This is a genomic window from Terrabacter terrigena (assembly GCF_042676085.1).
In the GTDB taxonomy this organism is placed as follows: domain Bacteria; phylum Actinomycetota; class Actinomycetes; order Actinomycetales; family Dermatophilaceae; genus Terrabacter; species Terrabacter terrigena.
In genome coordinates this window covers 1-47,499 of sequence record NZ_JBHTKH010000023.1, presented here as the reverse complement: position 1 = coordinate 47,499, position 47,499 = coordinate 1, and the positions used below count along the sequence as shown (strand labels likewise).

Genomic DNA, 47,499 nt, shown 5'->3' with positions numbered 1-47,499 from the left:
CCGACCCGCACCCGCTCAAGGACCTGCTGAAGCCAGAAACCGGCATACCGGACTTCACCTAAGCAGATATGCAGAACAGGTGTTCGGAGCGAGCGCAAGAGGTGTCCACGCGCAATTCGCTTGCAGGACAGAGTGATCCGCGCAAAGGGTGACGTCGTAGGCGCTCGACGGTACGGTGCCGACATGTCGACGGAGCAGCGCAGCCATGTCGTGGCGATCGACCAGGGGACCACGAGCACGCGGGCCATGGTGTTCGACCGGAGCGGCCGCGTCGTCGCCGTCGACCAGCAGGAGCATCGGCAGATCCTGCCGCGCGCGGGCTGGGTCGAGCACGACCCCATGGAGATCTGGCAGAACACCCGTGCCGTCGTGGGGGGCGCCCTCGGCAAGGCCAACCTCAACGCCACCCACGTGGCCGCGGTCGGCATCACCAACCAGCGCGAGACGACGGTGGTCTGGGACAAGGCCACGGGCGAGCCGGTGCACAACGCGATCGTCTGGCAGGACACCCGCACCCAGTCGATCTGCGACGAGCTGGCGAGGGACGGCGGCATCGAGCGCTTCAAGGACATCACCGGCCTGCCGCTCGCGACGTACTTCGCCGGCCCCAAGGCGCGCTGGATCCTCGACCACGTCGACGGCGCCCGCGACCGCGCCGAGTCGGGTGAGCTGCTCGTCGGCACCATCGACACGTGGCTGCTCTGGAACCTCACCGGTGGGTCGACCGACGGGGGCGTGCACGTCACCGACGTCACCAACGCATCGCGAACCCTCCTGATGGACCTGCGCACCCTGGCGTGGGACGAGTCCGTCGCGGCCGAGATCGGCATCCCGCTGGCGATGCTGCCCGAGATCCGCACGTCGTCCGAGGTCTACGGCACGTGCAAGCCGGGCATCCTCATCGACGTCCCGGTCGCCGGCATCCTCGGCGACCAGCAGGCGGCAACGTTCGGGCAGGCCTGTCTCGACGTCGGCACGGCCAAGAACACCTACGGCACCGGAAACTTCATGCTGCTCAACACCGGCGAGGAGATCGTCGCCTCCAAGAACGGCCTGCTCACCACCGTCTGCTACCAGCTCGGTGACGCGAAGCCCGTCTATGCCCTCGAGGGCTCGATCGCCGTCACGGGTTCGCTGGTGCAGTGGCTGCGCGACAACCTCGGCATCATCAAGGATGCCAAGGAGGTCGAGCAGCTTGCGGCGACCGTCGACGACAACGGCGGCGCGTACTTCGTCCCTGCCTTCTCGGGCCTCTTCGCCCCGCACTGGCGCCCCGACGCGCGCGGCGCGCTGGTCGGCCTCACCCGTTTCGTCAACAGGGGTCACATCGCGCGGGCAGCCTTGGAGGCCACAGCGTTCCAGACCCGCGAAGTGCTCGAGGCGATGAACGCCGACTCGGGCGTGCCCCTCACCGAGCTCAAGGTGGACGGCGGCATGGTCGTCAACGAGACGCTGATGCAGTTCCAGGCCGACCTGCTGGGCGTCGACGTCGTGCGTCCCGTCGTCGCCGAGACGACCGCGCTCGGCGCCGCGTATGCCGCCGGGCTCGCCGTCGGCTACTGGCAGAGCACCGACGAGATCCGCGACAACTGGGGTGAGGACCGCCGCTGGTCGCCGCAGCTCGAGCAGGGCGAGCGTGAGCGCCTCTTCCGCCAGTGGAAGAAGGCGGTCGAGCGCACCCTCGACTGGGTCGACGACGACACCGCCTGAGCCCTCGGGCTCACCGGGGGCGTATGCCGTCAGCCCTCCACGAGGTGCAGCACGACCTTGCGCAGCAGTGCGTCGAGTGAGGCGAGCTCCTTCGCGGTCAGGGCTGAGAGGGCAACCTGCTCGCGGGCCATGCCTGAGGTGGCTCAGCCGAGCGCGGCGATGGCGGCGTCGTAGTCGGGCTCCTGGCCGATGGAGGGCACGAGCTCCGAGTGGAGCACGGTGCCGTCGGTGTCGATCACGACGACCGAGCGGGCCAGCAGTCCGGCGAAGCCACCGTTCTCCATGCGCACCCCGTAGTCGTAGCCGAAGCTCGACCGGAACGACGACGCGGTGACGACGTTCTCGATGCCTTCGGCGCCGCAGAACCGGTTGAGGGCGAAGGGCAGGTCGGCCGACACGCAGATCACCGTCGTGTTCTCGAGGCCCGCCGCGAGCTCGTTGAACCGGCGCACGCTCGTCGCGCAGGTACGGGTGTCGATGCTCGGGAAGATGTTGAGCACCACGCGCGCGTCGGAGGGGAGGGTCACGTCGTCGGTCAGCTTCGCGCTGGTGAGCGTGAACTTCGGGGCGGTCGTGCCCTTCTCCGGCAGGTCGCCGACGGTGTGGACGATGGTGTCTCCGAGCAAGGTGGTGGCCATGCGTCGTTTCTAACACCCTTAGGTTGGGGGCATGGAATCCGGTGCCGGCTCGCGCTTCGTCGTCAACCTGGTCGGACTGGTCGGACTGGTCTTCGGCGCCCTGCCGATCGTGCGCTACCTGCTCGACCTGTCCTACTTCGGCTTCACCACCGCGCCGTACGACTGGCTGCAGCTGGGGGGCTTCATGCGATTCGTCCCACCCCTGCTCGTGCTCGTCGTGTGCCTCGCCGCCGCCTATACCCTCGAGCGCCGGGCCCAGGACGGCTGACCAACCTTCGACGACCTGGCCGCATCGACAAGTACGCGTGATGTGATGTGGGCATGTCGCCCCGGGCACGCCTCCTCGTAGCCCTCGGCCTCGCGACCAGCCTCGCGTCGGGCCTCGCGGTGGCGCCCGCCCAGGCGGCCCCCCTCGCACCAGCCGCCCGCGCCGCCGACGCGGTGACGCCCGAGGTCTCGAGCGTGCCCGTCGGTGCCGAGCCCGACGGCACCACCGTCAGCCTCGACGTCTCGATCTGGCCGCGGGACGCCGGACGGCACCCGGTGGTGCTGCTCGCCCACGGCTTCGGCGGCACCAAGGAGTCGGTGGCGGCGCAGGCCGACGAGCTCAACGCGCGCGGCTACGTCGTCGTCACGTGGAGCGCCCGCGGGCACGGCCGCTCGGGTGGACGCATCCACCTCGACGACCCTGCCTACGAGGTGGCCGACGCGAAGACGCTGCTCGACCTCGCGGCGAAGCGCGCCGACGTCGAGCTCGACGCACCGGGCGACCCGCGCGCCGGCGTCATGGGCGCCTCCTACGGCGGGGCCCTCGGCCTCATGCTCGCCGGCACCGACCGTCGCGTCGACGGCGTCGTCTCGGCGATCACGTGGAACGACCTCGCCGACGCGTTCTTCCCCCAGTCGGCCGTCACGGCGCCCGCCACGACGGCCGCCGGCCGCCGCCCCGTCGACCTGCCCGGCCCGTTCAAGCAGGTCTGGGCCACCAACTTCTTCCTGTCGGCGCTGCGTGGCAGCGGGCCGGCAGCCACGGGGACGGGGCCTGCCGCACCAGCCACCGGCTGCGGCCGCTTCGACCCGACGATCTGCCGGCTCTTCGTCCAGACGTCCGAGACCGGCACGCCTCCGCCGCAGCTCACGGCGCTGCTGCGGGCCCACAGCCCGAAGGCGACGATGAACGCGGTCACCGCGCCCACCTTCCTCGTCCAGGGCATCGGCGACTCCCTCTTCGGCCTCGACCAGGCCGACGCAACGGCGTCGGCGCTCGCGGCCACGGGCACCCCGTATGCCGTCCGGTGGAGCGACGGGGGCCATGACGCTCCCAGCTCGCACGAGGCCGAGGAGGTCGAGGCCTCCTACGCGTGGCTCGACCACTACGTGCGCGACAAGGCGGACCGCGAGTCCGCCCTGCCCACAGCGGCATTCACGTACGGCACGCGAGGCGGGCGCGTGGGCGCACCGACCACGCTGCACACGCTGCCGGCATACCCGGGGCTGTCGGGCTCGACCGTCGAGACCCGCGAGCTGCCGCTGTCGACGACGTCCGGGGCGCTGCTGCACCCACCCGGCGGCCAGCCGGCCTCGCTCATCGCCGTGCCCGGCCTCGCCGCGCTCGGGATCACCGTCTCGACCTACCAGATCGCGGCGCTGCCAGGGCAGTCCGCAGCACTCGACTCCCGGCCGATCGCCGAGGCTGCGACGGTCGTCGGGTCGCCGACGATGCGCTTCACCGTGACGTCCGACAGCGCCGACGTGACCCTCTTCGCCTCGGTGTGGCGGGTGACCGGTGGGTCCGTCACCCTGACCAACCCGCTCGTGGCGCCGATCCGCCTTGCGGTGACGCCGGGCAGGCCCACACCCGTGACGATCTCGCTGCCGCCGGCGACCTACGTCATGCCGGCCGGCACCCGCTGGCGCGTGCTGCTCACGAGCACCGAGTCCACCTTCTCCAACTCGCGCACGCCCGGGCGCCTGCTCATCAGCGACCCATCGGCACTCACGCTGCCCGTCGCTGCGGGCGCCGAGGTCGGCGGTGCAGCGGCGGTCGGGGTCGACACCGAGACCCTCGTCGCGAGCGTCCTGCTCGCCCTCCTGCTGCTGGCGTCCCTCGTCGGCTGGCTGCTGCGCCGGCGCCGGCGCCGGCTGCTGCCCTCGCGTCCCGACCTCGCCGACGTGCCGCTCGTCGTCGAGGGTCTCGTCAAGACCTACTCCGACGGGCACCGCGCGGTCGACGACGTGTCGTGGCGCGCCGAGAAGGGCCAGGTCGTCGGCCTGCTCGGCCCCAACGGAGCCGGCAAGACGACGACGATGCGCATGGTCATGGGCCTCATCTCGTCGGACGCCGGCAGCGTGCACGTGCTCGGCGAGCCGGTCACCGCGGGCTCGACCGTTCTCGGCAGGGTGGGGGCGCTCATCGAGGGTCCCGGCTTCCTGCCACACCTGACGGGCCGCCAGAACCTCGAGGCCTACTGGTCGGCCACCGGACGCGCCCGGGCCGACGCCCACTTCGACGAGGCCCTCGAGGTCGCCGCGCTCGGTGGCGCCGTCGACCGCCCGGTGAAGTCCTACAGCCACGGCATGAAGCAGCGCCTCGGCATCGCGCAGGCGATGCTCGGCCTGCCCGAGCTGCTCATCCTCGACGAGCCGACCAACGGGCTCGACCCGCCCCAGATCGCGGCCATGCGACCCATCCTGCGCCGCTACGCCGAGACCGGCCGCACCGTCGTCGTCTCGAGCCACCTGCTCGCCGAGGTCGAGATGACCTGCACCCACGTCATCGTCATGCACGCCGGGCGCGTGGTGACCCAGGGCCCGGTCGCCGACCTCGTCGACAGCGACGACACCACGATCCTCGACCTGCCCGAGCATGCCGGGCACGACGTCGTCAGCGCCGGGGTGCACGCCCTGGAGAGGTCCGACGGCATCAGCGAGGTGCGGGTCGACACGCCCACCCGTCTCGTCGTCGTCGCCGAGCACGGGCGCGCGGAGGTGGTGGCCGCAGCGGTCGCGGCAGGCCTGCCCGTGGTCGGCGTGAGCAGCCGGCGCCACCTCGAGGAGGTCTTCCTCGGGGTCATCTCGTCGGCCTCCGGCCCGGCGGGAGCAGGCACGACGGGCGAACCCGGCGACGAGGGAGCCTCGCTCATCGAGCGGCTGAGGCAGGTGAGGGCACGATGACCGAGAGATCCGGCCACACGTCCGGCCACACTCCGGGCGAGGCGCTGCTCGACGCGATCGAGCCCGGTGCGGGGCCGAGCGCCGAGACCAGCTTCGTGCGCGACCCGCTCTCGTGGCGGTCCGAGCTGCGCCGCCAGTGGGGGCGGCGGCGTACGACCTGGGCCTTCGGGCTGCTGCTGGCGCTGCCGCTCGTGCTCGTCGCGTCGTTCGCCTTCGGCCAGCGCAGCAACAACAACCGCGGCGGCACGACGACCCGCATCTTCGACCTGGCCCAGAGCGGGGCCGCGAACTTCAGCCTCGTGCTCGTCTTCCTCGCCTCGGAACTGCTGCTCGTGCTGCTGGCCGCGCTCTTCTGCGGCGACGCCGTGCCGTCGGAGGCCTCGTGGTCGTCGCTGCGCTACCTGCTCATCGCGCCCGTCCAGCGGGCCCGGCTGCTGACGAGCAAGCTCGTGATCGGGGTCGCGTCGACGCTCGCCGCCACCATCGTGCTGCCCGCCTGGGGGCTGTTCGTCGGCGGGATCGCCTACGGCTGGGACCCGCTGACCAACCCCATCGGCGAGAACCTCGAGTGGGCCCAGTTCCTGCCGCGCCTCGCGCTGGCGATGGGCTACATCTTCGTGACCCTGCTGCCGATCGGCGCGATCGCCTTCTGGCTCGGCACCAGGTCCGACGCCCCGCTCGCCGCGGTGGGCGGCGCCGTGCTCGTCAGCATCCTGCTCAACATCCTCGACCAGCTCGACGCCCTCGACCCCTACCGCAACGCCTTCCCCGGTCACTACTCGCGCGAGTGGCAGGACGCCCTCGCGGTCTCGCCCGACTGGAACGACATGGCTCACGGCGTGCTCTGGTCGCTCGTGTGGGCCGTCGCCTTCACGATGCTCGCCTACCGCCGGTTCCGGCGGACCGACATCCTCAGCTGAGCGCCGAGGCCCGGCTCAGAGGTTCTTCGCCTCGGGGATGATCCGGTCGCCGAAGATCTCGAGCCAGTCGGTGCGGGACCCGTCGCCGCCCATCGTGTGCACGTGCGTCACGCCGAGTGCGGCGAGGTCACCCAGGTGCTCGAGCGTCGCGTCGACGTTCGAGCCGCCGGGACCGAGGTCGATGCGGCTCATGACCGTCTTCTCGATCTCGTCGTAGTCGCGGCCGAGCGCCTCGCAGTGGCCACGCAGGACGCCGAGCTTGTGGGAGAGCTCGGGGGAGTCGAAGAGGTTGCACGCCTGGGCGTACTGGGCCACCATCCGCAGCGTCTTCTTCTCGCCACCGCCGCCGATGAGGATCGGCGGGTGCGGACGCTGCACCGACTGCGGCGAGTTGAGGGTGCTGCCGAGGCGGTAGTGCCTGCCCTCGTAGGGCTCGTCGCTGTCGCTCCACATCTGGAGACAGATCTGCAGGGTCTCCTCGAGCCGCTCGAAGCGCTCGGCCGTGGGCGGGAACGGCAGGCCGAGACCGACGCACTCCTCCTCGTTCCAGGCTGCGCCGATGCCGAGCCAGGCCCTTCCCCGCGACAGCACGTCGAGCGTCGTGACCTCCTTCGCGAGAAGGCCGGGCTGGCGGTAGACGGCAGCCGTCACCCAGGCGAGCAGGTCGACCCGCTCGGTGACCGCGGCGAGGAAGCCCAGGGCCGTGTAGGCCTCGAGCATCTCCTGCTCCTTGGGCCCGACGCCCCTGATCTGCCAGACGTGGTCCATCACCGAGAGCTTGGTGAAGCCGACGTCCTCGGCGGTGCGCGCCGTGCGCACGAGGTCGTCGACGAACGTCGCGGAGCCGCCGCTCCACGTGAAGCTGGCGAGGTGCAGTCCGAGATCCATGTCTCGCACACTACGTGCGGAAGGCGGCCTGCGCTCCCAGCGAGCTCACAGCCTCGGTCGGGCGGGGGTCACTGTGCGGCGGTCACTGTGCGGCGGTCCCGACCTGGGATCCCGACACCGGCGGCTCGGCCGACCACGGGAAGACGATCCACTTGTCGGTCTGGCGCCACACGTAGTCGGGCGTCACGACCGAGCGCGACTTGCCGTAGATGACGGCGCTGCGTGCCTCAGCGCCGTGCTCCTGGATGAGCTCGAGCACGAGCGCGAGGGTGCGGCCCGAGTCGGCGACGTCGTCGACCACGAGGATCCGCCGTCCCTTGAGGCTGTCGGTGTCGAGGTGCGGCGCGAGCAGCACGGGGTCGGGCAGCGTCTCCTCGACGTCGGTGTAGAACTCGACGTTGATCGCATCGGTGAGCTTGATGCCGAGGGCGTACGAGAGGCCCCCACCGGGGATGAGCCCGCCGCGGGCCACGGCCACGAGGACCTCGGGACGGAAGCTCGAGTCGGCGACGAGCGTCGCGAGCTCGCGGATCGCGACACCGAACCCTTCCCACGTCAGCACCTCCTTGTCGACGAGGGCGGAGGAGTCGGCGTGGTACGCGGTCGTCATGCACCGAGGCTAGCCACCGCAGGTGAACAGCGCGTTGCCGGTGCCGCCGCGTCTGGGGTGTCGGGCAGACTGGCCGGGTGAGCCACCCGCCTCGTCCCCTCGGTCCGTCCCGGCGCTCGCAGGTGCCGCCGTTCGAGGTGATGGACGTGCTCGACCGCGTCGCCGTGCTCCGCGCCGCCGGTCGCGACGTGGTCTCGCTGTGCGCCGGCGAGCCGTCCGGTGGCGCGCCGACGCTCGTCTCCGAGGCCGCCTCTCGCATCCACGCGTCGGGCCGCGCACTGACCTACACGTCGGCGCTGGGCATCCACGAGCTGCGCGCCGAGGTCACCGCCCACTACGGGCGGTGGTACGGCATCGACGTCGACCCGGCCCGGGTGGCGATCACGACCGGGTCGTCGGGCGGCTTCGTGCTCGCGTTCCTCGCCGCCTTCGAGGCCGGCGACCGGGTGGCGCTCGCCCGGCCCGGCTACCCCGCCTACCGCAACATCCTCACCTCGCTCGGGTGCCAGGTCGTCGACATCGACTGCGGCCCCGACACGCGCTACCAGCCGACGCCCCAGCTGCTCGACGCCGCCCAGGCGCAGGGCGCGCTCGCCGGCCTCATCGTCGCCTCACCGGCCAACCCCACCGGCACCATGGTCGACCGTGCCGAGCTCTCGGCCCTCACCGGCTGGTGCGCCGCCAACGGCGTCCGACTCGTCAGCGACGAGATCTACCACGGCGTCACCTACCCCGAGCCTGGAGCGGACGACCCACGGGGCGTCTGCGCGTGGGAGACCGACGACAGCTCGGTCGTCGTCTCCTCGTTCAGCAAGTACTGGGGCATGACGGGCTGGCGCCTCGGCTGGCTGCTGCTGCCCGAGGACCTCGCGCGCCCGGTCGACGCGCTCGCCGGCAACGTCGCCCTCTGCCCGCCGGCGCCGGCGCAGTATGCCGCCGTGTCGGCCTTCGCGGAGGAGTCCTACCGCGAGTGCGACGAAGCGGTCGAGGAGTTCGCCCGCACCCGGAAGCTGTTGCTGGACAACGCCGCCCGGCTCGGCTGGGGCGCCTCCGCACCGCCCGACGGCGCGTTCTACTACTGGGCCGACCTGGGGCCGCGCCTCGAGCGGTGGGGGAGCTCGGCGGCATACGCCCGCGCCCTCCTGGAGGAGGTCGGCGTCGCCATCACGCCCGGCGGCGACTTCGACGACCGCGCCGGCGGACGCTCGGTGCGGCTCAGCTTCGCGGCCGGAAGCACGGCCGTCGGCGAGGCCATCGAGCGGATCGAGGCCTTCAACGCGCGGTGAGTGATCACCGGCTGCGGGCCGCGGGTGCGTCGCTGCCCGACCGCGACGCCCTGTGCTGCGCCGCCTGCGCGCGCGGCGTCAGGCCGCGAGCGCGGTCGGGGCGGTGGTCAGCGGTTCGGTCACCGGTTCGGCAACTGCCCCGGCCATGGTCTCGGGCTCGGTCGTGCCGGCGCGCAGCGCCCCACGCAGCCGCCAGGCGCCGTAGACCGCGACGACGCTGATCACGAGGTGCAGCCCGAGGAACCCGTTCGCCAGGCCCAGGCCGAGCAGGGCGCCGGCCACGAGCGGGCCGAGGGCCGAGAAGGTCGTCTGGATCGCGGTGAACGTGCCGAGCGTCGTGCCGACGAGGCCCTTGGGGGCCAGGCTCGCGGTGAGCGGGTTGAGCACAGGGGCGTACATCGTCTCGCCCACGGCGAAGATGCCGAAGGTCGTGACGAAGAGTGCCGCGGCCACGTCGGGCGTCAGCTGGGCGACGGACAGGACGACCCACGACAGCACCCACACGCCGCCGACGACCATGAGCAGGCTCGCCGCGCTGCGGCGGGCCGTGAGCCGCACGACGACGACCTGGAGCGCGACGATGACGACGCAGTTGACGGCCGCCGCCAGCCCGATGGCCGACTCGTCGACGTCGAGGACGGTCAACGCGTACGCGGGCAGGCCCGACTCGAACTGTGCGTAGAAGCCGAGGGCCAGCGCGACGGCGACGACCGCGGTCCAGCGCAGGGCGGGCACGGCGAAGATGCGGCGCAGGGCCTCGACGGTGCTGAGCCGCTGCTCGGCCTCTCCCGCCGCGAGGTCGGGAGTGACCTCCGCGGGAGCGCCGATGCCGGCGAGGTGGATGATCGCGGCCGACAGGCCGAAGCCCGCGCCGGCAGCCACGAACGCCGTGGTCATGCCGTCCGGGCGGGCGAGGTCGACGAACTGGCCGGCGACGAACGCGCCGACGGCCATGCCGATCGCCTCGGCCGTGAACTTGTAGGCGAAGACCTTGCGCCGGTCCTCGCTGCCCGCCCAGCGCAGCACGAGCACCGAGGCGGCGGGCCCGGACGCCGTGAGTCCGAAGCCGAAGACGAACATGCCGAGCAGGAACGTCGCGGGAGCGTCGGCCCACACGAGGCTGCCGACGCCGGCGGCCGCGACGAGCTTGGCGACGACGGCGACGGCGACCGGGTCGAAGCGGTCGCTGAGCCGGCCCGCGAAGGGTGCGGCGACGAGGGCGCCGACGGAGAAGAGGGTGCTCGCCAGCGCGGCGGCGAGTGCGCCCCAGCCACGGGTGTTGGCCGCGTACGCGTACTGGTACGGCAGGACCGTGCCCCAGCCGAGCATGCCGATGGACGAGGCGAGGACGAGGAGCCTGGTGCGCACGGGAATTCACACCCTTCTGAAGTCTGGGGGTCGGGACGCGCTGGACAACGCGGTTTCGACCTCGAATATTTCGTATTCGAAGTTCGATGTCGAACATTAACAGTGCGGCGAGGGTGGAACAATGCGGTTCCATGGCAGCGAAGCGACGGCGGTCCGCCCAGCAGGAGCACGCGGCCGATGTCGCCACCTACGTCGCGGCCGGTGGCGAGGAGTCGGTGCAGCGCGTCATCACGGCCGTGTACGCCGTCACCAAGAAGCTCGACCAGTGGTACGTCCGCCAGTTCGCCGACCTCGACCTCACCCAGGGCGAGTGGGCGGTGCTCGCGGCGCTCGCCCGGGCCGGCGACACGTGCCTCACCCCGAGCCAGCTCGCCGACCTGTCCAACGTCGCCCCGTCGTCGATGACCCACCGGCTCGACAAGATGTCGGGCCGGGGCCTGGTCCAGCGCCGCCCCGACGAGTCCAACCGCACCCGCACCCTGGTGTCACTCACGACCGACGGCTGGGCGCTGTTCAGCGAGGCGGTGCGTGAGTCGAACGTCGTCGAGAGCGACACGCTCCGGGGCCTCTCGACGCCCGAGCGGCACGAGCTCGCCCGCCTGCTCGAGATCGTCATCGAGGGCCTCGACGACGTCGACGCCTGACCCGCCCGGGCGTAGCGTCGCGGCATGAGCGAGCAGCGGAACGCGCCGGCCGGCGTCGCCCTGGTCACCGGCACCTCCTCCGGCATGGGCCTGCACACGGCCGTCGAGCTGGCCCGGCGCGGCCTCACCGTCGTCGCGACGATGCGCGACACCTCCCGGGCCACGGCCCTGACCGACGCCTCGGCCGAGGCGGGGGTCGAGCTCGACGTGCGCGCGCTCGACGTCACGGACCACGACGCGGCGCGTTCGTGCGTCGAGGGAGTGCTCGCCGACCACGGCCGCCTCGACGTGCTCGTCAACAACGCCGGTCGCGGCGCCGTCGCGACCGCCGAGCAGCTCTCGCTCGACGAGATCCGCGACCAGCTCGAGGTCAACTACCTCGGCCCGGTCGCCCTGACGAAGCTCGTCCTGCCGCACATGCGCGATGCCGGCGCAGGTCGCGTGCTCACCGTGACGAGCGTGGGCGGGGCGGTCGGCCAGCCCTTCGCCGACGCCTACTGCGGGGCGAAGTTCGCGGTCGAGGGGTTCATGCAGTCGCTCGCCGTCGTCATGCTCGCGCACGGCGTGCACGTCTCGGTCATCGAGCCCGCCGCCGTCGCGAGCGACTTCGTCGCCAACGTCGCCCGCGCGGACGAGGTGCCCGACGACCCGTACGCCGCCCAGCTCGCCGCCTATCTCAGCCGCACGGCCGGGGCGTTCGCCAACGCGCAGAGCTCCCGAGACGCCGCGGCCGCCATCGCCGACGCCGCCCTGTCCACCGACTACCGGTTCCGCTGGCAGACCTCTGCGGGGGCGACGGCGTTCGTCGGCATGTCGCTCGCTGACACCGACGGGAGCCGGGTGCTCGGCGCGACCCGCGGGTGGATCGAGACCGCCTCGAACTAGAGTCGCCGGGTGAGCTACCGCAGGCCCGTCCCGACCATCGGCGACGCGACGACGGCGGCCGAGCGCGCCCAGGCCCCCGACGCCTGGGCGATGCCCGACGACCTCGACGCGCTCGACCGGGTGGTCGGCGCGCGCCGCGACATCAGGCGCTACCGGCCCGACCCGGTGCCCGACGACGTGCTCGACGCGGTGCTCACCGCCGGCCACCGCGGGCCGTCCGTCGGGCACAGCCAGCCGTGGCGCTTCATCGTCGTCACCGAGGCGGCGACGCGCGACACCGCGGCCCTCATGGCCGACCGGAGCCGCCTGCGCCAGGCCGCCGGCATGGCCGAGGAGTCGGCGCGCGGGCTGCTCGACCTGCGCCTCGAAGGCATCCGCGAGGCCCCCGTCGGCGTCGTCGTCGCGTGCGACCGGCGTACGCCGGCGGCAGGGGTGCTCGGCCGCGCGACCTTCCCCGACGCCGACCTCTGGTCGTGCGCCGCGGCCATCGAGAACATGTGGCTCACCGCCCGGGCCCACGGTCTGGGCCTCGGCTGGGTGACCCTCTTCGAGCCGGCCGAGCTCAAGGAGCTGCTCGGCCTGCCCGACGGTGTCGAGACGCTCGGCTGGCTGTGCCTCGGTTGGCCCGACGAGCGACCGCCCGAGCCCGGCCTCGAGCGAGCCGGCTGGAGCAGGCGGCTGCCGCTCGAGCAGGTCGTCATGCGCGAGCGCTGGACCGAGCGCGACGCCCCCACCTCGCACCTGCGTGCACCCGACCAGGCCGATGTCGTCGGCGCCCGCGACCGATCCGACGACCTCCTCACCGTCCCCGGCTCGCTCGGGGTGCTCGACGCGGTCCTCGACCGCGTCACGGCACTGCCTGCAGTCGACGGTCCGGGCACGCTCGTGGTCGCGGTCGCCGACCATGCCGTCACCGCATACGGCGTCACCGCGTTCGACCCCTCGGTCACCGCCGACGTCGCCCGGGCCACCCGCGAGGGCACGTCGATGGGTGCCGTCGCGGCGACCGCAGCCGGCCTCGACGTCGAGCTGGTCGATGCCGGGATCGGCTGCAGCAGAGGCGATCTCGTCACCACCGATGCGCTCGACGAGCCGACGTATGCCGTCCTGCTGGGTCAGGGTCGCGAGCGCGGTCGTGCGCTGGCGGGGCGCGGGCCGGTGGCGCTCGGTGAGGTCGGTGTCGGCAACACGACCGTCGCGGCAGCAGTGGCCGCCGCTCTGCTCGGACTTCCTGCCGACGACGTCGTCGGACGCGGCTCGTCGGCCGACGCCGCCATGATCGAGCGCAAGCGCGACGTCGTCGGCCGCGCCCTGGCTCGGGTCGGCGCGGGCGCCCCCGCCGACGTGCGGGTCGACCCGCACGAGGCGGTGCGCCGGCTCGGTGGCGGTGAGCTCGCCGTGCTCACGGGCGTGGTGCTCGGGGTGGCCGAGGGCGGTGGCGTCGTCGTGCTCGACGGGCTCGCCACCTCGGTGTGCGCGCTTGCCGCAGTACGGGCCGAGCCGGCTGTCGCCGCCCACCTCGTCGCGGGCCAACGGTCACGTGAGAAGGCCCACGCCGCAGTGCTCCACGAGCTCGGCCTCGAGCCGCTGCTCGACCTGCGCATCCGTGCGGGGGAGGGCGTCGGTGCGGCGCTGGCGACCGGTCTCGTCAAGGACGCGCTGGCCCTGCGCCGAGGGGTGGCACGCACCACGACGGTTTGAGTCCGACGCACGTCGACACCTAGTTTGGCCGGGTTGTCCAACCGTCGAACTGCCCTCACGAGGGGCTGGGAGCGAAGCATGTCCACACAGACCTCAGACCGTCCGCCGACCCCGGATCGGGACGCGAGTCCCGGCGACCGACCTTTCTTCGGCCACCCGCGGGGCCTGTCGACCCTCTTCTTCGTCGAGCTGTGGGAGCGCTTCTCCTACTACGGGATGCGCGCCATCCTGCTCTACTTCCTCGTCGACACCGCGGCCAACGGTGGCCTGGGCATCGACCAGACCACCGGGGCCGCGGTCGTCTCGATCTACGGCGCCTCGGTCTACCTGCTCTCCGTCATCGGCGGCTTCACCGCCGACCGCGTCTTCGGCGCCCGCCGCTCGACCCTCTACGGCGCGGTCGTCATCATGGCCGGCCACGTGTGCCTCGCACTGCCGACCGCCGCGACGGCCTGGCTCGGCATCGCGCTCGTCGCCCTCGGCACCGGCCTGCTCAAGCCCAACGTCTCGGCCATGGTCGGCACGCTCTACCGCGCCGACGACGGCCGCCGTGACGGCGGCTTCTCGATCTTCTACATGTCGATCAACATCGGCTCGTTCTTCTCGCCGATCGTCGTCGGCTGGCTGCGCGAGCACTACGGCTACCACGCCGGCTTCTCGGCGGCCGCCGTCGGCATGGCCATCGCCATCGTCTGGTTCGTCGTCGGGCGGCGTGCGCTCGGGGAGGTCGTCGACGACGTGCCCAACCCGCTCGCCCCCGAGGAGCGCAGCCGCGTCGGCGCGCTCGCCGTGGGCGTCCTCGTCGCGTTCGTCGCGATCGTGGCGCTCGCCGGCCTGTGGCGCGACACCGTGCTCGACCAGGTCATCGACGCCATCTCCATCGTCGCGGTCGCCACGCCCATCGCGTACTTCACGATGATGTTCCGCAGCCCCAAGGTCGAGCGCGTGGAGAAGTCGCACCTCGCCGCCTACCTCCCGTTGTGGGTCGGCGCGATGCTCTTCTTCATGATCTTCGAGCAGGCCGCCGGCAAGATGGCGATCTTCGCGGCCCACAACACGGTCAAGGAGACGGCCGGCGTCACGGTCGACCCCGAGTGGTTCCAGTCGATCAACCCGCTCGCCATCGTGCTGCTCGCGCCGGTCTTCGGCCTCATCTGGACCCGGCGCGCCGGGCGCTTCCCGTCGACGCCGATGAAGTTCACGCTCGGCGTGACGATCATCGGCCTGTCGGCGCTCGCCATGGCCTGGGCTTTCGCGAGCTACCAGGGCAACACCGCGCCCGTCTACGTCCTCGGTGGCGTCTTCGTCATGCAGACGGTCGCCGAGCTGTGCCTCTCGCCCGTCGGCCTCTCCGCCACGACGCGCCTCGCGCCGCGGGCCTTCGCGAGCCAGGCGATGGCGCTCTGGTTCCTCGCCAGATCGGCCGGCCAGGCGATCGCCGCCCAGCTCATCCGGGCCATGGGTGGTCTGGGCGACGCGACGTTCTACGTCGTCAACGGCGTCATCACCCTCGTCGTCGCAGGCCTCCTGCTCGCGCTCGTGCCGTGGATCCGCCGCAGGATGTCGACGGCCGAGCTGCACGTGTCCGGGCCGTCCGCGCCACCCGTCCCGGTCTCGGCGCACTGACGTGATCGTCACCCTCGACGGCGCCGCCCCGGAGGTCGACCCGACCGCCTGGGTGGCGCCGAGCGCCGACCTCGTCGGAGCCGTACGCCTGCTCGCCGGTTCGAGCGTCTGGTACACCGCCGTGCTCCGCGCCGACTTCGACCCCATCGCGCTCGGCGAGCGCAGCAACCTGCAGGACGGCGTGGTCGTGCACACCGACGCCGGCCACCCGACGACGATCGGGTCCGGCGTCTCGGTGGGCCACCGCGCCGTCCTGCACGGCTGCACGATCGAGGACGACTGCCTCATCGGCATGGGCTCGGTCGTGCTCAACGGCGCCCACGTCGGTGCCGGCAGCCTCGTCGCTGCGGGGGCCGTCGTGCCCGAGGGCGCGGTCATCCCGCCCCGGTCGCTCGTGGCGGGGGTGCCCGGCACGGTCCGCCGCGAGATCGACGACGACGGGCTCGCCCGCATTCGCGCCAACGCCGACGTCTACGTCGAGCTCACCCGACGCCACCGGGACGCCACGGGCGGCTGAGCCCGCCCGACGGCATACGCCCTCGCCCGGCAGGGCAGCGGGCCTCAGCGCAGGAGCAGGACCGCGGCCACGACGCCCGCGATGACGACGAGCACGCGGAAGAGCGTCGGTGGCAGGCGCCGGCCGACGCGCGCCCCGACGTAGCCGCCGACGAGCGAGCCCGACGCCAGCAACGCGATGGCGCGCCAGTCGAGGTCGGCGACGACGACGAAGATGAGGCCCGCGACGACGTTGCCGGCGAAGATCGCGAGGGTCTTGAGGGCGTTGACGACCCGCAGGTCGATGTCGAGGCCCAGGCCGAGCACGGCGACCATCATGACGCCCGAGCCGGCGCCGAAGTAGCCGCCGTAGACGCCGGTCAGCAGCGCGAAGAAGGTCGTCACCGGACCCATGCGGGTGCGCGGCCCGACGTCCTCGCCGCCGCGGGACCTGAGCCAGCGCGCGATCCGCGGCTGCACGCCGACGAGCAGGCAGGTGAAGAGGATCAGCCACGGCACGACGGCCTCGAAGACGCTCGGGGGGAGCGCGAGGAGCAGGCCGGCGCCTCCGATCGCGCCGAGGGCGCACGTGACGACGACGGTCACGGTGATGCGAGGGTGCTCGCGCAGCTCCTCGCGGTAGCCGAAGGTGCCGCTGACGCCGGCGGGCACGAGGCCGACCGTGTTGGAGGTGTTGGCGACGACCGGGGGCAGGCCGACGGCGAGCAGCACCGGGAAGCTGAGGAGCGAGGCCACCCCCACCGTCGAGGTGAGGATGCCGGCGCCGAGACCTGCGCCGAGGACGGCCAGCATCTCGGGGGGCGTCACGACCCGTCTCTCAGCACGGCGACGTCGCTGACCATGACGACGTGGGCGTGCATGGCGGCCGCGGCCGCATCGGGGTTGCCCGACCGGATGGCCTCGGCGATCGCGCGGTGGTGGGCGAGCGAGTCGACGGGGCGTCCGGGCTGGCTCAGCGACTCGATGCGGGTCTCGCGGACGAGGTCGCGGATCTCGTCCATCAGCCGGGCGAGCAGGAGCGAGTGGGCTGCGGCGGTGACGGCTCCGTGGAAGCGCTCGTCGCCCTCGACGCCGCGTCCGCCCGCCTCGACGTCACGCTGCATGTCGTCGAGCGCCTCGTCGATGCGGGCGAGGTCGTCGGGGGTGTGACGGGTCGCGGCGAGCGCGGCGATCTTCGTCTCCAGCGCGTCGCGGGTCTCGATGATCTCGGGCAGCCGGTGCGCGTGGGCGCGGATCGCCTCGACGATGCGGCGCTGCCCCGACGACTCGGCGAGCACGGTGCCGTCGCCGTGGCGCACGGTGACGACGCCGATCACCTCGAGCGCGACGAGGGCCTGGCTCAGGGTCGCGCGGCTGACCCCGAGGCGCTGGGCCAGCTCGCGCTCGGGCGGCAGCCGGTCGCCAGCCGTGAGACCGTTCTCGTCGATCCACGTGGTGATCTGCTCGGCCACCTGCTCGTAGAGCCGGGTGCGCGTGAGGCGGGACATGCCCGAGGTCGACATGGGAACACCGTATTGACAGTCGGCCCACTGACCTATTGGCTAGGCCACTGAGCCAGCCATGAGCCTCGTCACAAGGGCGTGGACACCAGGCGTGCTGGCCGCGACCGACGGAGGACACCATGGGACCGGAATGGGTCTCGATCATCGCGCTCGTCGCACTCTTCGTGATCGGCACGCTGCTGCCGATCAACATGGGAGCCCTGGCCTACGTGGCCGCCTGGCTCGTGGGCGTCTACTCGCTCCAGCTCAGTGAGAAGGAGATCCTCGGCGGGATCAGCGGCGACCTCGTCCTGACGCTCATCGGGGTCACCTACCTCTTCGCGATCGCCAAGAACAACGGGACCGTCGACCTCATCGTCAGATCCGCCGTCAAGGCCGTGCGCGGACGCGTCGCCCTCATCCCGTGGGTCATGTTCTTCGTGACCGCGCTGCTCACGGCGATCGGCGCCGCGAGCCCGGCAGCCTGCGCCATCATCGGGCCGATCGCCCTCGGCTTCGCAGCCCGCTACAAGATCCACCCGCTGCTCATGGGCATGTTCGTCGTGCACGGCGCGCAGGGTGGCGGCTTCTCGCCGATCAGCATCTATGGCACCATCACCAACTCGGTGATGAAGGAGAACAACCTCCCGTCGAGCGAGATGACCGTGTTCCTCGCCAGCCTCGGCGTCAACCTCGCGATGGCCGTCATCCTCTTCTTCGTCCTCGGCGGCCGTCGCCTCATGAGCCAGCGCGCCGACGAGTTCGGCGACATCGAGGGCGGCGCCGGCACCGGTGGCGCGGGCGGCACAGGTGGCACTGCTGGCGCGCCGCACCCCGGCGCCGGCGGCGTCGCGACCGCGACGCTCACCCGGACGCGCACGAGCGAGACGCTCGGCGTCAAGCGCGACCAGGTGCTCACCCTCGTGGCCTTCGCCGCCGTCGCGGTCGTGGCCCTCGCCTTCGACAAGAACATCGGCTTCGTGTCGATCACGGCCGCCGTCATCCTGGCCATGCTCGCCCCCAACCAGCACAAGGACGCCATCAAGCAGATCGCGTGGCCCACCGTCCTGCTCGTCGCCGGTGTGAGCACGTATGCCGCCGTGCTGACCGAGGCGAAGGCGCCCGAGTTCGTCGGCAACTGGGCGGCAGGCCTCGGCGCCGTCGTCATCGGCGCGCTCGTGCTCTGCTACGTCGGCGGTGTCGTGTCGGCCTTCGCGTCGTCGACGGCCCTGCTGCCGGTGATCATCCCGATCGCCGTGCCGCTCATCGCGAACGGTGGCATCGGTGCGGCGACGTTCGTCGCGGCGCTCGCGATCGCCTCGACCATCGTCGACGTGAGCCCGTTCTCGACGAACGGTGCCCTGATGCTCGCGAACCGGCCCGACACCATCAGCGAGCCGGTGTACTACAAGCAGATCCTGACCTACAGCGTCATCGTGGTCCTCGCGGGCCCGCTGCTCGTGTGGGCCGCCCTGATCCTCCCCGGATGGTGAACGCATGACTGCAGCAACCCGTGGCTCGGGCCCCCTCTCCGACGTGCTCGTCGTCGACCTCTCGCGGGCCCTCGCCGGACCGCACGCGACCATGATGCTCGCCGACCAGGGGGCCCGGGTCATCAAGGTCGAGGCCCCCGGACGCGGCGACGACACCCGCGGCTGGGGTCCGCCGTTCGTCGGCGAGGAGGGGCGGCGCGAGTCGACGTACTTCCTGTCGGCGAACCGCAACAAGGAGTCGATCACCCTCGACCTCAAGGACGACGCCGACCGCGACGTGCTCCTCGCGCTCGTCGACCGGGCCGACGTGCTCGTCGAGAACTTCCGCACCGGCGTCCTCGAGCGGCTCGGGCTCGGCATCGAGTCGCTGATGGCGCGCAACCCACGCCTCGTCGTCCTGTCGATCACGGGCTTCGGCCACGACGGCCCCGAGGGCGGGCGCGCCGGCTACGACCAGATCGCCCAGGGCGAGGCCGGGCTCATGTCGCTCACCGGCTCCGGGCCCGACGACCCGCAGCGGGTCGGCGTGCCGATCGCCGACCTGCTCTCCGGGATGTACGGCGCCTACGGTGTCGCGGCAGCCCTCAACGAACGCCACCGCACCGGGCGCGGCACCGTCGTGCGCACGTCGCTGCTGGCGTCCGTCGTCGGCGTCCACGCCTTCCAGGGCACCCGGTGGACCGTCGCAGGGGAGGTCGGCCGGTCGGCCGGCAACCACCACCCGTCGATCGTGCCGTACGGCCTCTTCCACTGCCGTGACGGCTCGGTCCAGATCGCGGTGGGCAGCGAGAGCCTGTGGCACCGGCTGTGCGCCGCCTTCGGCCTCGACCCGGCAGCCGACGGGCTCGCGACCAACCCAGAGCGCGTGGCGAACCGGGCGCGCGTCATCGAGGTGCTCGAGGGCGTCTTCGCGGACTGGGACGCCGAGCCGCTGCTCGCGCGGCTGTCCGAGGTCGGGGTGCCCGCCGGCAAGGTGCGCACGCTCGACGAGGTGTACGCGTGGGACCAGACAGCGAGCCAGGGGCTGCTCGTCGAGGTGGAGCACCCGACGCTCGGTGCCCTCACGCTGCCCGGGCCGCCGTTGCGCTTCTTCGACGGTGACGGCACCGAGGTGACGCGGCGCGACCACGCCGCACCGCCCACGCTCGACGAGGACGGTGCGGACATCCGCGCCTGGCTGAAGGAGGAGTGATGGCCCAACGCCCCTGGACCGCGCACGAGCTGCTCGACCTCGTGCTCGACGCCGGCTCGTTCGAGTCGTGGGACGAGCCGATCGACATCAGTGGCCAGCCCGAGCCGTACCGGCTCCAGCTCGAGGCCGCGGCCGCCCGGGCCGGCACCGACGAGTCGGTGCTGACGGGCCGCGGGCTCGTGCGCGGCCGGCCGGTTGCCGTGGTCGTCAACGAGTTCCGCTTCCTGGCCGGGTCGATCGGGCGTGCCGCCGCGCACCGCATCACCGCCGCCGTGCGCCGGGCGACCGCGGAGGGCCTGCCGGTGCTCGCCTCGACGGCATCGGGCGGCACCCGGATGCAGGAGGGGACGCCGGCCTTCGTCGAGATGGTCGAGATCTCCCGGGCACTCATGGCGCACCGGGCCGCGCGCCTGCCGTACCTCGTGCACCTGCGCCACCCGACCACCGGCGGGGTGTACGCGTCATGGGGGTCACTCGGGCACGTGACCGTCGCCGAGCCCGGTGCCCTCGTCGGGTTCCTCGGGCCGAAGGTCTACGAGGCGCTCAACGGCGAGGCGTTCCCGCGCGACGTGCAGACGGCCGAGAACCTCACGGCCAAGGGTGTTCTCGACGCGGTGGTCCCCGCGGAGGACCTGCCGATGCTCGTCGACCGGGCCCTCGGCGTACTCGTCGACGGCCCGACGCTGCCGCGCCTCGAGCTGCGGGAGGGCGAGCCGAGCCGGCACCTGACGGCGTGGGAGTCGATCGAGCTGACCCGCAGCCCCGACCGGCCGGGCGTGCGCGAGCTGCTTCGGCACGGGGCCAGCAGCACCCTCCGGCTCAACGGCACCGACGAGGGTGAGCGCGACGCGACGATGCTCGTCGCCCTGACCCGGCTCGACGGTCAGCCCTGCGTGCTCGTCGGTCAGGACCGGTCGCGCCAGTCGCCGTCGACGCCGATGGGTCCGGGAGCGCTGCGCGAGGCCCGCCGGGCGATGCGCCTCGCCGAGGAGCTGGGGCTGCCGCTCGTCACGGTCATCGACACCCCGGGCGCCGAGCTGTCACAGCACGCCGAGGAGGGCGCCATCGCCGGCGAGATCGCCCGGTGCATCGCGACACTGACGACGATGACCGTGCCCACCGTGTCAGTGGTGCTCGGGCAGGGTTGCGGCGGTGGGGCGCTCGCGCTGCTGCCGGCCCGAGAGGTGATCGCCGCGGAGCACGCGTGGCTGTCTCCGTTGCCGCCGGAGGGGGCGAGCGTCATCGTGCACGGAGACGTCGCGCACGCCGCAGAGATGGCCGAGCTCCAGCAGGTCGGCGTGCTCGACCTGGCCGCGCGGGGCATCGTGAGCCGGATCGTCCCGGAACCTGCCGACGACACGGCTGCGGGGCTGGCGACGGCGGTCGCGGCCGAAACTGCGGCCGCCGTGCGCCGGCAGACCCACGGCAGGGCGCACGTGCTCGCCAGCTGAGTGTCGCGGTCGGCCCACCCGGCCGCGCCGCTCAGGCTGGGCGCGGGCATCGACCGGGCTGCACCGGGTGCCCGAACGCCCTGTCTCAGGCAGCGGGTTCGGACTCGTCCGCGACGTCCCGCGCGGGGCCGGGGCCCAGCGGCGTCTCGAGCTGGTCCACGTGGCCCGCAGGCACAGGCTGTCGGGGCGGGAGGCCAAAGGCGGCCGCGATCTGGTCCACGGCGGCCGTGTCGCCGGACGCGGCCGCGGCCCTGAGCGCCAGCGTCGGGGCGTGCAGCAGCCTGCCTGCCAGCGCGTGCGCCACCGGGCCGACCGACTCCGGGGCGAGGCCCGGGCTCCGCCGCAGCAGCTCCTCCCGACAGGTGCTCTCGACCTGCTCACGCAGCGCCCGGATGAGCGGGCCGGCTGCCCGCGCGGCAAGGTCGTCCACGAACCGGTTGGACGCGGCGGTCACCAGGGTCCGTGCCTGCTGCACCGCGGCGAGCGTCTCAGGGTTGTTGCGGGCATCGTCGTGCAGGGCGGCAAGCTCCACGACCTCGACCCGCTTCGCCCTCGCCACCGCGGGGTCGACGTTGCGCGGGACCGACAGGTCGACGATGGTCAGGGGGTTCGCCCGGCCCAGCATCGCAGCGTGCACGTGGCCGGCCGTGACCACGGCCTCGGCCGCCGACGTGGCGCAGATGAGCAGGTCCGCCTGCCTGATCTCGTTGACGAGCGAGTCCAGGGAGCAGACGGAGTCCGGGCCGGCCAGTCTCGCGGCATAGGCCTCGTTGCGGGCGGCGACCCGGGCCGGTCGGTCGAGTGATGTGAGTCGGGCGAGGGCCGCAGCGGCCATCTGACCGGAGCCGACGACGAGGGTGCGGGGAGACGTCACGCCGACGACCCTCTCGAGCCCGATGTCGACGGCTCGGCAGGCCAGTGAACGGTTCCACTGGCCGAGCTCAGCGTGTGCGTGCGCGCGTTCGGCGCTGCGCAACGCCGCCGGGAAGAGCCGCTGGAGCAGCGGCCCGGTGGTGCCTGCGGTCTGCGCCGACCGGAAGGCCCGCCGCACCTGCGCCTGCACGTCAGCCTCTCCGACGACGCGGGACTCGAGACCTGCGGTCACCCGGAAGAGGTGCTCGATCAGGTGCGCCCCGGTCCTGACCTCGAGGACGGGATCGCTCGTCGCGCCGTGCAGCTCTGCCCTGGAGGTGAGCAGCTCGCGCAGGTGCGACGCACCGTGCTGCCCGGGCGCGCAGACGGCGTAGACCTCCGTCCGGCTGCACGTCGACAGCACGACCGCCTCGTCGTATCCGTGCTCACGGAGCACCCCGAGGAACGCGGGCAGGTCCGTATGACGCACGGCCATCCGCTCGAGCACCTCGTGCGGAACGTCCCTGTGGGAGACACCCACCATCACCAGCCGTCCGGTCACACCCTCACCCCCGTTGCTCCTCGTGCGCACCTCGCTACCCGCACCGGCACCGTAGACGGCCGACCTCCAGAAAATCTTGAGAGCGGTGCCGGGGCCCGGCTGGTCAGGTGGGGGTGAGGTCGACGAGGTGCAGGTGGAGGGTGCCGCCGGTGGGGGCGGGGTAGGACCGGCCGAGCCGCGGTCGTGGGCGGCCTGTGGCCGGTGGCCCGGCTCGGGCGGCATCGGGGGACGTGTCGGTGTCGGGGACGGCGCGGATGGCGGGTGGTGGTTGGGGTGGGCCGATGTGCAGGCCGTGGTTGGTGGTGAAGGTGAGTCCGTGGGGTTGGGTGGGGTCGCCGGTGATGGTGAACTCGCCGCGGTGGTGGCCGTCGTGGTGGAAGGGCACAGGGCGAGCAGGTTGGTGGTGTCGGTGGGGCCGCCGTCGCGCCAGTGGCGTTGGTGGTGGATCTCGAGGTGGCCGGTGGTGGTGCAGCCGGGGTAGCGGCAGCCGCGGTCGCGGTCGAGCACGAGGGTGCGGGTGCGGTGGGGGACGACGCGTTGGGTGCGGCCGACGTTGACGGGGTGGCCGTGGGTCTGCCAGACGGGGGTGAGGGTGCCGTCGCAGGTGAGGCCGTCGATGATGTGGCGGGGCAGGCGGGGGCGGCCGGTGAGCCAGCCGCCGTCGGTGTCGAGGTGGACCTGGACGCGGTAGCGGGCCCGCCGGGCCGCTCCACCCGAGCCACGGGTGTCGCCTGACGTGCCGGCGGTGTCGAGGGAGCGGGTGGCGACCAGGGTCAGGGCCTCGGCCCAGGTGATGCGGGGTGGGCCGCCGTCGGTGACGTGGTGGTCGGGGTCGAGCACGTCACCGTCGCGGGTGGCGTCCCGCGTGCTGTCGTTGTCGTTGCGGGCTCTGGTGGTGTGGAAGAGGTGGTCCTTGGCGTCGGTGAGGGCGGCTTCGACGAGGGCGCCGAGGTGGGCGGGGGCGTCGTAGCGCAGCCGGAACCGGCCGTCGGTGTAGCCCATCGTCAGGGTGGCCGGCTCGACCGGCTCCGGCGCCGTGCCGGCCTGGGCGTCCTGCTCGCCGGGCAGGACGTGGCCGTGGTCGTCGACAGTGCGGGGTTGGAGGGTGAAGTCGTAGCGGGTGACGGTGCGTTGCAGCTGGGTGACGGTGGCGTGCTGGGCGAGCTCGGCGACGGTGGTGTCGAACTCGGGTGGGGTGTGGCGGGCGACGACGGCGGCCTGGTCGAGGCTGATCCGGCCCTCGCGCAGGGCGGTGCTGGTGGCGGGCAGCTCGTCGGCGCGGCGGGCCAGCAGCAGGACGGCGGCGGCCTGGCCGCGGGAGAGGCCGGCGCGAAGCATGAGCCAGTGCTCGGGTGAGCGCAGACCGGCGGCCTGCCAGGAGCCTTCGGTCAGGACGGTGCCGACGAAGTCGACGAGGCGGGCGTGGGCGTCGTGCAGGTCGGCGGCCAGGGACGCGACGTGGTCCCAGTCCTGCTCGATCTGCTGCGCGCTGCTCATACCTCCCAATCGTACAGGTGTTCGAATAGAATGGCCAGCACAAAGGCGATGAATTCGCTTGCAGCTCAGAAGAATTGGATACTTCAACCATGACGCGCGGGTCGCGTCTGTGGGCGGACGCGTTCGACCGGTTCGCCGACAGCGAGCTGGGACGGAGCTCCTGAAACCCGGGCAGTGGCGGTCAGCGGAAGCGCGCGGCGAACTCTCCGGGTGTCAGGCCCGTGGCGAGGCGGAAGTCGCGGGTGAGGTGCGCCTGGTCGGCGTAGCCGAGCTCGGCCGCGATGCCGGCGAGGTCGGCGTCGGAGTCGCGGAGCCGGTCGGCCGCCTCCTGGAGCCGGCGGCGGCGGATCAGCCACTTGGGACCCAGCCCGATCCGCTTGTGCAGCAGGCGCTGCAGGGTGCGCTCGCTGACGTCGAACCGCGCACACAGGTCGTCGACGCGTAGCAGCTCGGGCGAGGTCTCGACGTCCTCGACGACCGCGTTGACGAGCAGGCCCTCGTCGTCGACGGGCAGCAGGTGGGTGAGCGCGGCCTCGACGAGGTCACGAGCCTCCGTCTGCGCCGCGGGGGACGAGGGATCGGGCGACATGGCCGCGCGGATGCCGGCGGTCAGCCCGTCGGCGTCGATCGTTGCGAGCGACGAGAGGTCGACGAAGCGGTCGGTCATCTCGCGCACCGGCGCCCTGGTCAGCAGGTGCCCCGCGGCCGGCTGCAGCATGAGCCCGACGGCCCAGCCGCGACCCGACAGGACGGTGCTCGACAGCCCGGACACGACCCCGTAGAAGCGCGCGTACGTGTTCGACACGACGATCAGGCAGACGGGGTACTGCAGCACCTGCTGCTCGGAGTCGCGTCCCTCGGGCACGTGCCAGACCGGGATCCAGAAGCGACGGGCGAGGTCGCCGAGAGCCGGCGACACGGAGGCGCGCGCGATCGACCACGTGCGGTCGGTCGGGTCGACGAGATGGGCTCGCTCGACCTCGTCCCGCGTCGATGTGTGCCCTCCAGGCCTCCCCGGTGCGGTCGTCACGTGTCGGAAAGTATCAAGACCCACCGACGGTGGCCCGCCTACCGTCGTCAGCATGACCACGAACGACATCGCTACCACGTACGCGCGCCTCGCCGCCCCGTTCACCGCCGTCGTCGGCCGCCTCGACCGCGCCGACTGGCACGCCGCGAGCCCCTGCGAGGGCTGGAGCGCGTGGGACGTGCTGGACCATGTGATCACCACCCAGCGCGACTTCCTCGAGAAGCACGGCGCCGACCTCGGTGACCGGCCCGCCGCGTCGCCCGGCCGGGCCGAGCCGGGGGAGGTCTGGCGCGCCCACGACGCGCGCGTGCAGCGTCTCCTCGCCCACCCCGCGGTGCGCGACCACGCGTACGACGGCGTCTTCGGCACCACGACGGTCGGCCGGTCGCTCGTCGCCTTCTACGGCTTCGACCTGCTCGTCCACCGCTGGGACATCGCCGCGGCCGCCGGGCTCGAGGTGCGCTTCAACGACGCCGAGCTCGACGTCGTCGAGCAATCGGCCGACGGCTTCGGTGAGCACCTCTACGACGAGGGCGTATGCCGCCCGGCCGTGCCTGCGACCGACGGCGCCGATCGCCAGGAGCGCGTCCTCGCACGCCTCGGCCGCCGGGTCCCGGTGTCGGAGCGGGTCAGGGGGTGAAGCCGGGCAGTGCCTCGCGCAGCCACGACAGCATCTCCGGCAGCACGGGCGGGATGGTGTCGACGCGGTGTCCCCCGGTGCGCAGCACCACCGACGTCACCGACATGGGCGCCCGGACGCTCTTGAGGAACGCCACGAGCTGGGGGTAGGCCGTCGGGTCGTCCTTGCTCGCCATGAGCCACAGCGAGACCGGCGGCGGCCTGGTGCGGGCGAGGTGGGCGAGGTCGTAGCTGCCGACCCCCGAGGTCAGCGGGTCGTACGCGGGGCCGAACTCGGGCCGGAAGTAGCCCATCAGCGACATGGCGGCCCCATAGGTGTCCGGGTGGTGCATGGCGAGCATCGCGGCGCACCACCCGCCGTACGAGAAGCCCATCGTCGCCCACGAGCTGCGCTGGACCGAGACCCTGAAGTGGGCGGCGGCCCACGTGGGGATGTCCCGCGACAGCCAGGTCTCGGTCTGCAGGCCGGTGCGGCTCGGCGCGTTCACGCACTCCGTGTCGAGCGAGTTCGGGGTGTTGATCTGCGGCATGACGATGAGGGGAGCCCGGATCGTGTGGTGGTCGACGAGGTCCTGGAAGGTCGTGTCCAGCGCGAAGCCGTGGAAGTTGGAGCGCGGCGTGCCGGGATATCCCGACAGCGACTCGATGACGGGGTAGGTCGTGGCCCTGGCCGGGTCGTATCCCTTGGGCAGCAGCACGATCACCTGGCCGGTGAGGCCGGAGAGCCTCCCCGTCACCGTGTAGGTCTGCGCGCGCTGACCAGGTTTGGGCAGCGGGGGGAGCGTGGCCGAACCGTGCAGCGCGGACCGCAGGCGCACGGTGCCGCCGGCGTGCGGGTCGCCGGCCGTGACGGCGTGGCCCGCCTGTTCCGAACCGGACCCGAGCAGGTCCGCCCACGACACGTAGAAGAGGTACTGGTCGTTCATGAGGACGCCGGCGAGCACGAGGACGAGGGCGTTGAGCAGCACCGTCTGGCCGGCGCGCACCGCGATCCGAACCGGCCTGCGGTGCGGGTGCGGCCACCCCACCGCGACGAGGACGAAGACGACGACGACGAGAGCGCCGACGAGGACGGGCAGCCCCGCATCGGTCAGGTCCAGCATGGGCTCACACAAGCACCCCAGGGTGACCGCGGGCTGGCCGACGGCTGCGACCCTCCTGCACGGTGGCTGTCCATTTCCCGAGGTGGTCATGGGAGCAGCCTGAGACGCCGACGCGCCGATGCGTCAGCGAGACCTCACCTGGCCCAGAGGTACTCGACCTCGGGCCGACCTGCCCCGGCATACCGCGACCGGCGGACGGCCACCCTTGTGTCGCAGAGGTGCTCGGCATATCGGCGCGCTGTCACCCGGCTGACGCCGAGGGTCTCTGCGAGCTCCGTCGCCGACCGGCCACCGTCGGCATCGCGCAGCGCCTGCGACACCCGCGCGAGCAGCTCCTCGCCCATGCCCTTCGGCAGCCGTGCCTCCGTGGCGACGCGGGCGCCGGCGAACACCTCGTCGACCTCGGCCTGGGTGCCGAGCTCCGCGCCGGTCGACACCTGCTCGCGGTAGGCGCGGTAGGCCAGCAGGCGGTCGCGCAGCGTCGCGAAGACGAACGGCTTGAGCAGGTACTGCACGATGCCGAGCGACACAGCCGCGCGCACGACGTCGAGGTCGCGGGCCGAGGTCACCGCGATCACGTCGGCGCGGTGACCGGCCGCCCGCATGGCGCGCACGACGTCGAGACCGTGGCGGTCGGGCAGGTTCATGTCGAGCAGCACGACGTCGATCGGCTTGTCCTGCAACGCTTTGAGTGCTGCCTGCGACGTGCCAACCGTGCCCACCACCTCGAAGCCGGGCACCCGACCGACGTAGGCCGTGTGTGCCTCGGCGGCGATCGGCTCGTCCTCGACCACCAGGACGCGCAGCAGCTCCTCGTCACCCATGGCCGACACCGTCCCCGGTGACGGGGCCCACGGGCAGGCGCACGGTGAACGTGGCCCCGGGCGGGCCGTGGACCTCGAGCGTGCCGCCGAGCCGCTCGACGGTCTGGCTCACCAGTGCGAGACCGATCCCGCGCCGGCCCGCGCTGCCCTGGTCCTTCGTCGACCAGCCGCGGCGGAAGGCCTCCTCGACCCCGCCCGGAGGAAGCCCCGGCCCGTCGTCCGAGACCTCGAGGACGGCATACGCGTCCTCGACCCGCGAGTCGAAGGACACGTGCCGCTCGGGTCGCGGCGGGCCCACCTCCCCGCCGACGGCGTCGAGCGCGTTGTCGATGAGGTTGCCGACGATGGTGACGACGTCGCGCGTCGGTGCGACGTCGCGCGGCCAGTGCGCTCCCGGCTCGATCCCGAAGGCGATGCCTCGCTCGTGGGCCTCGGCCGCCTTGCCCAGCAGCACCGCGGTCAGAGCCGGTTCGTCCACCGAGCCGACGACGCGGTCGGTGAGCAGCTGGGACACCTGGAGCTCGTCGGTGGCGAAGGCGACGGCGCGGTCGGTGTGGCCGAGCTCGATGAGGCTGACGATCGTGTGCAGCCGGTTGGCGGACTCGTGCGCCTGCGACCGCAGCGCCTCGGTGAGGCCGCGTGCCGAGTCGAGCTCGCCGGTGAGCGCCTCGAGGTCGGTGCGGTCCCGCAGGGTCGCGACGTGGCCGAGCAGGCGCCCCTTCCACCGGGCCGGCCCGCGGTTGAGCACGAGCACGCGGGCCGCCGTGACGTGCAGCTCGTCCTCGTGGGTGGCGTCGTCGGTCAGGGCTGCCGCGAGCGGCGCGGCGAGGCCGAGCTCGGCGACGGGCCGGCCGACAGCGTCCGCCGGCAGCGACAGGAGGCGTGCGGCCTCGTCATTGGCCAGCCGCAGCCGTCCGTCGAGGTCGGTGATGATGAGGCCCTCGGTGACGGCGTGCAGCACCGCGTCGTAGTACTCGTACATCTCGCGCAGCTGCTGCTCCCCGAGGCCGTGCGTCTGGCGGCGGATGCGGCGCGCGACGAGGGCGGTGCCCAGGCCCGACAGCACTGCGGCGACGACACCGGCGAGCAGCAGTCCCGGCAGCTGGGCGCGCACCCGCCCGCCGACGGCCGACTTGCGGATGCCGACCGACACGAGCGCGACCACCCTGCCCCTGTCGGTGACCGGCACGACGACGCGCGCCGACGGGCCGAGCGTGCCGGTGTAGTCCTCCTCGACGACGCCCCCTGCCAGGGCGGCCTCGGTGTGCCCGATGAACCTCTTGCCGATCTGCGTCGGGTCAGGGTGCGTCCAGCGGATCGCGTCACGGCTCATCACGACGACGAAGTCGGTCTGCGACTCCTGCTGGACCCGCATGGCGTAGGGCTGCAGGGCGGCGGTGGGGTCGGGCCCCTGCACGGCCGCGATGAGGTCGGGGGTGGCCGCCATGGTGCGGGCCACCGCGAGGGCACGGGCCAGGGCCTCCTGGTCGCCCGCCCGCTGGGCCTGCACGAACGCCCCCGCGAGACCCGCCGCGACGACGAGCACGGCCACGATGACCTGCAGGGCGAACGTCTGCCCCGCGACGCTCCAGCGGCCCGGTGCACCCAGCACGCGGGTAAGAGTCCTTGGAAGCAAGCTCAACGGCGCACGGCCGGCCACGAGAACTCAATGAACACAATCGTGACCCTAGCCACTCGCCGCGGCAGCCTCGTCACATTCACCGGTCCCGTGCCCAGCACGGACCCAGCCAACGGAGGTTCCCGTGAGTTACCCCGCCGACAGCGCCGTCGACGCCCAGACAGGCTCGGCTCCCAAGCGCGACCGCACCCATTTCCTCTACATCGCCGTCATCGTCGCGATGGTCGCCGGCATCGCCGTCGGTGCCCTCTTCCCCGAGTTCGGCAAGAGCCTCAAGCCCCTCGGCACCGGCTTCGTGGCACTCATCAAGATGATGATCACGCCGATCATCTTCTGCACGATCGTGCTCGGCATCGGCTCGGTCCGAAAGGCCGCGCAGGTCGGCAAGGTCGGCGGCCTCGCCCTCGGCTACTTCATCACGATGTCCACCGTGGCCCTCGGCATCGGCCTCATCGTCGGCAACATCGTCAAGCCGGGCTCGGGCCTCAACCTCACGGCGGAGATGGCCGCCACCGGCAAGGAGCAGGTCGGCAAGGAGGCCGTCACGACCGTCGACTTCCTGCTCGGGCTGATCCCCGACACCCTCGTCTCCGCGCTGACCTCGGGATCCGTGCTGCAGGCCCTGCTCATCGCCCTGCTCGTCGGCTTCGCCCTGCAGAAGATGGGCAAGGCCGGTGAGCCGATCCTCGGGGGCATCAAGCACCTCGAGCGGCTCGTCTTCCGCCTCATGGCGATGGTCATGTGGGCCGCCCCCATCGGCGCCTTCGGCGCGATGGCCGCGCTCGTCGGCGCCACGGGGCTCAGCTCGCTCAAGAGCCTCGGTCTGCTGATGTTCGCCTTCTACGTGACCTGCGCGATCTTCGTGTTCGTCTTCCTCGGCGCCATCCTCAAGCTGACCACGGGCATGAACGTCTTCTCGCTGCTCAGGTACCTCGCCCGCGAGTTCCTGCTCATCCTCTCGACGTCGTCGTCCGAGTCGGCCCTGCCGCGCCTCATCGCGAAGATGGAGCACCTGGGCGTCTCCCGTCCCGTCGTGGGCATCACCGTGCCGACCGGCTACTCGTTCAACCTCGACGGCACTGCGATCTACCTGACGATGGCGAGCCTCTTCATCGCCGAGGCGATGGACAAGCCGTTCAGCATCGGCCAGCAGATCGGGCTGCTCGTCTTCATGATCATCGCCAGCAAGGGCGCCGCGGGCGTCAGCGGCGCCGGCCTGGCCACCCTCGCCGGCGGTCTGCAGTCGCACCGCCCCGACCTCGTGCCCGGCGTCGGCATCATCGTCGGCATCGACCGCCTCATGAGCGAGGCGCGCGCCCTGACGAACTTCGCCGGCAACGCGATCGCGACGGTCATCATCGGCACCTGGGTCGGCGAGATCGACCGCGACAAGGCCGCCCGCGTCCTCTCCGGACAGGACCGCTTCGACGAGGCCAGCATGCTCGACGCGAGCCACGACGCGCCGGTCGGCGGTCCCGACGGCCCGCAGCACGAACCCGAGCTCGTCGGCAGTCGCTGAACACGACAGCACCCATCTGCACGACGCCACGACCCGGCATGCCCACGACGGTGTGCCGGGTCGTGGCGCGTCGTGTCCCATCTCACGTGACTGGCCCCGCTGGGTGGGAACCATTGCGGGACAACGCATTTCAGGAACGTTCTCGGTGCCCAGGCCGTTGGGGAGAGGCTCTCGTTTTGCCATGTGTCGAGCCGGCGGGCAAGGTTGACGGTTCTACGAGACATCTGTGACACGCAACGTGAGGAGAAGACGGCGCCCTTCGTCGGGGTGCCGTCATGATGCATGAGTGAACTGACCAAGACTTCTGACGAAGCACTGCACCCGGCGCTCGAGCCGCCACCGGTGAACCACGAGGAGGCTGCTCCGTCCCGCGTGGACAAGGTCGTCTTCGGCGTCGCCGCGGTCGTGGCCATCGGCTTCGTGCTGTGGGGTGCGCTCGGCACCGAGAGCCTCAGCACCAGCGCCGAGCACGGCCTCGACTTCGTCGTGCACAACACGGGCTGGCTCTTCTCGCTCGTCGCATCCGGTTTCGTCGCCTTCGTGATCTGGCTCGCGGCCAGCAAGTACGGCAACATCCCGCTCGGCGGTGACGGCGAGGCTCCCGAGTTCCGCACGTCGTCCTGGGTGGCGATGATGTTCTCCGCCGGCATGGGCATCGGACTGATGTTCTACGGCGTGACCGAGCCGCTCACCCACCTCGTGAAGCCGCCGCCCGGCACCGGCGCGGCCGGCAACCCGGAGGCCGTCCAGACCGCCATGGCCACGACGATGTTCCACTGGTCGCTGCACCCGTGGGCCATCTACGCCGTCGTCGGCCTCGCCGTCGCGTACGGCGTCTTCCGCAAGGGCCGCTCGCTCCTCATCAGCTCGGCGTTCGCCCCGCTCTTCGGTGAGAAGCGCGCCAACGGACGGGCCGGCAAGGTCATCGACATCTTCGCGATCTTCGCGACGCTCTTCGGCTCGGCCACCTCGCTCGGCCTCGGCGCCCTGCAGATCGGCTCCGGCCTCGAGATCGTCGGCGGCATCGGCAAGGTCGGCAACGGCGTGCTCATCGGCATCATCGTCGTGCTGACGATCTGCTTCATCCTCTCGGCCGTCAGCGGCATCGAGAAGGGCATCCAGTGGCTCTCGAACATCAACATGGTGCTCGCGCTCGCCCTGGCGTTCTTCGTCTTCGTCGTCGGTCCGACGATCTTCATCCTCAACCTCGTCCCGACGACCATCGGCTCCTACCTCAAGGACCTCGCGATGATGTCGGCCCGCACCGACGCCGCGGGTGGCGACGGCATGAAGGACTGGCTCGCCGGCTGGACGATCTTCTACTGGGCCTGGTGGGTCAGCTGGACCCCGTTCGTCGGCATGTTCATCGCCCGCATCTCGCGCGGCCGCACGATCCGCCAGTTCGTCTCGGGCGTGCTCCTCGTGCCGTCGGTCGTCTCGCTCGTCTGGTTCGCCATCTTCGGCGGCGCCGGCATCGACCAGCAGCAGCACGGCCAGGACATCGCCGGCCAGTCGACGCCCGAGGGCTCGCTCTTCGCGATGCTCGGCAACCTGCCCTGGCCGACCGTGACCGCGGTCGTCGTCATGGTGCTCGTCGCCATCTTCTTCGTGTCCGGGGCCGACGCCGCCTCGATCGTCATGGGCACGCTCTCGGAGAAGGGCACGCTCGAGCCGTCGAAGAAGACCGTCATCTTCTGGGGCGCCGCCACCGGCGCGGTCGCCGCGATCATGCTGCTCATCGGGGGCGAGGACGCCTTGTCAGGGCTGCAGAACGTCACGATCGTGGCGGCACTGCCCTTCCTCGTCATCATGGTCGGGCTCGCGGTGTCACTCGTGAAGGACCTCGCGCGCGACCCGCAGGTCGTCCGCCGCCAGTATGCCGTGGCGGCAGTCGAGCACGCCGTCGTGGCGGGCGTCAGCGAGCACGGCGACGACTTCTCGCTCACGGTCCAAGAGACCGCGCCGGGCGAGGGGGTCGGCGAGCTCGTCCAGACCGAGCCCGTCGAGTCCGTCGAGTCCGTCGAGCCCGTCGAGCAGGTCCCGGTCAGGTCCGCCCGTGAGGGCGGCGTCGACGAGGTCACCGAGCACACCGAGAAGGTCGGCGCCTCGATGCGCCTCTGACCCTGCTCCCCTCCACAGGTCGTGCGTCCCCCCGGTTCCCGGGTGGGCGCACGACTGCGTCCGGGCCGGGCCGGGCGGGCCCGGCGCCGGTCAGCCGCCGGAGCGGATGATGCGGCGCTCGATCGCGGCGGCGACCGCGCCGGCACGGGTGTCGACGTCGAGCTTGGTGTAGATGTGCGACAGGTGCGACTTCACCGTCGCCTCCGACACGAGCAGCTCGCGCGCCATCTCACGGTTGCCGAGCCCGCGCGACAGCAGCTCCAGCACCTCGACCTCGCGCTCGGTGACGACCGGCCCCGGCGACGCCGTGCGACGGACGAGCCGGGCCGCCACCGAGGGGGCCAGCACGGTCTGGCCGCGAGCCGTGGCACGGATGCCGGCGAAGAGCTGGTCGGGCGGTGCGTCCTTCAGCAGGTATCCGACCGCGCCGGCATCGAGCGCCCGCAGGATGTCGGCCTCGGTGTCGTAGGTCGTCAGCACGAGCACGTTGGGTGGTCGGGGCAGCCCGCGCAGGCGCGCCGTCACCTCGACGCCGCCGGGGCCGTCGCCGAGGCCCAGGTCCATGAGCACGACGTCGGGGCGCTCGGCGGTCACGACCTGCTCTGCGCTCGCCAGGTCGCTCGCCTCGCCGACGACCTCGATGCCGTCCTGCCCGTCGACGAGGGCGCGCAGCCCGGCGCGCACCACGGGGTGGTCGTCGACGAGGACCACGCGGACCGGCGTCGGGTCAGTCATGCCGCGCCCCGTTCCCGTCCAGCGGGAAGCGCACCGACACCGTCGTGCCCTCACCGGGGGCGCTCTCGACGTCTGCGCTGCCACCGAGGTCGGCAGCCCGATGGCGTATGCCGCCCAGCCCCCTCCCGCGGTCGCCCCGGTCACCGGGGTCACCGCGTACGACGGTCTGGGCAAGACGTGCCGGGTCGAAGCCGTGGCCGTCGTCACGCACGTCGAGGAGCACCTCGTCGGAGAGGTAGGTGAGGCTGACGACGGCACGGTGCGCAGCCGAGTGCTCGACGACGTTGGCCAGGGCGCCCCGCGCGGAGCGCACGAGCGCGCTCGCGACCGCCGGCGGCACTCCCACCGGGTCACCGTGCACGCGCACCTGCACGTCGACGCCGTGGGCACCGGTCGCCGCGACGCGGCGAAGAGCGGCCGGCAGGGCCTCGCCGGTCTCGTCGTCCTCGAGGTCCGCAGGCGCGAGGTCACGGACGATCTGGCGCACCTCGTCGAGTCCCTCGCGGGCTGCGCTGCCGGCAGCGGCGACGTGCTCGCGCGCCACGTCCGGCCGTCGCGCCCAGTCCTGCTCCGCCGCACCGAGCAGGAGGGTGATGCTCGACAGGCCCTGGCCCACCGAGTCGTGGATCTCCCTCGACAGCCGTGTGCGCTCGGCCAGGGCGCCCGAACGTCTTTGTGCTGCAGCGAGATCGGCCTGCGCCTCCGTGAGCTCGTCGATGAGTGCCTGCCGCGAGCGTGCCTCGCGCTCGAGGGCCCGGTAGGACAGCACGGTCACGAGCGCGATGCCCACCGGGCCGACGAAGACCGTCGGGTCGAGGCCGTCGGTGATGCGGCTCCACGCCACGCTCACGACCGCGGTCATGACGACGACGACCGTGACGGCATACGGGAACGGGACCACCTGGAGCACGGCGAAGGCCACCGGCACGGCCGTCCACGCGAACGACGGGGCCACCAGCGTCAGCGCCACCCACAGCACGACGACCACGCCGACCCACACCGTCGGCCACACCTCGTGGTCGGCGACGAGGCGACGCGTCGAGTAGGCGACGCCGAGCACGAGGGCGCCACCGAGGACGAGCACCGCCGTGACGTCGAGGTCGTGGCGCAGCAGGTAGCGCACCGAGCAGGTCACGAGCAGCACGAGCAGCACGCCGTCGAGCCAGCGGTCGAGGCGTGCCACCGGAGCGAGGATGCCCTCCTGCACGAGGGCAGCGTAGGCACGGACGGGGCACGACGGCATCATCCGATCGGCTATCCGGGTGTGGCCGGTCGCCCGACGCGGGCGGGTGGCCCGCGAGGCGACAGTGGAGGGGAACCCAGCACCGACCGCCCCGGACCACCCACACGGAGGCCACCATGAAGCGCACCATCGCCAGACTCGCCACGCTCGCCGTCGCCGCCACCCTGCCGCTCGTCGCCAGCCCGACCGCCACGGCGTCGGGCCGCCCGTCGGTGTACGAGCTGCAGGGCGACCCGGGCGGCTCGAAGTTCGAGGGCATCGGCGCCGACGAGCGCCGCGGCGTGTTCTACGTCAGCGAGGTGACCGGCGGCGAGATCCACCGCGGCACGGCCCGTGAGTCGCAGACGCAGCAGTGGCTCGCCGGCGACGGCACCGACGGCCGGTTCACGGCCCGCGGCATCACGACGGACAGCAAGGGTCGCGTCTACGTCGCCGGCGGCCCGAACGGCATCGGTACCGGTCGCCCCGACCTCTGGGTCTACTCGCCGGAGGGTGAGCTGCTGGCCGCGCTGCGTGCACCCGGCGACAACGTCTTCCTCAACGACGTCGCGATCGGGCCCGACGGCGCCGCGTACTTCACGAACTCCAACGCCCCCCAGGTCTTCCGCGTCGCCCTCGACGGCGGCGACTGGTCCGTGACGCGGTGGGCCGACGCGACCGGCACGATCTCGCAGGCAGCCGGCTTCAACCTCGGCGGCATCGTCGTCAGTGCCGACCGATCGGCCCTCGTCGCGGCGCAGGGCAACCTGGGCATCCTGTGGCGCTTCGACCTCGCGACCGGTGCGGTCACGCGGGTCGACAGCGGCGACATCACCCTCACGGACGCCGACGGTCTCGTGCGGCAGGGCTCCCGACTGACCGTCGTGCGCAACTTCGCTCGGTCGATCGCCACGCTCGAGCTCTCGGGCGACGGCCGAACGGCACGACCCGTCTCCCAGGTCGCGACCGACCCGACCCGCGTGCTGACCACCGCGAAGGTGCTCCGTGGCCGGATCCTCTTCGTGGACAGCAAGTTCGACGAGACCGTGGCCGCCCCGCCCTACGAGGTCGTCACCGACCCAGTGGCACGATGAGCCGTGTGCGGCACACGCAGGTGGCGAGGGTCGCGACGGCGGCCCTCGCCCTCGCCGCTGTGGCAGGCGTCGTGGGCTGCTCGAGCCCGCCGGCGGCTCGCAGTGCCGTGACCACCCCGGCGGCGACGTCGCCCTCGACCCCGGTGCCCGAGGGGAGCACCTCGTCCGGCAGGCCCGGTGCGGCGACGGCGTCGGGAGCTGCGCCGACGAGACGGACTTCCGCAGAGCAGGCGCGCCTCGACGCCGACCTGCGCGACGCCGCGTGGAAGAACGACCTGACCCGCGCCGAGGCCCTGGTCGCCAGGGGAGCGGACGTCAACGCCAAGGACGAGACCGAGCAGTCGGCGTACCTCGTGGCGACGAGCGAGGGACGGCTCGCGCTGCTGCGGCTCGCCCTCGCGAACGGCGCGACGGTCGACGACAAGGACAGCTGGAACGGCACCGGCCTGATCCGCGCTGCCGAGCGCGGCCACGGCCTCGTCGTCGGCGAGCTGCTGCAGGCGCGCATCGACCGCAACCACGTGAACCGGATCGGCTACCAGGCGATCCACGAGGCGGTGTGGCTGGGGCGCGACACGACGACCTACGTCGACACGCTCCGTATCCTCGTCGCCGGTGGCGTCGAGCTGACCCGACCCTCGCGGCAGGAGGGGCTCACACCGCTGCAGATGGCCCGCGAGCGCGGGTTCGACCGACTGACAGGAGTTCTCGTGAAGGCGACCACCGCCAAGCCCATCGCCGACCCCGACGCCGCCCTGCTCGCAGCAGCGACCCGCGGTGACGCCGACGCCGTGGCCTCGGCGCTGCGGGCCGGTGCCGATCTCGAGGCTCGCGACGACAGGCGGCGCACCGCGCTGCTGCTCGCCGTCACGGGCGACCACGTCGACGCCGCCAGGGTGCTCGTCGCGATGGGAGCCGACCCCGATGCGCTCGACGACCGTCACGACACCCCCTGGCTCGTCACCGGCGTGACCGGAAGCGTCGCGATGCTCGAGGCGTTGCTCCCCGCCGGGCCGGACCTGACGATCCGCAACCGCTACGGCGGCGTGTCCGTCATCCCGGCGAGCGAGCGCGGGCACGTCGACTACGTGCGGCGGGTCGTCAGCACCGGCATCGACGTCGACCACGTCAACGACCTCGGCTGGACCGCTCTCCTGGAGGCCGTGATCCTCGGAGACGGCGGGTCGCGCCACCAGGAGATCGTCCGCATCCTCCTCGCCGCCGGTGCCGACCGGTCGATCGCCGACAAGGAGGGCGTGACCGCGCTCGAGCACGCGCGGGCCAAGGGGTATGCCGCCGTCGCCCGGATCCTCGAGCAGCCCTGAGCGCCCGTGGCAGGCTGATCGGGTGATCCTTCCCGACGTGCGAGACCCGCGGCTGGTCACGATCCGCCGTGGCGGCACGCTCACCGACGCCGATCACGGGCTCCTCGCGCTGTGGGCGGCCACGTGCGCCGAGCACGTGCTGCACCTGTTCGAGCAGGAGGCTCCGTCGGACCGGCGTCCCCGCGAGGCGGTCGACGCGGCGCGAGCCTGGGCCGCCGGAGGGATGACGATGATGGATGCGCGCGCCCTCGGAGGTCATGCCATGGGTGCCGCCCGTCCCCTGAAGGGGGCCGCCCGGTTCGCCGCGTATGCCGCCGGTCAGGCCGCGTGCGTCGGCCACGTGGCCGAGCACGACCTCGGCGCCGCCGCCTACGCGATCAAGGCCGCGCGGGCGGCGACTCCGCACGACCTCGACGTCGCACGGCGCGAACGCGACTGGCAGCGCGACCAGCTCCACCCGCGGGTGAGAGCTCTGGTCCTGGAGGACCAGGCGCGCCGCAACGACATCTGCTGGCGCGTCTTCGAGGACTGAGCAGCTCGGCTGTCTGTGCCCGGAACCGCTCGTCGCTCAGGTGAACTCGCGCACCAGCTCGGGGCTGACCGCGGCGAGGACGGCATACGCCCGCTCGACGGGGACGTCGACGATGTCGTAGTGCTGGGCGCCCGCAGCGGTCGTGGCGACCAGCGTGGCGACGCCGGCGCGGCGCTGGAAGGGCGACTGCTGGACCGTCCACCCGATGATGCCGGGACGGTCGAGCACGACGCGCTGCCGGTCGAGCGACCCGTGGCGGGTCACCAGGTGGTCGGGCGTCACGGCATGGCCGAGCGCGCGGGAGCGGTCGAGCCCGAGGGCGAGGGCGGCGGCGAGGAGCAGCGGGACGAGGACGAGGATCGCGGGGCTCCAGTCCCACACACTGCGGGCCACGACGAGGGCGACGGCCAGGACGGCAGTGGGCACCAGGGCGCGGGTCAACCGCCGCCTTCGGGCAGCCGGCCCGTGGCCGACGACGGGGCCGGACACAGCGGCCTCGTCCGGCCGGATGAGCGCGGCGAGGGGCGTCACCACCGACGCGGGGGCCGGCGGGCACAGCCAGTCGGCGCCGGCTCCACCGCCGCCCTGCTCGTGCGCCAGGCCGGTGGTGACGACCTTGAGCCGGCGCGCGTCCACGAGGCGCAGCCCCAGGGGCTCGTCCAGGCGGAGGCCACGGATGCGTGTGGCGTCGATGCTCGTCTCGCGGCTGGTGAGCAGCCCGCGGCGGGTGTGCAGGCTGCCGCGCCGGTTGCGGGTCAGCCGGAAGCCCCAGAACGTCAGCACGTAGCCGGCCACCGCGAGCAGCGACACGACCGCCAGGAGGACGACCACGTCGACCCACCACGGCAGCCCCGCCACCCAACGGGCGCCGTCGCGGAAGGCGGTGCGCTCCTCGGAGTAGCGCGACAGGACCTGCGACACGAAGGCGAGGACCGCCGCTGCCCCCGCGAGGCCGGTGACCGTGAGCGGGGCGTAGCGCACCCAGCTGGGGTCGAGCTGCAGGAGGAGCTCGTCGACGGGCTCGGGAGACCCGGCCGCGTCGGCGGGCACGTCACCCACGGGGGCGCCGGTCGGGGCGGGCAGGGTGGCCACGGACGCGTCCACCGCCTCGGCGCGGTGCAGCAGCTCGGCCCTGAGGGCTCTCGCCGCGTCGATGCCGAGCGAGTCGAGCACGAGGTGGTCATGGCTGCTCCCGGCTGTGGAGATCTCCACCTTGGCCAGGCCGAGCACCCGGTGGTGCACCTTTGCGGTGAGGTCGACGGCGCGCACCCTGTCGAGCCGGGCCGTGGTCGTCTGCTTGTTCATCAGCCCGCGCCGCAGCTCGATCTGCCCGTCGCCGATGCGGTAGCGGGTCGTGGCCCAGCGCAGCACCCCGAACGCGAGGATGGCGGGCAGGGCCACGAGCTCCCACCGGTCGTCGCCGTCGGAGCCGAGGCGGGCGACGAAGATCGCCAGCAGGGCCGGCAGGAACCGCACCAGCGTCTCGAGCGGGTGGATGAGCAGCATGCGGGCGTCGAGCCGGCGCCAGGCCCCCGGCTCGTGCTGCTCGGGCGGCTGGGTCACGTGGCGTCGTCCGTCTCGGCCGCGGTCGCAGACGTCAGGGCCTGCACCAGGGCCGTGGCGACCGGCAGGTCGAGGCCGTGGATGCGGACCGGCCCCGCCGCCGAGGCGGTGGTGACCGTGACCGAGGCGAGCCTGAGCAGCTGGGCGACGGGGCCGCGCTCGAGGTCGACGGTCTGCACGCGACTGAGCGGGGCGATACGCCGCTCCTGCCAGAGCCAGCCCGTCTGGGTGTAGACGGCGCGGGCGGTGGACTCCCACCGGTGGACGCGGTAGCGCCACCGGGGCATGACCGCCGTGTAGCCGGCGGCGCACACGAGCCACACGCCGCAGACGACCCAGTGGGCGGTGCGTGTGGGCGACGAGTCGACGAACCACCACACCACCTGCCCGGCGAGCAGGACCACGTCGACGACGAGCGCCTCGACGGTCCACATCAGGATCGCCCGCCGCGAGACGCGTTCGGCGGGTTCGCGAAGCACCGTGCGGGTGCCGTCGTCCGGGTCGGTTGCCTCCACGGGCCCCACGGTGTCACACAGCCGGGGTCGCGGCGGGCACCCGAATGCGCTCTATACTGCGCTGCCCCCACCGGGTGGGGCCTAGCACTGGGCCGAGGGCCGGCTCGACCACCCCGTCGACGCCGAGCAGGTCGCAGTGCTCAGCACCGAGCAGGTGCTGGCGATGGCCGCCGAGTCGCCGGAGACGTCGTCCGCACTCCTCTCGGCCGCCGAGCGCCACGGTGACGCGTGGCTGGTGCGCCACGCGCTCCACCCCACACTGCCGTCGCCCCTCGTCGACCGGCTCAAGGAGTGCGTGCTGCTGAAGAACCCCGGCTGTGCCCTCGTGGCGCGCGGCGACCAGCCCGCGCACCTCCCGCCTCGTCGAGGCCGTCCGGGCACATGCCCCGGCGCTCGTCTACCTCGACGCCGGCGACCCCCTCCGCGTCCTCGAGGCCGCCGCCGAACGCCCTGCCGAGTGGGTCGACGGCTACCACACCGAGCAGGGACTGGGCCGCCGGATGGGCCTGCGCGGCTTCGAGGGCTACGTCGACTCATGCGCCACCGCCGGGCCATGGAGCTCGAGATCGTCGGCTCGCTCGACCTGCCGACCCTCGTCGTCGCAGTCGACGACGCCCCCTCGAGCGGCGGTGCGGCGAGGCTCAAGCACGTTCGGACCTTCCTCGCGGAGCACCTGCAGCTGGACGAACGGCCGGAGCCGAGCCGGGTCGCCTGAGTACTCCGTGGGCCGGTCGGACCCGGCCCGCTCGGCGCTGTACAGCGTGCGCCGCTGGGACCCGACCGTCGGGCGCGCGCGGCGCCTGGCCGGCATACCTACGATGGGCGCATGAGCCTCGGAGCACCCGGACGACTGGAAATGGGCCTCGACACGTTCGGCGACATCGCGCTGGGGCCGGACGGGTCCCCGCTCCACCCGGCCACGGTCCTGCGGGAGGTGCTCGCCGAGGGCGAGCTCGCCGACCGCCTCGGCCTCGACTTCTTCGGTGTCGGTGAGCACCACCGCGACGACTACGCCGTCAGCGCGCCCGACGTGCTGCTCGCCGGCCTCGCCGCCCGCACCGATCGCATCCGCCTCGGGACCTCGGTCACGGTGCTGAGCAGCGACGACCCCATCCGGGTGTTCCAGCGCTTCTCGACGGTCGACGCGATCAGCAACGGCCGCGCCGAGATCACCGTCGGGCGAGGGTCGTTCGTCGAGTCGTTCCCGCTCTTCGGGCTCGACCTCTCGGACTACGAGACGCTCTTCGAGGAGAAGCTCGACCTCCTCGCCGCCGTCGTGGCGGAGAAGCCGGTGCACTGGGAGGGATCGATCCGACCGCCCGTCGACGTCCAGCAGGTCATGCCGACAACGGAATCCGGTCACCTGCCGGTGTGGGTCGGGGTCGGTGGCACGCCGCAGTCGGTCGTCCGCGCCGCGCACTACGGCTTCCCGGTCGTGATCGCGATCATCGGTGGCGCCTCGCGCCAGTTCGCGCCGCTCGCCGACCTCTACCGCCAGGCACTGTCGCAGATGGGCAAGCCCGAGCGCCCCGTCGGCGTGCACTCGCCCGGCTACGTCGCCGCGACCGACGAGCAGGCCATCGACGAGTTCATGCCGCACTTCGTGCCCTACATGAACAAGATCGGCCGCGAGCGTCGCTGGGCGCCGATGACGAACGAGCAGGCGCTCGCCCAGCTGGGGCCCGACGGTGCCGTCTACTGCGGCTCACCCGAGACGGTCGCGACCAAGATCGTCGACACCGTCAGGGTTCTCGGGGTCTCGCGCTTCCAGCTCAAGTACTCCATGTTCACCCTCCCGCACGACCAGCGCATGGAGTGCATCCGGCTCTACGCCGAGGAGGTCGTGCCGCGCGTACGCGCCATGCTCGACGACGCCTGACGTGAGGGTGCTCCTCCTCGGCATGGGGTCGCGCGGCGACGTGCAGCCCCTCGTCGCACTGGGGGAGCGCCTGCGGCGGCGGCGGGGGTATGCCGTCTCGCTCGCCGCGCCCGCCGACCTCGGTCACGTCGTGGCCGGGAGCGCGGTGGACTTCGAGCCGTTCTCGTTCGACCTCGAGGGCCCGCTGCGCGACGGGCTGGGTCGCGACTCGCTGCGCGGGTCGGCGACGTACCAGGTGCGTGAGGCGAGGCTGATGCGCCGGGTCATGGCCGACCGGGCCGAAGCGCTCGCCGACGACGTGACGCGGCTCGTCGCGGGCGCCGACGCGGTGGTGTCGGGGGCCCTGACCTTCGACCTCGTCGACGCGTTGCTCGCCGGAGCGCCGAAGCCGCACGTCTACGCGATCTTCGCGCCGGTGTGGCCCAGCGCCCACGGCGAGTCGGTGGCGCTCGGGCTGGTCCGGCACCACCCGTCACCGCTCAACCACTGGTGGAGCAGCCTCGCGGGTCGGGTGGCGCTCGACCTCTTCCGGCCCGCCGGCGATCTCGTGAGGATGCGAAAAGGCTTGCCGCGTCGCACGTTCCGGTCCTACTCGGCCGCCGCGAACAGGACTCCGACGATCCTCGGGGCGAGCCCCGTGGTCGTGCCGAGGGCTCCGGACTGGCCGCCGGCCGTGCGGCAGACAGGTTTCTGGTTCCGGGCGACGCCGGAGGAGGGCCCGACCGGGCTGGGCGAGGAGGTCGAGCGCTTCCTCGCGGCCGGCCCCGCCCCGGTCCACGTCGGTTTCGGGTCGATGCCGACGCCCGACCCGGATGCGGTCGTGCGCGGAGTCGTCGACGTGCTCCGCGCACTGGGGGTGCGGGGGATCGTCAGCGAGGGGCTCTCCGGCCTCTCGCTCGACCGTCTGGGTGCCGCCCTGCCACCGGACGTGCTCGGGGTCGGGCCGACGCGGCACGAGGAGCTGTTCCGGCGGTGCGCCGTCGTCGTCCACCACGGCGGTGCCGGCACCACCGCCGCTGCGCTGCGGGCCGGCGTGCCGCAGGTGGTCGTGCCGCATGCGGCGGACCAGCCGTACTGGGGCCGTCGGATGGCCGACCTCGGGGTCGCGGCAGCGCCCATCGCGCGCAAGGACCTCACGCCCGCGCGACTGCGCGCGGCGCTCGAGCTCGCGCTGTCCCCGGAGACCCGCCGGGCGGCATACGTGCTCGGCGAGCGGGTGCGGGCAGAGGACGGCGCCGGCGACGCGGCCGGCCTCGTCGACGCGTACCTCTCGCGTCGGGTCTAGATCGTGGCGGCCAGCTCGGTCGCCTGGCGGATGGCGCGCTTCGCGTCGAGCTCTGTGGCGACGTCGGCGCCACCGATGACGTGCACCTTCACGCCACGCCCGCTGAGCGTCGGGCCGAGCGTGTTCACCGACTCCTGGCCGGTGCACAGCACGACGGTGTCGACGTCGAGCACCTGCGGGTCGGTGTGGTCGTCGCCGTGGGTGATGTGCAGGCCCGCGTCGTCGACGCGCTCGTAGTTCACATCGACGTGGTGGTGGACTCCCTTGGCCTTCAAGGCTGCCCGGTGCACCCAGCCGGTCGTCCTGCCAAGGCCCTTGCCGATCGGGGTGGCCTTGCGCTGGAGGAGGTGAACCTCGCGGGGTGAACGCGCCGGGGCGGCGTCGACGAGACCGCCGCGCGAGGAGTCGGGGGCGCCGACGCCCCACTCGGCCATCCACTCGTCGACACCCATGGGCGACTCGACGTGGGTGAGGAACTCGGAGACGTCGACACCGATGCCGCCGGCGCCCATCACGGCCACGCGCTCGCCGACAGGCGCCTCCCCACGGACGGCTGCGGCATACGTGATCACCTTCGGGTGGTCGATGCCGGGCACGTCGGGGATGCGCGGCTCGACGCCGGTGGCCACGACGACCTCGTCGAAGCCCATGAGGTCGTCGGCGGTGGCGCGCCGACCGAGGTGCACCTTGACGTCGCCGAGGTCGAGGCGCCGGCGGTAGTAGCGGATCGTCTCGGCGAACTCCTCCTTGCCCGGGATGCGCATCGCGATCGCGAACTGGCCGCCGAGGTCGTCCGATGCCTCGAAGAGCTCGACGCGGTGGCCGCGCTCCGTGAGTGCGGTTGCGGCCGCGAGGCCAGCGGGGCCCGCGCCGACGACGGCGACGTGCTTGCTCCGGCGGCTCGGCGCCAGGACCAGGGTGGTCTCGCGCACGGCGCGTGGGTTGACGAGGCAGGTGGCCGTCTTCTTGGCGAAGGTGTGGTCCAGGCAGGCCTGGTTGCACGCGATGCAGGTGTTGATCTCGTCGGCGCGGTCGGTGCTCGCCTTGGCCACCCAGTCGGGGTCGGCGAGGAGCGGTCGCGCCATCGACACGAGGTCGGCGGTGCCGTCGGCGATGACCCGCTCGGCGAGGTCCGGCATCGAGATGCGGTTGCTCGTGACGACCGGGACGGAGACCTCGGGGCGCAGCTTGGCCGTGACGCGTGTGAACGCGCCGCGCGGCACCGAGGTGACGATCGTGGGGACGCGGGCCTCGTGCCAGCCGATGCCGGTGTTGATGATGGTCGCGCCTGCGGCCTCGACCTCCTTCGCGAGGGCGACGATCTCGTCCCACGTCTGCCCGTCCGGAACGAGGTCGAGCATCGAGAGGCGGTAGACGATGACGAAGTCGGGGCCGGCGGCCTCGCGCACGGCACGCACGACCTCGACGGGCAGGCGGCGTCGGTTCCCGGGCGAGCCGCCCCACTCGTCCGTGCGGTGGTTCGTGCGTGGCGCGAGGAACTGGTTGAGCAGGTAGCCCTCGGAGGCCATGATCTCGACACCGTCGTAGCCGGCCTGCTTCGCGAGGCGGGCGCACCGGGCGTACGCGGCGATGGTGCTCCGGATGCCGCGTGCACCCAGTGCCCGCGCGGTGAAGCGCGAGATGGGCGCCTTCGTGCGCGAGGCCGACACGGCCAGCGGGTGGTACGCGTACCGGCCGGCGTGGAGGATCTGGAGGGCGATCTTGCCGCCCTCGCGGTGCACGGCCTTCGTGATGACCTCGTGGCGGCGGGCCTGGCGCTCGGTGACGAGCACCGAGCCGCCGGGGTAGAGGGCGCCGGCGAGGTTCGGGGCGAAGCCGCCCGTGACGATGAGGCCGACGCCGCCGCGGGCGCGCTCCGCGTAGTAGGCAGCGAGCCGGTCGAAGTCCCTCGCGCGGTCCTCGAGGCCGGTGTGCATCGAACCCATGACGACGCGGTTGCGCAGCGTCGTGAAGCCGAGGTCGAGCGGCTCGAGCAGATGGGGGTATGCCGTGGAGGTCGCGGGGGTTGCCGTCACGCCGTCGAGCGTAGCCGCTGGGTTACCGATGGGTAGGGTGAGCGCGGCGTGGGTCACAATGACGGGGTGAGCCAGATCGAGCACGTGGACGTCCTCGTCGTCGGCGCCGGACTCTCGGGCATCGGCGCGGCCTACCGCCTCCAGACCGAGGCCCCGACGCGGACCTACGCGATTCTCGAGGCGCGTGACTCGATCGGCGGCACGTGGGACCTCTTCCGCTACCCGGGCGTGCGGTCCGACTCCGACATGATGACGCTCGGGTTCCCGTTCGAGCCCTGGACCGACCCCGACGCCATCGCCGACGGCCCGAAGATCCTGTCCTACCTCGAGGAGACGGCTCGAAAGTACGGCATCGACGAGCGGATCCGCTTCGGACACAAAGTGGTCGGTGCCTCGTGGTCCACCCCGGAGGCCCGCTGGACGGTGACGGTCGAGCGGGGCGACGGCGTCCGGGCGCAGCTCACGTGCGGCTTCCTCCAGCTGTGCAGCGGCTACTACGACTACGAGCGTCCGCACGACCCGGAGCTGCCGGGCATCGGCTCGTTCTCGGGTGACGTGGTTCATCCGCAGTTCTGGCCCGACGGCTTGCCGGTCGCGGGGCGCCGGGTCGTGGTGATCGGGTCAGGCGCGACTGCCGTGACCCTCGTGCCGTCCCTGGCCGACCTCGGTGCCCACGTGACGATGCTCCAGCGCACGCCGACCTGGGTCACGGCCCTGCCGCGCCGTGACCGCGTGAGGGACGCCGTGCAGCGGGTGCTGCCCACACGCGCGGGGGGCGTCGTCGCGCGCTACCAGAACGTCCTCGCGACCATGGCGTTCTACGAGCTGAGCCGACGACGACCTGGTGTCGCGAAGTCCCTGCTGGCCAAGGGTGCTGCCCGGTCGCTCGGCTCGACGACCATGGTGAGCGACCACTTCACGCCGACCTACGACCCGTGGGACCAGCGCCTGTGCGTCGTGCCCGACGGCGACCTGTTCGACGCGGTTCGGTCGGGCCGAGCCCACGTGGTGACCGACACGATCGAGACGTTCGCGCCCGACGGCATACGGCTGGGCTCGGGACGCCACCTGCCCGCTGACCTCGTCGTGACGGCAACCGGTTTGCGCATCAAGGTCGCCGGCGGCATCGAGTTCACCGTGGACGGGGAGCGCCGGCCCACCCGCGAGCTCACGGTGTACCGGGGGACGATGTTCGCCGACGTGCCGAACCTCGCCGTCACCATCGGCTACGTCAACGCCTCGTGGACCCTTCGCGCCGACCTCGCGAGCCGGTACGTCTGCCGCCTGCTGAACCACATGGAGCAGAACGGGTGGCGCGTGGCAGTCCCTCGCGCGCCCGAGGGGATGGAGGGGCGGCCGCTGCTGCCGTTGCGGTCGGGCTACGTCGAGAGGGCTGCGGCGGAGCTGCCGCAGCAGGGCGATGGTGCGCCGTGGCTGATGCGGCAGAACTACCTGCTCGATCGGCGCGACATGCTGCGCGGCGACGTCACGGAGGCGATGTCCTTCGTGCGCTGAGTCGCTGGCGTTCGGCTGAGGTCTCTTGCGCGACAACGTGATTCGTTGTCCACACCTGTGAGTTGCGCCTTCCGGTTTTATCGAACATGTGTTCTGCTGGAGGTAGTCCACGCAGTGCCGAGGGGAGGTGCCGTATGCCGTACGTGGCGTCGTCGCGAGCGTCTGCCGGCCTGCTCGGTGGTGGGGCGCCGCGGGTGCTCGATGTGTCGTGGGCGCGGGATGCCTCGACGGGTGGTGAGGCCTTGCGGGCGGTCGTGTCCGTGCTGCCAGGCCGGCTCGTCGGGGAGGTGGTCTACGACCCGGTCGACGCGCAGCACGGGGCTGTCGTCGCCGAGCGGGCTGATCGGGCTGGGCGGGCGCGGTCGGTGGGGGTGACCGAGGGCCTGCTGCGGGCGGGTGAGGCGGTGATGGCGCAGGTCGAGGCGCTCG

40 protein-coding genes are annotated in these 47,499 nt (G+C 72.4%); 24 read left to right on the top strand and 16 right to left on the bottom strand.

The features are described 5' to 3' along the window. Positions 1-183 precede the first annotated feature (183 nt). Positions 184-1,710: a glycerol kinase GlpK gene (glpK, locus tag ACFQ2V_RS20505; protein ID WP_386054799.1), complete on the top strand. Its 1,527-nt coding sequence runs from the start codon at positions 184-186 to the stop codon at positions 1,708-1,710. Positions 1,711-1,853: 143 nt separating this feature from the next. Here glpK and tpx read toward each other — a convergent pair whose 3' ends face one another. After that, positions 1,854-2,348, bottom strand: a complete 495-nt coding sequence (gene tpx / locus ACFQ2V_RS20500; RefSeq protein WP_386054798.1) for a thiol peroxidase — start codon at positions 2,346-2,348, stop codon at positions 1,854-1,856. Between the two features lie 31 nt (positions 2,349-2,379). Between tpx and ACFQ2V_RS20495 the strand changes: the two genes are divergently transcribed. The 3 genes from ACFQ2V_RS20495 to ACFQ2V_RS20485 are packed head-to-tail and all read left to right on the top strand — an operon-like array spanning position 2,380 to position 6,442. Next, the gene (locus ACFQ2V_RS20495) at positions 2,380-2,616 is read left to right on the top strand and encodes a hypothetical protein (RefSeq protein WP_386054797.1); all 237 of its coding nucleotides are present in this window, start codon (positions 2,380-2,382) and stop codon (positions 2,614-2,616) included. A gap of 53 nt (positions 2,617-2,669) precedes the next feature. Beyond that, entirely contained in the window at positions 2,670-5,522 is a 2,853-nt protein-coding gene (locus ACFQ2V_RS20490; RefSeq protein ID WP_386054796.1) for an alpha/beta fold hydrolase, read from the top strand. Then, entirely contained in the window at positions 5,519-6,442 is a 924-nt protein-coding gene (locus ACFQ2V_RS20485; RefSeq protein WP_386054795.1) for an ABC transporter permease subunit, read from the top strand. The genes ACFQ2V_RS20490 and ACFQ2V_RS20485 overlap by 4 nt, the downstream gene beginning before the upstream one ends. A 15-nt stretch (positions 6,443-6,457) precedes the next feature. On the opposite strand, the gene ACFQ2V_RS20480 is transcribed toward ACFQ2V_RS20485, so the two are convergent. Both ACFQ2V_RS20480 and ACFQ2V_RS20475 read right to left on the bottom strand, forming a co-directional pair. Continuing rightward, positions 6,458-7,330, bottom strand: coding sequence for an LLM class F420-dependent oxidoreductase (locus tag ACFQ2V_RS20480; protein WP_386054794.1), 873 nt, complete (start codon positions 7,328-7,330; stop codon positions 6,458-6,460). An 82-nt stretch (positions 7,331-7,412) separates the two neighbouring features. Then, a complete protein-coding gene (locus ACFQ2V_RS20475) occupies positions 7,413-7,940 on the bottom strand; it encodes a phosphoribosyltransferase (protein WP_386054793.1) in 528 nt (175 codons plus the stop codon). A 140-nt stretch (positions 7,941-8,080) separates the two neighbouring features. On the opposite strand from ACFQ2V_RS20475, the gene ACFQ2V_RS20470 reads away from it, so the two are divergent. Next, positions 8,081-9,226, top strand: a complete 1,146-nt coding sequence (locus tag ACFQ2V_RS20470) for an aminotransferase class I/II-fold pyridoxal phosphate-dependent enzyme (protein WP_386054800.1) — start codon at positions 8,081-8,083, stop codon at positions 9,224-9,226. A 78-nt stretch (positions 9,227-9,304) separates the two neighbouring features. On the opposite strand, the gene ACFQ2V_RS20465 is transcribed toward ACFQ2V_RS20470, so the two are convergent. Then, the gene (locus tag ACFQ2V_RS20465) at positions 9,305-10,594 is read right to left on the bottom strand and encodes an MFS transporter (protein WP_386054792.1); all 1,290 of its coding nucleotides are present in this window, start codon (positions 10,592-10,594) and stop codon (positions 9,305-9,307) included. Positions 10,595-10,725: 131 nt separating this feature from the next. Here ACFQ2V_RS20465 and ACFQ2V_RS20460 point away from each other — a divergent pair, with 131 nt between their 5' ends. The 5 genes from ACFQ2V_RS20460 (at position 10,726) to ACFQ2V_RS20440 (ending at position 15,967) form a co-directional block, all read left to right on the top strand. After that, positions 10,726-11,238, top strand: a complete 513-nt coding sequence (locus ACFQ2V_RS20460; RefSeq protein WP_386054791.1) for a MarR family winged helix-turn-helix transcriptional regulator — start codon at positions 10,726-10,728, stop codon at positions 11,236-11,238. 24 nt (positions 11,239-11,262) lie between these two features. Next, complete coding sequence (locus ACFQ2V_RS20455; protein ID WP_386054790.1) at positions 11,263-12,123, top strand: SDR family NAD(P)-dependent oxidoreductase; 861 nt, start codon at positions 11,263-11,265, stop codon at positions 12,121-12,123. Positions 12,124-12,132: 9 nt separating this feature from the next. Next, positions 12,133-13,824, top strand: coding sequence for a 5,6-dimethylbenzimidazole synthase (bluB, locus tag ACFQ2V_RS20450; RefSeq protein WP_386054789.1), 1,692 nt, complete (start codon positions 12,133-12,135; stop codon positions 13,822-13,824). A 78-nt stretch (positions 13,825-13,902) separates the two neighbouring features. After that, positions 13,903-15,450, top strand: coding sequence for a peptide MFS transporter (locus ACFQ2V_RS20445; RefSeq protein ID WP_386054788.1), 1,548 nt, complete (start codon positions 13,903-13,905; stop codon positions 15,448-15,450). 1 nt (position 15,451) lies between these two features. Beyond that, positions 15,452-15,967, top strand: a complete 516-nt coding sequence (locus ACFQ2V_RS20440) for a gamma carbonic anhydrase family protein (RefSeq protein WP_386054787.1) — start codon at positions 15,452-15,454, stop codon at positions 15,965-15,967. A gap of 44 nt (positions 15,968-16,011) precedes the next feature. Here the strand turns inward: ACFQ2V_RS20440 and ACFQ2V_RS20435 are convergent, their stop codons facing one another. Next, entirely contained in the window at positions 16,012-16,773 is a 762-nt protein-coding gene (locus ACFQ2V_RS20435; protein WP_386054786.1) for a sulfite exporter TauE/SafE family protein, read from the bottom strand. Continuing rightward, positions 16,770-17,468 (bottom strand): FadR/GntR family transcriptional regulator, encoded by a 699-nt coding sequence (locus ACFQ2V_RS20430; RefSeq protein WP_386054785.1) that lies wholly within the window; start codon positions 17,466-17,468, stop codon positions 16,770-16,772. The genes ACFQ2V_RS20435 and ACFQ2V_RS20430 overlap by 4 nt, the downstream gene beginning before the upstream one ends. A gap of 119 nt (positions 17,469-17,587) precedes the next feature. Here ACFQ2V_RS20430 and ACFQ2V_RS20425 point away from each other — a divergent pair, with 119 nt between their 5' ends. Genes ACFQ2V_RS20425 through ACFQ2V_RS20415 form a run of 3 tightly spaced genes read left to right on the top strand, consistent with a single transcriptional unit; the run spans position 17,588 to position 21,583 of the window. After that, the gene (locus ACFQ2V_RS20425) at positions 17,588-18,940 is read left to right on the top strand and encodes an SLC13 family permease (RefSeq protein ID WP_386054784.1); all 1,353 of its coding nucleotides are present in this window, start codon (positions 17,588-17,590) and stop codon (positions 18,938-18,940) included. A gap of 4 nt (positions 18,941-18,944) precedes the next feature. Further along, complete coding sequence (locus tag ACFQ2V_RS20420; RefSeq protein ID WP_386054783.1) at positions 18,945-20,132, top strand: CaiB/BaiF CoA transferase family protein; 1,188 nt, start codon at positions 18,945-18,947, stop codon at positions 20,130-20,132. Then, positions 20,132-21,583 carry a carboxyl transferase domain-containing protein gene (locus ACFQ2V_RS20415; protein ID WP_386054782.1) on the top strand — a complete coding sequence of 484 codons (1,452 nt, stop codon included), beginning with the start codon at positions 20,132-20,134 and terminating at the stop codon, positions 21,581-21,583. Before ACFQ2V_RS20420 ends, ACFQ2V_RS20415 begins: the two co-directional genes overlap by 1 nt. An 85-nt stretch (positions 21,584-21,668) precedes the next feature. Here the strand turns inward: ACFQ2V_RS20415 and hemA are convergent, their stop codons facing one another. Both hemA and ACFQ2V_RS20405 read right to left on the bottom strand, forming a co-directional pair. Beyond that, positions 21,669-24,494 (bottom strand): glutamyl-tRNA reductase, encoded by a 2,826-nt coding sequence (gene hemA / locus ACFQ2V_RS20410; RefSeq protein ID WP_386054781.1) that lies wholly within the window; start codon positions 24,492-24,494, stop codon positions 21,669-21,671. A 181-nt stretch (positions 24,495-24,675) separates the two neighbouring features. Continuing rightward, positions 24,676-25,524: a helix-turn-helix domain-containing protein gene (locus tag ACFQ2V_RS20405; protein ID WP_386054780.1), complete on the bottom strand. Its 849-nt coding sequence runs from the start codon at positions 25,522-25,524 to the stop codon at positions 24,676-24,678. Positions 25,525-25,576: 52 nt separating this feature from the next. Here ACFQ2V_RS20405 and ACFQ2V_RS20400 point away from each other — a divergent pair, with 52 nt between their 5' ends. After that, on the top strand, positions 25,577-26,164 hold the full coding sequence (locus ACFQ2V_RS20400; protein ID WP_386054779.1) for a maleylpyruvate isomerase family mycothiol-dependent enzyme: 588 nt from the start codon (positions 25,577-25,579) through the stop codon (positions 26,162-26,164). Here ACFQ2V_RS20400 and ACFQ2V_RS20395 read toward each other — a convergent pair. The 3 genes from ACFQ2V_RS20395 to ACFQ2V_RS20385 form a co-directional block, all read right to left on the bottom strand. Then, positions 26,154-27,266: an alpha/beta hydrolase gene (locus ACFQ2V_RS20395; RefSeq protein ID WP_386054778.1), complete on the bottom strand. Its 1,113-nt coding sequence runs from the start codon at positions 27,264-27,266 to the stop codon at positions 26,154-26,156. The two genes, ACFQ2V_RS20400 and ACFQ2V_RS20395, sit on opposite strands and share 11 nt — an antisense overlap. A gap of 134 nt (positions 27,267-27,400) precedes the next feature. Further along, positions 27,401-28,090 (bottom strand): response regulator, encoded by a 690-nt coding sequence (locus tag ACFQ2V_RS20390; protein ID WP_386054777.1) that lies wholly within the window; start codon positions 28,088-28,090, stop codon positions 27,401-27,403. After that, positions 28,083-29,702, bottom strand: a complete 1,620-nt coding sequence (locus tag ACFQ2V_RS20385) for a sensor histidine kinase (RefSeq protein ID WP_386054776.1) — start codon at positions 29,700-29,702, stop codon at positions 28,083-28,085. The genes ACFQ2V_RS20390 and ACFQ2V_RS20385 overlap by 8 nt, the downstream gene beginning before the upstream one ends. 151 nt (positions 29,703-29,853) lie before the next feature. On the opposite strand from ACFQ2V_RS20385, the gene ACFQ2V_RS20380 reads away from it, so the two are divergent. Further along, the gene (locus ACFQ2V_RS20380; RefSeq protein WP_386054775.1) at positions 29,854-31,248 is read left to right on the top strand and encodes a cation:dicarboxylate symporter family transporter; all 1,395 of its coding nucleotides are present in this window, start codon (positions 29,854-29,856) and stop codon (positions 31,246-31,248) included. Between the two features lie 282 nt (positions 31,249-31,530). Continuing rightward, the gene (locus ACFQ2V_RS20375; protein ID WP_386054774.1) at positions 31,531-33,369 is read left to right on the top strand and encodes a BCCT family transporter; all 1,839 of its coding nucleotides are present in this window, start codon (positions 31,531-31,533) and stop codon (positions 33,367-33,369) included. A 90-nt stretch (positions 33,370-33,459) separates the two neighbouring features. On the opposite strand, the gene ACFQ2V_RS20370 is transcribed toward ACFQ2V_RS20375, so the two are convergent. Together ACFQ2V_RS20370 and ACFQ2V_RS20365 are read right to left on the bottom strand one after the other, a co-directional pair. Continuing rightward, positions 33,460-34,104, bottom strand: a complete 645-nt coding sequence (locus tag ACFQ2V_RS20370) for a response regulator (protein ID WP_386054773.1) — start codon at positions 34,102-34,104, stop codon at positions 33,460-33,462. Continuing rightward, entirely contained in the window at positions 34,097-35,311 is a 1,215-nt protein-coding gene (locus ACFQ2V_RS20365) for a sensor histidine kinase (RefSeq protein ID WP_386054772.1), read from the bottom strand. The genes ACFQ2V_RS20370 and ACFQ2V_RS20365 overlap by 8 nt, the downstream gene beginning before the upstream one ends. 152 nt (positions 35,312-35,463) lie before the next feature. Here ACFQ2V_RS20365 and ACFQ2V_RS20360 point away from each other — a divergent pair, with 152 nt between their 5' ends. The 3 genes from ACFQ2V_RS20360 to ACFQ2V_RS20350 are packed head-to-tail and all read left to right on the top strand — an operon-like array spanning position 35,464 to position 38,277. After that, positions 35,464-36,420, top strand: coding sequence for an SMP-30/gluconolactonase/LRE family protein (locus ACFQ2V_RS20360; protein ID WP_386054771.1), 957 nt, complete (start codon positions 35,464-35,466; stop codon positions 36,418-36,420). Positions 36,421-36,425: 5 nt separating this feature from the next. Beyond that, a complete protein-coding gene (locus ACFQ2V_RS20355) occupies positions 36,426-37,745 on the top strand; it encodes an ankyrin repeat domain-containing protein (protein ID WP_386054770.1) in 1,320 nt (439 codons plus the stop codon). A 22-nt stretch (positions 37,746-37,767) separates the two neighbouring features. Continuing rightward, complete coding sequence (locus tag ACFQ2V_RS20350) at positions 37,768-38,277, top strand: putative immunity protein (RefSeq protein WP_386054769.1); 510 nt, start codon at positions 37,768-37,770, stop codon at positions 38,275-38,277. Positions 38,278-38,313: 36 nt separating this feature from the next. On the opposite strand, the gene ACFQ2V_RS20345 is transcribed toward ACFQ2V_RS20350, so the two are convergent. After that, a complete protein-coding gene (locus ACFQ2V_RS20345; RefSeq protein ID WP_386054768.1) occupies positions 38,314-39,840 on the bottom strand; it encodes a PH domain-containing protein in 1,527 nt (508 codons plus the stop codon). Next, the gene (locus ACFQ2V_RS20340) at positions 39,837-40,355 is read right to left on the bottom strand and encodes a PH domain-containing protein (protein ID WP_386054767.1); all 519 of its coding nucleotides are present in this window, start codon (positions 40,353-40,355) and stop codon (positions 39,837-39,839) included. Before ACFQ2V_RS20340 ends, ACFQ2V_RS20345 begins: the two co-directional genes overlap by 4 nt. A 553-nt stretch (positions 40,356-40,908) precedes the next feature. Between ACFQ2V_RS20340 and ACFQ2V_RS20335 the strand changes: the two genes are divergently transcribed. From ACFQ2V_RS20335 to ACFQ2V_RS20325, 3 genes are all read left to right on the top strand, one after another. Further along, complete coding sequence (locus tag ACFQ2V_RS20335) at positions 40,909-41,070, top strand: hypothetical protein (protein ID WP_386054766.1); 162 nt, start codon at positions 40,909-40,911, stop codon at positions 41,068-41,070. A gap of 111 nt (positions 41,071-41,181) precedes the next feature. Continuing rightward, positions 41,182-42,234: an LLM class flavin-dependent oxidoreductase gene (locus tag ACFQ2V_RS20330; RefSeq protein WP_386054765.1), complete on the top strand. Its 1,053-nt coding sequence runs from the start codon at positions 41,182-41,184 to the stop codon at positions 42,232-42,234. Between the two features lies 1 nt (position 42,235). Beyond that, complete coding sequence (locus tag ACFQ2V_RS20325; protein WP_386054764.1) at positions 42,236-43,519, top strand: glycosyltransferase; 1,284 nt, start codon at positions 42,236-42,238, stop codon at positions 43,517-43,519. Here ACFQ2V_RS20325 and ACFQ2V_RS20320 read toward each other — a convergent pair. Then, positions 43,516-45,555: an oxidoreductase gene (locus ACFQ2V_RS20320; RefSeq protein WP_386054763.1), complete on the bottom strand. Its 2,040-nt coding sequence runs from the start codon at positions 45,553-45,555 to the stop codon at positions 43,516-43,518. The two genes, ACFQ2V_RS20325 and ACFQ2V_RS20320, sit on opposite strands and share 4 nt — an antisense overlap. Before the next feature lie 66 nt (positions 45,556-45,621). Here ACFQ2V_RS20320 and ACFQ2V_RS20315 point away from each other — a divergent pair, with 66 nt between their 5' ends. Next, on the top strand, positions 45,622-47,070 hold the full coding sequence (locus tag ACFQ2V_RS20315) for a flavin-containing monooxygenase (protein WP_386054762.1): 1,449 nt from the start codon (positions 45,622-45,624) through the stop codon (positions 47,068-47,070). Between the two features lie 134 nt (positions 47,071-47,204). After that, a partial coding sequence (locus ACFQ2V_RS20310; protein ID WP_386054761.1) for a hypothetical protein occupies positions 47,205-47,499 on the top strand: 295 nt, incomplete at its 3' end.

Bases quoted from the DNA above. Each gene is read 5' to 3' on its own strand.
- ACFQ2V_RS20370 (WP_386054773.1), bottom strand. From the start codon at position 34,104: ATGACTGACCCGACGCCGGTCCGCGTGGTCCTCGTCGACGACCACCCC.
- ACFQ2V_RS20475 (WP_386054793.1), bottom strand. From the start codon at position 7,940: ATGACGACCGCGTACCACGCCGACTCCTCCGCCCTCGTCGACAAGGAG.
- ACFQ2V_RS20495 (WP_386054797.1), top strand. From the start codon at position 2,380: ATGGAATCCGGTGCCGGCTCGCGCTTCGTCGTCAACCTGGTCGGACTG.
- ACFQ2V_RS20460 (WP_386054791.1), top strand. From the start codon at position 10,726: ATGGCAGCGAAGCGACGGCGGTCCGCCCAGCAGGAGCACGCGGCCGAT.
- ACFQ2V_RS20445 (WP_386054788.1), top strand. From the start codon at position 13,903: ATGTCCACACAGACCTCAGACCGTCCGCCGACCCCGGATCGGGACGCG.
- glpK (WP_386054799.1), top strand. From the start codon at position 184: ATGTCGACGGAGCAGCGCAGCCATGTCGTGGCGATCGACCAGGGGACC.
- ACFQ2V_RS20470 (WP_386054800.1), top strand. From the start codon at position 8,081: ATGGACGTGCTCGACCGCGTCGCCGTGCTCCGCGCCGCCGGTCGCGAC.
- ACFQ2V_RS20490 (WP_386054796.1), top strand. From the start codon at position 2,670: ATGTCGCCCCGGGCACGCCTCCTCGTAGCCCTCGGCCTCGCGACCAGC.
- ACFQ2V_RS20375 (WP_386054774.1), top strand. From the start codon at position 31,531: ATGAGTGAACTGACCAAGACTTCTGACGAAGCACTGCACCCGGCGCTC.
- ACFQ2V_RS20430 (WP_386054785.1), bottom strand. From the start codon at position 17,468: ATGTCGACCTCGGGCATGTCCCGCCTCACGCGCACCCGGCTCTACGAG.
- ACFQ2V_RS20330 (WP_386054765.1), top strand. From the start codon at position 41,182: ATGAGCCTCGGAGCACCCGGACGACTGGAAATGGGCCTCGACACGTTC.
- ACFQ2V_RS20360 (WP_386054771.1), top strand. From the start codon at position 35,464: ATGAAGCGCACCATCGCCAGACTCGCCACGCTCGCCGTCGCCGCCACC.
- ACFQ2V_RS20420 (WP_386054783.1), top strand. From the start codon at position 18,945: ATGACTGCAGCAACCCGTGGCTCGGGCCCCCTCTCCGACGTGCTCGTC.
- ACFQ2V_RS20390 (WP_386054777.1), bottom strand. From the start codon at position 28,090: ATGGGTGACGAGGAGCTGCTGCGCGTCCTGGTGGTCGAGGACGAGCCG.
- ACFQ2V_RS20415 (WP_386054782.1), top strand. From the start codon at position 20,132: ATGGCCCAACGCCCCTGGACCGCGCACGAGCTGCTCGACCTCGTGCTC.
- ACFQ2V_RS20395 (WP_386054778.1), bottom strand. From the start codon at position 27,266: ATGCTGGACCTGACCGATGCGGGGCTGCCCGTCCTCGTCGGCGCTCTC.
- ACFQ2V_RS20485 (WP_386054795.1), top strand. From the start codon at position 5,519: ATGACCGAGAGATCCGGCCACACGTCCGGCCACACTCCGGGCGAGGCG.
- ACFQ2V_RS20480 (WP_386054794.1), bottom strand. From the start codon at position 7,330: ATGGATCTCGGACTGCACCTCGCCAGCTTCACGTGGAGCGGCGGCTCC.
- ACFQ2V_RS20455 (WP_386054790.1), top strand. From the start codon at position 11,263: ATGAGCGAGCAGCGGAACGCGCCGGCCGGCGTCGCCCTGGTCACCGGC.
- ACFQ2V_RS20335 (WP_386054766.1), top strand. From the start codon at position 40,909: ATGGAGCTCGAGATCGTCGGCTCGCTCGACCTGCCGACCCTCGTCGTC.
- hemA (WP_386054781.1), bottom strand. From the start codon at position 24,494: ATGAGCAGCGCGCAGCAGATCGAGCAGGACTGGGACCACGTCGCGTCC.
- tpx (WP_386054798.1), bottom strand. From the start codon at position 2,348: ATGGCCACCACCTTGCTCGGAGACACCATCGTCCACACCGTCGGCGAC.
- ACFQ2V_RS20425 (WP_386054784.1), top strand. From the start codon at position 17,588: ATGGGACCGGAATGGGTCTCGATCATCGCGCTCGTCGCACTCTTCGTG.
- ACFQ2V_RS20400 (WP_386054779.1), top strand. From the start codon at position 25,577: ATGACCACGAACGACATCGCTACCACGTACGCGCGCCTCGCCGCCCCG.